This window comes from Pseudomonas sp. MPFS (assembly GCF_022537035.1).
GTDB lineage: Bacteria > Pseudomonadota > Gammaproteobacteria > Pseudomonadales > Pseudomonadaceae > Aquipseudomonas > Aquipseudomonas sessilinigenes.
Window position 1 is genome coordinate 6,498,916 of sequence record NZ_CP066123.1, and the last position, 57,133, is coordinate 6,556,048.

At 63.9% G+C, this 57,133-nt stretch carries 50 protein-coding genes (2 of these 50 running past the window's edge); 28 read left to right on the forward strand and 22 right to left on the reverse strand.

Annotation, left to right across the window (positions count from 1 at the left end; genetic code table 11):
* From I9018_RS29895 to I9018_RS29925, 7 genes are all read right to left on the reverse strand, one after another.
* Positions 1-991, reverse strand: partial view of an alpha/beta fold hydrolase gene (locus I9018_RS29895; protein ID WP_241108194.1) — the start only. It extends 2,462 nt beyond the left edge of the window; the window shows 991 of its 3,453 coding nt (coding positions 1-991); the start codon lies at positions 989-991; its stop codon lies off the left edge, out of view.
* Between the two features lie 1,078 nt (positions 992-2,069).
* On the reverse strand, positions 2,070-2,840 hold the full coding sequence (locus tag I9018_RS29900) for an electron transfer flavoprotein subunit beta (RefSeq protein WP_068583137.1): 771 nt from the start codon (positions 2,838-2,840) through the stop codon (positions 2,070-2,072).
* Between the two features lie 10 nt (positions 2,841-2,850).
* Positions 2,851-4,074: an electron transfer flavoprotein subunit alpha/FixB family protein gene (locus I9018_RS29905; RefSeq protein WP_068583133.1), complete on the reverse strand. Its 1,224-nt coding sequence runs from the start codon at positions 4,072-4,074 to the stop codon at positions 2,851-2,853.
* Positions 4,074-6,047: a dimethylglycine demethylation protein DgcB gene (gene dgcB, locus I9018_RS29910; RefSeq protein ID WP_068583130.1), complete on the reverse strand. Its 1,974-nt coding sequence runs from the start codon at positions 6,045-6,047 to the stop codon at positions 4,074-4,076. The genes I9018_RS29905 and dgcB overlap by 1 nt, the downstream gene beginning before the upstream one ends.
* 203 nt (positions 6,048-6,250) lie before the next feature.
* Positions 6,251-8,311 (reverse strand): dimethylglycine demethylation protein DgcA, encoded by a 2,061-nt coding sequence (dgcA, locus tag I9018_RS29915; RefSeq protein WP_068583127.1) that lies wholly within the window; start codon positions 8,309-8,311, stop codon positions 6,251-6,253.
* Between the two features lie 15 nt (positions 8,312-8,326).
* Positions 8,327-8,857, reverse strand: coding sequence for a DUF5943 domain-containing protein (locus I9018_RS29920; RefSeq protein ID WP_022641515.1), 531 nt, complete (start codon positions 8,855-8,857; stop codon positions 8,327-8,329).
* A gap of 210 nt (positions 8,858-9,067) precedes the next feature.
* Complete coding sequence (locus I9018_RS29925; RefSeq protein ID WP_241108195.1) at positions 9,068-10,045, reverse strand: dipeptidase; 978 nt, start codon at positions 10,043-10,045, stop codon at positions 9,068-9,070.
* 240 nt (positions 10,046-10,285) lie between these two features.
* Here I9018_RS29925 and I9018_RS29930 point away from each other — a divergent pair, with 240 nt between their 5' ends.
* The 5 genes from I9018_RS29930 to I9018_RS29950 all read left to right on the forward strand — a co-directional run bounded on the left by I9018_RS29930 (position 10,286) and on the right by I9018_RS29950 (position 12,874).
* Positions 10,286-10,690, forward strand: coding sequence for a lysozyme inhibitor LprI family protein (locus I9018_RS29930; protein ID WP_068583118.1), 405 nt, complete (start codon positions 10,286-10,288; stop codon positions 10,688-10,690).
* A gap of 155 nt (positions 10,691-10,845) precedes the next feature.
* Positions 10,846-11,763, forward strand: a complete 918-nt coding sequence (locus tag I9018_RS29935; RefSeq protein ID WP_241108196.1) for a LysR family transcriptional regulator — start codon at positions 10,846-10,848, stop codon at positions 11,761-11,763.
* Between the two features lie 95 nt (positions 11,764-11,858).
* Positions 11,859-12,113 carry a type II toxin-antitoxin system RelE/ParE family toxin gene (locus I9018_RS29940; protein ID WP_241108197.1) on the forward strand — a complete coding sequence of 85 codons (255 nt, stop codon included), beginning with the start codon at positions 11,859-11,861 and terminating at the stop codon, positions 12,111-12,113.
* Entirely contained in the window at positions 12,094-12,420 is a 327-nt protein-coding gene (locus tag I9018_RS29945) for a helix-turn-helix transcriptional regulator (RefSeq protein WP_241108198.1), read from the forward strand. Before I9018_RS29940 ends, I9018_RS29945 begins: the two co-directional genes overlap by 20 nt.
* Before the next feature lie 37 nt (positions 12,421-12,457).
* Positions 12,458-12,874, forward strand: coding sequence for a DUF3010 family protein (locus tag I9018_RS29950; RefSeq protein ID WP_022641519.1), 417 nt, complete (start codon positions 12,458-12,460; stop codon positions 12,872-12,874).
* Positions 12,875-13,131: 257 nt separating this feature from the next.
* Here I9018_RS29950 and I9018_RS29955 read toward each other — a convergent pair whose 3' ends face one another.
* Positions 13,132-14,079 (reverse strand): GlxA family transcriptional regulator, encoded by a 948-nt coding sequence (locus I9018_RS29955; protein WP_068583111.1) that lies wholly within the window; start codon positions 14,077-14,079, stop codon positions 13,132-13,134.
* A 193-nt stretch (positions 14,080-14,272) separates the two neighbouring features.
* On the opposite strand from I9018_RS29955, the gene I9018_RS29960 reads away from it, so the two are divergent.
* The 5 genes from I9018_RS29960 to I9018_RS29980 all read left to right on the forward strand — a co-directional run bounded on the left by I9018_RS29960 (position 14,273) and on the right by I9018_RS29980 (position 19,084).
* Complete coding sequence (locus tag I9018_RS29960; protein WP_068583108.1) at positions 14,273-15,217, forward strand: choline ABC transporter substrate-binding protein; 945 nt, start codon at positions 14,273-14,275, stop codon at positions 15,215-15,217.
* Positions 15,218-15,306: 89 nt separating this feature from the next.
* Positions 15,307-16,194, forward strand: coding sequence for a 3-keto-5-aminohexanoate cleavage protein (locus I9018_RS29965; RefSeq protein WP_241108199.1), 888 nt, complete (start codon positions 15,307-15,309; stop codon positions 16,192-16,194).
* A 177-nt stretch (positions 16,195-16,371) separates the two neighbouring features.
* Positions 16,372-17,337 carry an L-carnitine dehydrogenase gene (locus I9018_RS29970; RefSeq protein ID WP_068583103.1) on the forward strand — a complete coding sequence of 322 codons (966 nt, stop codon included), beginning with the start codon at positions 16,372-16,374 and terminating at the stop codon, positions 17,335-17,337.
* 84 nt (positions 17,338-17,421) lie between these two features.
* Positions 17,422-17,898, forward strand: coding sequence for a thioesterase family protein (locus I9018_RS29975; protein ID WP_068583099.1), 477 nt, complete (start codon positions 17,422-17,424; stop codon positions 17,896-17,898).
* Between the two features lie 25 nt (positions 17,899-17,923).
* Positions 17,924-19,084, forward strand: coding sequence for a gamma-butyrobetaine dioxygenase (locus I9018_RS29980; protein WP_068583097.1), 1,161 nt, complete (start codon positions 17,924-17,926; stop codon positions 19,082-19,084).
* A gap of 252 nt (positions 19,085-19,336) precedes the next feature.
* On the opposite strand, the gene I9018_RS29985 is transcribed toward I9018_RS29980, so the two are convergent.
* Complete coding sequence (locus I9018_RS29985) at positions 19,337-19,765, reverse strand: DUF4952 domain-containing protein (protein ID WP_241108200.1); 429 nt, start codon at positions 19,763-19,765, stop codon at positions 19,337-19,339.
* A gap of 314 nt (positions 19,766-20,079) precedes the next feature.
* Here I9018_RS29985 and I9018_RS29990 point away from each other — a divergent pair, with 314 nt between their 5' ends.
* A complete protein-coding gene (locus I9018_RS29990; RefSeq protein WP_068576789.1) occupies positions 20,080-20,343 on the forward strand; it encodes a hypothetical protein in 264 nt (87 codons plus the stop codon).
* Between the two features lie 66 nt (positions 20,344-20,409).
* Positions 20,410-20,856, forward strand: a complete 447-nt coding sequence (aac(6'), locus tag I9018_RS29995; RefSeq protein WP_068576787.1) for an aminoglycoside 6'-N-acetyltransferase — start codon at positions 20,410-20,412, stop codon at positions 20,854-20,856.
* A 22-nt stretch (positions 20,857-20,878) separates the two neighbouring features.
* On the opposite strand, the gene I9018_RS30000 is transcribed toward aac(6'), so the two are convergent.
* A complete protein-coding gene (locus I9018_RS30000; protein ID WP_022641528.1) occupies positions 20,879-21,982 on the reverse strand; it encodes a GlxA family transcriptional regulator in 1,104 nt (367 codons plus the stop codon).
* 418 nt (positions 21,983-22,400) lie between these two features.
* Entirely contained in the window at positions 22,401-23,777 is a 1,377-nt protein-coding gene (locus tag I9018_RS30005) for an L-serine ammonia-lyase (RefSeq protein WP_124347194.1), read from the reverse strand.
* Between the two features lie 492 nt (positions 23,778-24,269).
* On the opposite strand from I9018_RS30005, the gene I9018_RS30010 reads away from it, so the two are divergent.
* The 3 genes from I9018_RS30010 to choV all read left to right on the forward strand — a co-directional run bounded on the left by I9018_RS30010 (position 24,270) and on the right by choV (position 27,304).
* Positions 24,270-25,217, forward strand: coding sequence for a choline ABC transporter substrate-binding protein (locus I9018_RS30010; protein ID WP_068576784.1), 948 nt, complete (start codon positions 24,270-24,272; stop codon positions 25,215-25,217).
* Positions 25,218-25,283: 66 nt separating this feature from the next.
* Entirely contained in the window at positions 25,284-26,129 is an 846-nt protein-coding gene (gene choW / locus I9018_RS30015) for a choline ABC transporter permease subunit (protein ID WP_068576781.1), read from the forward strand.
* On the forward strand, positions 26,126-27,304 hold the full coding sequence (gene choV, locus I9018_RS30020; protein WP_068576779.1) for a choline ABC transporter ATP-binding protein: 1,179 nt from the start codon (positions 26,126-26,128) through the stop codon (positions 27,302-27,304). The genes choW and choV overlap by 4 nt, the downstream gene beginning before the upstream one ends.
* A 165-nt stretch (positions 27,305-27,469) precedes the next feature.
* On the opposite strand, the gene betT is transcribed toward choV, so the two are convergent.
* Positions 27,470-29,467 (reverse strand): choline BCCT transporter BetT, encoded by a 1,998-nt coding sequence (betT, locus tag I9018_RS30025; RefSeq protein WP_031320648.1) that lies wholly within the window; start codon positions 29,465-29,467, stop codon positions 27,470-27,472.
* A 425-nt stretch (positions 29,468-29,892) separates the two neighbouring features.
* Here betT and betI point away from each other — a divergent pair, with 425 nt between their 5' ends.
* From betI to yccS, 9 genes are all read left to right on the forward strand, one after another.
* Positions 29,893-30,486: a transcriptional regulator BetI gene (gene betI / locus I9018_RS30030; protein WP_011063941.1), complete on the forward strand. Its 594-nt coding sequence runs from the start codon at positions 29,893-29,895 to the stop codon at positions 30,484-30,486.
* Between the two features lie 106 nt (positions 30,487-30,592).
* Positions 30,593-32,065 (forward strand): betaine-aldehyde dehydrogenase, encoded by a 1,473-nt coding sequence (betB, locus tag I9018_RS30035; protein WP_241108201.1) that lies wholly within the window; start codon positions 30,593-30,595, stop codon positions 32,063-32,065.
* Positions 32,066-32,208: 143 nt separating this feature from the next.
* Positions 32,209-33,912: a choline dehydrogenase gene (betA, locus tag I9018_RS30040; RefSeq protein WP_241108202.1), complete on the forward strand. Its 1,704-nt coding sequence runs from the start codon at positions 32,209-32,211 to the stop codon at positions 33,910-33,912.
* Positions 33,913-34,157: 245 nt separating this feature from the next.
* Positions 34,158-35,600 carry a TldD/PmbA family protein gene (locus tag I9018_RS30045; protein ID WP_241108203.1) on the forward strand — a complete coding sequence of 481 codons (1,443 nt, stop codon included), beginning with the start codon at positions 34,158-34,160 and terminating at the stop codon, positions 35,598-35,600.
* Positions 35,600-36,937, forward strand: coding sequence for a TldD/PmbA family protein (locus I9018_RS30050; protein WP_241108204.1), 1,338 nt, complete (start codon positions 35,600-35,602; stop codon positions 36,935-36,937). Before I9018_RS30045 ends, I9018_RS30050 begins: the two co-directional genes overlap by 1 nt.
* Before the next feature lie 59 nt (positions 36,938-36,996).
* Positions 36,997-38,424, forward strand: a complete 1,428-nt coding sequence (gene mdtD, locus I9018_RS30055; RefSeq protein WP_068576771.1) for a multidrug transporter subunit MdtD — start codon at positions 36,997-36,999, stop codon at positions 38,422-38,424.
* Between the two features lie 116 nt (positions 38,425-38,540).
* Complete coding sequence (gene dbpA, locus I9018_RS30060; protein ID WP_277398082.1) at positions 38,541-39,926, forward strand: ATP-dependent RNA helicase DbpA; 1,386 nt, start codon at positions 38,541-38,543, stop codon at positions 39,924-39,926.
* A gap of 148 nt (positions 39,927-40,074) precedes the next feature.
* Positions 40,075-41,253, forward strand: a complete 1,179-nt coding sequence (locus I9018_RS30065) for an NAD(P)/FAD-dependent oxidoreductase (RefSeq protein WP_068576769.1) — start codon at positions 40,075-40,077, stop codon at positions 41,251-41,253.
* 163 nt (positions 41,254-41,416) lie between these two features.
* A complete protein-coding gene (yccS, locus tag I9018_RS30070) occupies positions 41,417-43,606 on the forward strand; it encodes a YccS family putative transporter (protein ID WP_068576767.1) in 2,190 nt (729 codons plus the stop codon).
* Between the two features lie 16 nt (positions 43,607-43,622).
* Here yccS and I9018_RS30075 read toward each other — a convergent pair whose 3' ends face one another.
* Entirely contained in the window at positions 43,623-44,360 is a 738-nt protein-coding gene (locus I9018_RS30075; protein ID WP_241108205.1) for a transporter substrate-binding domain-containing protein, read from the reverse strand.
* A gap of 268 nt (positions 44,361-44,628) precedes the next feature.
* Between I9018_RS30075 and I9018_RS30080 the strand changes: the two genes are divergently transcribed.
* Positions 44,629-45,081 carry a GNAT family N-acetyltransferase gene (locus I9018_RS30080; protein ID WP_124347190.1) on the forward strand — a complete coding sequence of 151 codons (453 nt, stop codon included), beginning with the start codon at positions 44,629-44,631 and terminating at the stop codon, positions 45,079-45,081.
* Positions 45,082-45,085: 4 nt separating this feature from the next.
* Here I9018_RS30080 and I9018_RS30085 read toward each other — a convergent pair whose 3' ends face one another.
* From I9018_RS30085 to I9018_RS30095, 3 genes are read right to left on the reverse strand one after another with little or no spacing between them, the layout of a single operon-like run.
* The gene (locus I9018_RS30085; protein WP_068576761.1) at positions 45,086-45,382 is read right to left on the reverse strand and encodes a winged helix-turn-helix domain-containing protein; all 297 of its coding nucleotides are present in this window, start codon (positions 45,380-45,382) and stop codon (positions 45,086-45,088) included.
* A 13-nt stretch (positions 45,383-45,395) separates the two neighbouring features.
* Entirely contained in the window at positions 45,396-45,908 is a 513-nt protein-coding gene (locus I9018_RS30090) for a M48 family metallopeptidase (protein ID WP_068576759.1), read from the reverse strand.
* Between the two features lie 43 nt (positions 45,909-45,951).
* Positions 45,952-48,075 carry an EAL domain-containing protein gene (locus tag I9018_RS30095; RefSeq protein WP_241108206.1) on the reverse strand — a complete coding sequence of 708 codons (2,124 nt, stop codon included), beginning with the start codon at positions 48,073-48,075 and terminating at the stop codon, positions 45,952-45,954.
* A 317-nt stretch (positions 48,076-48,392) separates the two neighbouring features.
* Between I9018_RS30095 and I9018_RS30100 the strand changes: the two genes are divergently transcribed.
* Positions 48,393-49,064 (forward strand): polysaccharide lyase family 7 protein, encoded by a 672-nt coding sequence (locus I9018_RS30100; RefSeq protein WP_241108207.1) that lies wholly within the window; start codon positions 48,393-48,395, stop codon positions 49,062-49,064.
* Positions 49,065-49,125: 61 nt separating this feature from the next.
* Here the strand turns inward: I9018_RS30100 and fba are convergent, their stop codons facing one another.
* The 6 genes from fba to tkt all read right to left on the reverse strand — a co-directional run bounded on the left by fba (position 49,126) and on the right by tkt (position 55,477).
* Positions 49,126-50,190, reverse strand: a complete 1,065-nt coding sequence (gene fba / locus I9018_RS30105) for a class II fructose-bisphosphate aldolase (protein ID WP_068576753.1) — start codon at positions 50,188-50,190, stop codon at positions 49,126-49,128.
* Positions 50,191-50,442: 252 nt separating this feature from the next.
* Positions 50,443-50,772, reverse strand: coding sequence for an MliC family protein (locus I9018_RS30110; RefSeq protein WP_068576751.1), 330 nt, complete (start codon positions 50,770-50,772; stop codon positions 50,443-50,445).
* A 60-nt stretch (positions 50,773-50,832) separates the two neighbouring features.
* Positions 50,833-51,054, reverse strand: coding sequence for a hypothetical protein (locus tag I9018_RS30115; RefSeq protein ID WP_241108208.1), 222 nt, complete (start codon positions 51,052-51,054; stop codon positions 50,833-50,835).
* Positions 51,055-51,086: 32 nt separating this feature from the next.
* Complete coding sequence (locus tag I9018_RS30120; RefSeq protein ID WP_068576747.1) at positions 51,087-52,250, reverse strand: phosphoglycerate kinase; 1,164 nt, start codon at positions 52,248-52,250, stop codon at positions 51,087-51,089.
* A 17-nt stretch (positions 52,251-52,267) separates the two neighbouring features.
* Positions 52,268-53,332 (reverse strand): erythrose-4-phosphate dehydrogenase, encoded by a 1,065-nt coding sequence (epd, locus tag I9018_RS30125; protein ID WP_241108209.1) that lies wholly within the window; start codon positions 53,330-53,332, stop codon positions 52,268-52,270.
* Between the two features lie 147 nt (positions 53,333-53,479).
* Positions 53,480-55,477 carry a transketolase gene (gene tkt, locus I9018_RS30130; protein WP_241108210.1) on the reverse strand — a complete coding sequence of 666 codons (1,998 nt, stop codon included), beginning with the start codon at positions 55,475-55,477 and terminating at the stop codon, positions 53,480-53,482.
* 260 nt (positions 55,478-55,737) lie between these two features.
* Between tkt and I9018_RS30135 the strand changes: the two genes are divergently transcribed.
* Both I9018_RS30135 and metK read left to right on the forward strand, forming a co-directional pair.
* A complete protein-coding gene (locus I9018_RS30135) occupies positions 55,738-56,733 on the forward strand; it encodes a metalloregulator ArsR/SmtB family transcription factor (RefSeq protein WP_124347187.1) in 996 nt (331 codons plus the stop codon).
* An 18-nt stretch (positions 56,734-56,751) separates the two neighbouring features.
* A protein-coding gene (gene metK, locus I9018_RS30140) for a methionine adenosyltransferase (RefSeq protein ID WP_068576739.1) crosses the window boundary here: on the forward strand, positions 56,752-57,133 show its beginning. 809 nt of this gene lie beyond the right edge of the window; only the first 382 of its 1,191 coding nucleotides appear in the window; the start codon lies at positions 56,752-56,754; the stop codon falls past the right edge of the window.

Here is a 57,133-nt window from a genome sequence, read left to right on the forward strand (position 1 = left end):
TGCCGAAGCCGATGCCGTTGATCGGTTGCTCGCAGTTGTGGCCAAAACCGAGGATGTCGCCGTTGCCGCTCATGTGCTCGCCCAACTGGGCCGAAGTGGCCAGGCCCTTGGCCCGCGAACGCAGGAGGATCTCGGTGGAACCCAGGGTACCGGCGGACAGCACGACGATATCGGCCTTGACGAACAGGGTCGGCGCCGAGAACTTCTCGCGACCGCTGTCCAGGTACTGGAAGTGCACGATCCAGCCGTCGCCGTCGCGCTCCAGGTGGCGCACCTGGGCCTGGCAGAAAATCTCGGCGCCGTGGTTGCAGGCGTCGGGCAGATAGTTCATCAAGGTGGTGTTCTTGGCCTTGTTGTTACAGCCCGAGACGCAGTCGCCGCATTGGTTGCAGGGCAGTTGCTCGACCCCGACATGGTTGAGGTTGTTGGGCAGCTTGTCGAAGGTCACGTTGATCGGCGGCTTGTAGAAATGCGCGCCCTGCTTGAGGTAGTCCGCGGACTTGCGGTGGGCCTTGAGCTTGTCCAGGGCCGGCGCCGAATCGGGATAGGGATTGGGCTTGAGCATCTCCCGGGCCAGGGCAAAGCCCTGCTTGAGCAAAGTATCGCGGTGGTCGCGCACCGCCTGGGGCCAGCGTGGGTCGTCGAACACCCCGGGCTCGGGCTCCAGGGCGACGTTGGCGTTGATCAGCGAGGTGCCGCCCAAACCGCAACCCACTACCACGTTCTGCTGGGCGTTGACGTGCAGGTCGAACAGGCCGGTGCGCGAACCGATATGCCCATCGGGATCGTGCACCTGCAATTCCTCGGTGGCGCTGACCAGGGTGTTGGGAAACTCCCCGGGGCGAATCTCCCGCCCACGCTCCAGCAGGCACACCCGGCGCCCGGCCCGGGACAACCGCGAAGCGGCGATGCCGCCGCCATAGCCGGAGCCGATGACGACGACGTCGTAGTGTTCCTGGATCTCGCTGATGGGGGTGGCGATCCGAGTCATGGCGGGGTTCCTCTCAGGCAGATGGGGCGACTCTCATGGCCGCTTCCTTCAGGTGAAGCCGATCACGCAGGCAGCCGCACGGGCCGGCCGCTGCGCCAGAAACGCAAACCGTGGAAATCAGGGTCGGGATCGAACAGCCGCTGCGGCTATAGGCGTGCGCGCTGGTTGACGGCACGGCGGCGGGTGCGCCGGGGGAAGGTCCCGCGGCTGGAAGCCTGTGATGAACGACAATCCATTGCCTGCGCTCCCTGGACCGGATGTGGATAAGTGACGAACCAGTCCCAGTGGAATCAGTCAAGTCAGGCCGCTTACCACTGTCAAGGCGGACATTAGAACTGTATGAAATTTGATCTATTGCCGTACACGCTATGAATTACAAGGCCTGTAGCGGTTGGCGAACAACTTATCCACATCTTGGCCCACAGCAATTGTGGGCAAGTGCACTGGGGATGGGGATATTACCCCGGGGATTCCCAGGAAAATCCGCGGGTTAGGCAAAAACAGCCGTTTGACGCGCGCTTGATCAATTATTGAACAAAACCCTGAAAGCCTTGCTACACATGGCCTACAGCGCGAGGCGAACACCTTATCCACAGATCGGCCAACAGACTTTGGGGGCAACTGCAGCCGCTACCCGCGGTTTCTGTGGAAAAGCCCTCCAGGCCAGGAAAATTCCGCCTTGCAAGCGCCCGGACAGCGCCAGAAGCAAGATTTGGGTGTTTTTTGATCAGATCTCGCCAAGCCTTGTCCTGCAAGGGCTACAGCCCTGAGCGAACATCTTATCCACAAAAGCGCCAACAGACTTTGGGGGCAACTGCTGTGCACAACTGCCCCCTTGAGGAGTTCGACACCGCGGAAAAAAGCCAGGAAAAACCACAAGTTAGCCTGATCAAATTTCGTACAGATGGCTACAGGCCTTGTTCTGCATGGGTTGGAGCAAGGCGCGAACATCTTATCCACAGAGCCGCGCACAGGGATTGTGAGTAACCGTGCAAACAGGACTGCAAGCCAGGCTCCCGCAGGAGCAGTCGGTCGACGCTCGATTGCTCGCGATAGCACTAGTACGACGGGGGCGGCTCTAGCGGAGCACCCCCTCCTCCACCAACAACTTGAAGATGGCCTCGGCCCCGGCTTGCGCGCTGACGTCCTTGAGCACCTGGCCGGTGCCGCCGCTGGCCTTGGCGGTGGCGGCCTTCATGCGGTCGGCGCCGCTCTTGGCCTTGATCACCTTCAAGCGCTTGGGCCGTGGCCTGGCCGGCTGCAGGCTGGCGCCGGTGAACAGCTCGTCCTCCACCACCATGACCTGGTCGGCGCGCAACACCCCGCGCCGTGCCGGGCCATAGGCACTCTGGCGAGGCTTGGGCGCGGCGTTATCCACAGTGGCCAGGAACGGCAGGCGCACCTTGAGCCGGCGCCGCTGGCCCCGGGGCAAGGCTTGCAGCACATGGGCCACGCCATCTTCCAGGGATTCCACCTCGGCCAGCCCCACCACCAGCGGCCAACCCAGGTTCTCGGCCAGCAGGAACGGCAGCATGCCCGAGCCTTCGCCGGTTTCCGCCTGGCTGCCGGTCAACACCACCTGGGCCCCGGCATGGCGCAGGTACTGGGCCAAGGCTGGCAAGGCATCGGCGCCGGCTGGCTGCTCCAGCACATGCAGTTGCTCCAGGCCCATGCCCAGGTAGGCGCGCAGGGCCGGCTCGGCGGCATCGCCGGCGTGCAGCACCTGCAGTTGTCCACCGGCCAGTTGCAGGCCCAGTTCCACGGCCCGGGCGTCCTGTTCGGCACGCCGTGGCCGACCGGAGGTCGGATGCGCGCCGATGGAGACCAGGCTGATTACATGACTGTTCATGAGTGCTCCCTCAAGCTGCATCGCGCTTGGCGGCGCTGCGGTAGGCTTCGACGGCGGCGATCAGCGCCTCGAGGATCGCGGCGCTGTCGCCGATCACCGCCAGGTCGGCGCGCTTGATCATGTCGCAGCCCGGGTCCATGTTGATCGCCACCACCTTGTCGCAGGCACCGATGCCCTGCAGGTGCTGGATCGCTCCGGAGATCCCCACCGCCACGTAGACCCGCGCGGTCACCCAGGTGCCGGTGGCGCCCACCTGGCGGTCGCGGGGCATGAAGCCGTCGTCCACCGCCACCCGCGAGGCGCCCTCGGTGGCCCCCAGGGCCTGGGCCGCGCGATGGAACAGCGCCCAGTCCTTGACCCCGTTGCCCCCGGACAGGATGAACTCGGCCTCGGCCATGGGAATCGCCGCCGGGTCCACCGCCACCGCGCCCAGATCCTCGATTCGTGCCAGGCTGCGGGCCACGCTTGTGGATAACTCCACCGGCAAGGCTTCGTGGCGGGTTTCGCTGACCGGCTCGGCACATTCGGCCGCCGCCAGGATCAGCCGTGGCAGAGGCCGTGCCAGATCCTCCAGGCCCGCACCGGCGCGGCCGATGCATTGCCCTTCCTTGACCTGCCAGACCCGGGTCGCCGGGCGTTCGCCCAGGGCCGCGGCAAAGCGCCGACCCAATTCGCCACCGCCGCTGCGGCTGTCGGGCAGCAGCCAATGGCGCGGGCTGAACTGGTTATCCACAGCCCGCAGGCCCTGGACCCGCTGCTCCGGTGCATAACCGTCGAACTCGCTGCCCGGCAGCACCAGCAGACGGTCGACCCCCGCCGTGGCGAAATTCGATTCCTTGTGCTCGCCGAACACCACCGCCAGCACCGCGCCGTCCTGGCCGGCCAGTTGCCGGGCCAGGCCCAGCAAGTCGCGGTCGTGGCTGCTCAGGCGACCACCGACCATGTCCGGCACCACGTTGATGTAGAACGTTGGCTGCGCCAGCTGGTGCAGCGGCAATTGCACCTCGACCGCCGCCGTGCGCTTGTGGCTGCTGCCACCTTGCTGGGCGCCGCTGCGATCGATGCGCTTGAGCCCGTTGGGACCGACAAAGCCCATGCCGTGGGGGTTCTTGCGCACCAGGCCATTGGGGCCCATCCAGCTGTGCTGCGCCGGTTGCATGGCCGCATGCAGCGGGTGCAGGCGGTTGCGGGCGATCCATTCGGCGCGGGGATCGCGGCGGATAATCTCGCTCATCAGTGCACCTCCGCAGGTTCGGCTTTCACCACTGGCGCCTTGCTCGGGGCCGCGCTTTCCAACAGGGCCTCGGCCACCAGTTCGGCGATGTCCTTGATCATCGGTCGGGGCTCCACCACCCCTTCGAGCATTGCCGTGCATTGCGGACAACCCACCGCCACCAGCTCGGCGCCGGTCTCGCGGATGTCTTCCATGCGCATGTCGGGAATCCGCTGCTTGCCGGGAATGTCGGTGATCGGCGCACCACCGCCACCGCCACAGCAGCGGGAGCGGAACCCTGCGCGCTGCATTTCCTTGACCTCGATCCCCAGGGCGCGCAGCACCTGGCGCGGGGCTTCGTACTCACCGTTGTAGCGGCCCAGGTAGCAGGGGTCGTGATAGGTCACGCTGCCACCCTTGTGCCGGCCAAGATCGAGTTGGCCGGCGGCGATCAGCTCGGCGATGTAGGTGCTGTGGTGCTGCACCTGGTAGTCACCGCCCAGGGCGCCGTATTCGTTTTTCAGCACATGGAAGCTGTGGGGATCGCAGGTGACGATGCGCTGGAACCGGTACTTGGCCAGGGTCTGGATATTGCGCCGGGCCAGTTGCTGGAAGGTCGCCTCGTCACCCAGGCGCCGGGCCACGTCGCCACTGTCGCGTTCTTCCAGGCCAAGCACGGCGAAATCCACGCCCGCGGCCTTCAGCACCTTGACGAAGGCCCGCAGGGTACGCTGGTTGCGCATGTCGAAGGCGCCGTCGCCGACCCAGAACAGCACCTCGGTGCTCTTCACTTCAGGCAGCAGCTTGAGGTTGAGGTCGGCCGCCCAGTTCATTCGTCCGCCGGGGTTGAAGCCGCCCGGGTTGTCGGTGGCGATCAGGTTCTCCAGCACCTCGGCGCCCTTGTTCGGCGTGGCGCCTTTTTCCAGGGTCAGGTGGCGGCGCATGTCGACGATGGCATCGACGTGCTCGATCATCATCGGGCATTCCTCGACGCAGGCCCGGCAGGTGGTGCACGACCACAGAGTCTCGGCATCCACCAGGGCCTTGCCCTGCAGCGCGACGATCGGCAGGTGCGGGCCGCCGTGGTGTTCGCCCAGCGGCTGACCGCGACCGTCGAGGGACGGATAGGGGCTGCCGGCGAAGTGGGCATCGCTGCCACCGGCCAGGCCGACGACCATGTCCTGGATCAGCTTCTTGGGGTTCAGCGGCTGGCCGGCGGCGAAGGCCGGGCAAGCCGCCTCGCACTTGCCGCACTGCACGCAGGCATCGAAGCCCAGCAGCTGGTTCCAGGTGAAGTCCACGGGTTTTTCCACACCCAGGGGCGCGCTGGGGTCTTCCAGGTCCAGCGGCTTGAGGCCGGTGGAGCGGCCGCCGCCGAAGCGTTCGGCACGGCGGTGCCAGGCCAGGTGCAGGGCACCGGCGAAGGCGTGTTTCATCGGTCCGCCCCAGGTCATGCCGAGGAACAGCTCCGACACGCCCCAGAGCACGCCCAGCGCGAGGATCGCCGCCAGCAGCCAGCCACCGAACTGCTCCGGGAGGATCCCGGCCACCGGCAGGGTCACCAGGAAGAAGCTCGCGGAAAACGCCAGCAGGCTCTTGGGCAGGCGCATCCACGGGCCCTTGGACAAGCGCGACGGCGGATTGCGCCTGCGTCGGTAGACGAAGATCGCCCCCACGAACATCAGCGCCGACATCAACAGCAAGGCATAGGCCAGCACGCGGTTGTGCAGGCCGAAGCCGTGTACCAGCAGCGCCAGGACGATGGACGCCACCGCGCCACCGGCGGTGGCCACGTGGGTGTTGGCGATGTACTTGTCGCGGGCCACCACATGGTGCAGGTCCACCATGTAGCGCCGGGGCATGGCCAGCAGGCCGCCGACCAGGTCGACCTTGGAGGCTCGCCCCCGGCGCCACATGGCCGCGCGCCGCAACGCGCCGAGGACCGCCAGGCCCAGGGCAGCGAACAGCAGGATGGGAAGAAGGGTATTCAACATCACAGTCACCTTAAGGTCAGCTGCAAGCGGCTAGCTTCAAGCGGCAAGAAAAAACAAGGCTGAGCATTCGCTCTCACTGGCCGCTCAAAACCTGCAACGGCGGCTAAAAGTCCTTACAGAACGCCAGGGGCAAGCGACAAGCAAAAGCACTGCCGAACACCTGCTTCAACTTGCCGCTTGCAGCTTGAAACTTGTCGCTGCCGTCAAAAGTCCTTGCACAGGCGCAGGGCGTCGTAGATCGCGGCATGGGTGTTGCGCTGGGACACGCAATCGCCGATGCGGAACAGCAGGTAGCCGTCGCCCGCTTCGCCCAGGCAAGGCTGCGGCTTGATCGCGAACAGCGCCTCGACGTCGATCTGGCCCTTGTTGCGCGAGCCGTCCTTGAGCCCGTAGTACAGCGCTTCGTCGGGACGTACGCCGTTCTCCACCACCACCTGGTCCACCACCCGCTCCTCGCGGGCGCCGGTGTATTCGTTCTCCAGTACCGCCACCAGCTTGTCGCCCTCGCGGTAGACCTTCTCCAGGGTCAGGTCCCCGGTCATGATCACTTCCTTGGGGTACAGGCTGCGGTAGTAGGTGGGGAACGAGGTGCCGCCGATGGCGATGCCGGGCTTGATGTCATCGGTGACGATCTCCACCTGCGAGCCCTTGTCGGCCAGGTAGTCGGCGACCGACATCCCGGTGAATTCGCAGATGGTGTCGTACACCAGCACGTTCTTGCCCGGGGCGACCCGGCCATCGAGGATGTCCCAGCTGCTGACCACCAACCCTTCGGCGGCGCCCCAGTGTTCGTTCTGCTCGATGAACGGATGGCCGCCCACCGCCAGCACCACCACGTCGGGACGCAGGTCGAGGATGGTCGCCGCGTCCGCCGCGGTGCCCAGGCGCAGGTCGACCTTCAGCCGCGCCAGCTCCAGTTGGTACCAGCGGGTGATGCCGGCGATCTGGTCGCGCTGCGGAGCCTTGGAGGCGGTGGTGATCTGTCCGCCGATCGCCTCTTTCTTCTCGAACAGGGTCACGTCGTGGCCGCGCTCGGCCGCCACCCGGGCAGCCTCCATGCCCGCAGGACCAGCGCCGACTACCACCACCTTGCGCTTGGCGCCGGTGGTCTTCTCGATGATGTGCGGCACGCCCATGTATTCACGGGAAGTGGCGGCGTTCTGGATGCACAGCACGTCCAGGCCCTGGTACTGGCGGTCGATGCAGTAGTTGGCACCGACGCACTGCTTGATCTGGTCGATCTGGCCCATCTTGATCTTGGCGATCAGGTGCGGGTCAGCCATGTGCGCGCGGGTCATGCCGACCATGTCGACGTAGCCGCCCTCGAGGATGCGCGTGGCCTGGTTCGGGTCCTTGATGTTCTGTGCGTGCAGCACCGGGACCTTGACCACTTCCTTGATGCCTGCCGCCAGGTGCAGGAACGGCTCCGGCGGGAAGCTCATGTTGGGGATAACGTTGGCCAGGGTGTTGTGGGTGTCGCAACCGGAACCGACCACGCCGAGGAAGTCGAGCATGCCGGTGTCGTCGTAGTACTTGGCGATCTGCTTCATGTCCTCGTGGGACAGGCCATCGGGATGGAATTCGTCGCCGCAGATGCGCATGCCGACGCAGAAATCGTCGCCGACCTCGGCGCGCACCGCCTTGAGCACCTCCAGGCCGAAGCGCATGCGCTTCTCGAAGGTGCCGCCCCATTCGTCGGTCCGCTTGTTGACCCGCGGGCTCCAGAACTGGTCGATCATGTGCTGGTGCACCGCCGACAGCTCCACGCCGTCCAGGCCACCTTCCTTGGCGCGACGGGCGGCTTGGGCGTAGTTGCCGATCACCCGCCAGATTTCTTCCACCTCGATGGTCTTGCAGGTGGCGCGGTGCACCGGCTCACGGACCCCGGACGGCGACATCAGGGTCGGCCAGTTGAAGCCATCCCAGCGCGAGCGCCGGCCCATGTGGGTAATCTGGATCATGATCTTGGCGCCGTGCTTGTGCATGGCGTCGGAGAGGTTCTGGAAGTGCGGGATGATGCGGTCGGTGGACAGGTTCACCGAGCTCCACCATTCCTGGGGACTGTCGATGGCCACCACCGAGGAGCCGCCGCAAATCGCCAGGCCGATGCCGCCCTTGGCCTTTTCCTCGTAGTACTTCACGTAGCGCTCGGTGGTCATGCCGCCGTCGGTGGCGTAGACCTCGGCGTGGGCGGTACTGAGCACACGGTTGCGGATGGTCAGTTTGCCGATCTGGATCGGCTGGAACATCGCTTCGAAAGCCATTGTCTTGAACTCCGCTTACAACGCTTTGACGACGAACAGGCCGTCGTCGTGCCCTTCTTCGGAACCACCGTAGACCTGCTCTGCCACGGTGCGGATCTTGCTGCCACGGGCCGCCAGGATCTGGTCCATGGCGCCGGCGAACCAGCCGGTGAACATGTAGTCCACCTTGCGCCCGCACTTGCCGTAGACGTAGACGAAGGCCGAGTGCTCGAGCTTGACGCTGGCGGTGCCCTGGTCGAGGTCGATGTCCTGGATCTTGAACAGGCCCCAGCCGCGCTGGGAGAGGCGCTTCATGTAGTGCTCGAACACCGCCACGCCTTCCAGGCCATGGCATTGGGCTTCTTTCTCGCACCAGTGCCAGGCGGACTTGTAGCCGGCCTTGTAGAGGATCTCGGCATAGGCGTCGGCGCCCAGCACTTCCTCGATGCCCATGTGGTTGTTGACGAAGAAATGCCGCGGCACGTACAGCATCGGCAGGGCATCGGACGTCCAGACGCCGGTCTCGCTGTCGACTTCGATGGGCAGTTGCGGGGCGATCTTGGCCATGGAAACTTGACTCCAGAAATTCATTCTTGGCTTGGCAAAGCCTTGGCTTTGCATGGAAAAAATTCGCGTGAATACCGCTGGAGCCGTCGCGAGCACACCGAGAGCAAGGAGACCCGCAGCGACAGGCGAGAGCAGTACGCATGTACGGCGAGCCTGTCGCGAGGACGCGACGCAGCTATCGGTGGGCGCAGCAGGCTCCGGGGATGTTCATCACTCGCCCCAGACGTCCTTGAGCACATTCACCCAGTTTTCGCCCATGATCTTGCGTACCACGCGCTCGGAGTGGCCGCGCTTGAGCAGGGTCTCGGTGAGGTTGGGGAATTCGCCCACGGTGCGGATGCCCAGCGGGTTGATGATCTTGCCGAAGTTGGTCAGGCGCCGGGCGTAGCCCTTGTCGTGGGTCAGGTACTCGAAGAAGTCCTGGCCGTGGCCCTGGGTGAAGTCGGTGCCGATGCCGATGGCGTCTTCACCGACGATGTTCATGGTGTACTCGATGGCCTCGGCATAGTCGTCGATGGTCGAGTCGATGCCCTTGGCCAGGAACGGCGCGAACATGGTCACGCCGACGAAGCCGCCGTGGTCGGCGATGAACTTCAGTTCGGCATCGGACTTGTTGCGCGGGTGTTCTTTGAGGCCCGAAGGCAGGCAATGGGAGTAGCAGACCGGCTTCTTCGATTCGAGGATGACTTCCTCGCTGGTCTTGGAACCGACGTGGGACAGGTCGCACATGATGCCGACGCGGTTCATCTCGGCGACGATCTCGCGACCGAAGCCCGACAGCCCGCCGTCGCGCTCGTAGCAGCCGGTGCCCACCAGGTTCTGGGTGTTGTAGCACATCTGCACGATGCCCACGCCCAGCTGCTTGAACACGTCCACATAACCGATCTGGTCCTCGAAGGCGTGGGCGTTCTGGAAGCCGAAGAGGATGCCGGTCTTGCCCAGTTCCTTGGCTCGGCGGATGTCGGCGGTGGTGCGCACCGGCATCACCAGGTCGCTGTTCTCGCGGATCAGCTTCTGGCTGGCGGCGATCTGGTCGACCGTGGCCTTGAAGCCTTCCCAGACCGACACCGTGCAGTTGGCCGCGGTCAGGCCGCCCTTGCGCATGTCCTCGAACAGCTCGCGGTTCCATTTGGCAATGATCAGGCCGTCGATAACGATGCTGTCGGCGTGTAGTTCGGCTGGGCTCATCAGGCTGTCCCCTTTTATCTGGCGATTCCTGCGCCGAATCGTCTGCCGGCGCTTTGGGGCCAGCATATGCCTGAGGGCCAGGGCGCCCCGATGCAAAAACGACAGGGGGTTTGCCGAAAGCGTCAAGCGCCGACAAAGCAGCGGATAGAGGGTTATCCGGGCCTCTGTTCTTTACCGGGGCCTTGCGCCAGAATTCGCCGCTTCAACGAAAGCTTCATTGGATTTGGGGGCAGCGCTGCAATGAAGAAACCGATCTTCCTGGCCTTGGTACTCTTGGCGAGCGGCGCACAGGCGGCCGAAGAAACCGACAACTCTCCCTGCGATGGTGTCGAAAACGACGTGCAGACCCTGGAGTGCGCGACCTATAACAGGACCACCGCCGAGCAGTTGCTCAATGACAATGTGCAGAGCCTGCTGGAACGCCTGGGCACCGTGTATGGCAACGACAAGGCTCAGCTGGGCGACATCACCGCCAAGGTCAAGAACGCCCAGCAGCTGTGGCAGAAGCAGCGCGACGCCGACTGCGCCGTGGAATCCTTCCCGGCCAAGCCCGGCAGCAAGGCCTACAACATCGCCAGCAACGACTGCCTGGCGCGCATGAGCGACGAGCGTTCGGAGTTCATCGAGTCCATCGCCCAGGAGTGATCCACCCCTGGCGCCGATCCGGGGGCGAGCCCTCGCCCCCCTCTCTCATGGGCCGCCAAGGCTCGCCAGCCTGTGCTTGACTACCCTGCTAAGCCCGGCTGGCCATCGTTCTCAATGGTGGACCGGGTCACTTTGCCCAGGGATTGGGGGACGCCATGGATTTTTCGCTGGATCAATTGCAGATGTTCGTACAGGCCGCGCGGACCGGCTCGTTCTCGGCCGCCGCGCGTCGGCTGGGCAAGACCCAGTCCACCGTCAGCCTGGCCATCGCCAACCTGGAAGACGACCTGAAGGTGGAGCTGTTCGATCGCAGCACCCGCAGCCCGGCGTTGACCGCCACTGGTCGGAAAATCCTGCTGCAGGCCGAGGCAGTACTGGAACGCTGCCAGGACCTGCAAGCCAGCGCCGATGGCTTGTCCCAGGAGCCGGAGCCGCAACTGACGCTGGTGATCCAGGCACCGTACGGTCCGCTGCTGCCGCTGTTGCATGAGTTCGAACAGGCTTTCCCCCAGGTCGACCTGTTGCTGCGCCAGCCTCACTCCAGCAGTGCCAGCGAACTGGTAGCCCGGGGTGAGGCGGCTCTCGGCCTGGCCCCCTCAGCGCCTGGTTACCCCCAGGCGCTGGAGTTCCAGCAAGTGGGCCGCTTGCACCTGGTGCATGCCTGCCGCCCGGACCATCCCCTGGCGCAGCGCAACCCTCTGAGCGCCGACGACTTGCAGCAGCACCGGCGCCTGTGCGCCTCCAGCCTGCCCAGCCAGCAGCCCCCCAGCAGCGAGTACCTGCGTTGCCTGCGGCTGTGGCAGGTACAGGACCAACACGCACTGCTGGAGATGCTGCGTGCCGGGCTCGGCTGGGCCGCCCTGCCCCGGCAACTGATCCAGCGCGAGCTGGCCAGGGGCGAACTGGTGGAACTGCACCTGGCCGACCCGTTCCACGGCGACTGGCAGGTCGGCATCGACCTGCTCTGGGCACGCCCAAACACCTTGGGCCAGGCCGGTACCTGGCTCAAGGAACGCCTGCTGCACAGCCGGGTGTACGAAATGGACCGCCGCGGACCGCCGCCCGCCCGCTAGTGAGAGGGGCAACAAAGGGACAAGCTTCTGTCGTTGGCGCTGAAGAAAATATAAGCAAGGATTAGAAATCCTTATTAAAGGCTTATATAGTCGCCATGAATGAGATTCTGTGGAGCAGAAAAGCGGTCAAGCAACTGCTGCGATTGCACAACGAGCACCAGATCCGAATTCGCGATGCAGTTTCCCTGCTGGCCGACATGCCGGCCACCGGCAACGTCAAGGCCCTATCCGGCCACGCCTATGCCTATCGCCTAAGGGTGGGCCAGTATCGCGTTCTGTTCGACTGGGACGCAGCGATCCATATCGTCAGTATCCAAGAGGTCAAGAAACGTGACGAACGCACCTACTGACATCCAGATCATCCATGGCCCGGACGGCAAGCCAGCTTTCGTGGTGATCCCCTACGAGCAGTACCTGGAACAGCACGGCCAGGCCGACCTGATCCCCCATGATGTGGTCAGCCGCATGGTCGACGGCGCCACGCCAATCCGCGCCTGGCGCGAGCACCTGCACCTGACCCAGGAACAGGTCGCCAACCGCCTGGGTATCTCCCAGCCGGCCTACGCCCAGCAGGAAAGCGTTTCTCGGCCGCGCCGCGCCACCCGCGAGCGGATCGCCGCGGCCTTCGGCATTCGCGCCGACCAGCTGGAGCTGTAAGCTGCGCACCAGCCAACGACTTTCACAAGGATTCCCCATGAGCATTTGCGGTATCGAGATCAAGGGCAGCGAAGCCATCTTCGCCCTCGCCTCCCTGCAAGGCGGCACGCTTGAACACCAGGCCATCGCCGTGAAGAAGATCGCCCTGGAAGACGACGATGAAGCAGCCAACGTGCGCACCTTCGCCGCCCAGGTGCGGGATTTTGTTCGCGAGCAGGGCATCACCCGGATCGCCATCAAGAAGCGCAGCAAGAAAGGCGAGTTCGCCGGTGGCCCTACCACCTTCAAGATCGAGGGCGTGTTCCAGTTGCTGGAGAATTGCGAGGTGACCCTGCTGTCGCCCCAGACCCTCACCGCCCAGCACAAGAAGCACGGCTACGAGCTGCCGGCGAGCCTCAACAAGTACCAGCACGAGGCGTACAAGGCGGCCTGCGCGGCGCTGCTGAAAAAGTAGTCCGCGTATCTGTAGGAGCGAGCGGGCGGCGATCCGACTGGCCCACGAGGCGTACGGCCTGACCCTATGGGTTGCCTGCATCGCGAGCCCGCTTCGCTCCCAGCAATAGGGCAGCTCAGAGCCTGCTCACGGTCTAGCGAGCGACGTTCAGGCCAGGCAAAAATGGCTGAGAAAGCGCAATTCAGGGTCCTGAATGAGCATTTCGAAGCCTTTTTTAACGCCCCATGGGCTAAGCGCAGCAGATCGAGAACAGGCTCTCAAGCCTTCTGGCTGTGTTGCCGATCCTCCCGTGGGCAGCGAGTGAACCGCGCGCGGTAGCTGCGGGTGAAATAGGACGGCGATTCGAAACCGCAGGCGATGCTCACTTCCAGCACGCTCAGGTCGCTCTGGCGCAATAACTGGCGGGCCTTGTCCAGGCGCAGCCCGAGGTAGAAATTGCTCGGCGTGTCGTTGAGGTGCAGGCGAAACAGGCGCTCCAACTGGCGTCGGGTGATGTTGACCGACTCGGCCAGGGCCAGGGTGCTCAAGGGCGGCTCGCTGTGCTGCTCCATCTCGCCGATCACCTGCACCAGTTTCTTGTTGTTGATGCCGTAGCGGCTGGCGACCTCCATGCGCTGGTGGTCCTTGCGCGGACGGATGCGCCCCAGCACGAACTGCTCGCTGACCTGGATCGCCAGCTGCGGGCCGTGGGCCTGGCCGATCAGGTCGAGCATCATGTCGATGGACGCCGTGCCACCGGCCGAGCTGATGCGCCGCCGGTCGATCTCGAACAGTTCCTGGGTGACGCTCAGCTGTGGATAAGACTCCTTGAAGGCGTCGATCGCCTCCCAGTGCAGGGCCACCCGGTGCCCTTCCAGCAGACCGGCCTCGGCCAGCACCACGCTACCGGTGTCGATCCCGCCCAGGGTCACCCCGTCCCCATCCAGGCGCCGCAGCCAGTGCTCCAGGGCCGCGCCGAAGGAGCGCAGCGGCTCGAACCCGGCCACCACCAGCAAGGTGGCGCCCTTCTTCAGCGGCTCCAGCGCGGCATCGGCGTTGACCGACATGCCGTTGCTGGCCAGCACCGCCCCGCCATCCACACTCAATACATGCCAGCGATACAGCCCGCCGCGAAAGCGGTTGGCCACCCGCAAAGGCTCGATGGCCGAGATGAAGCCGATGGCCGAGAACCCCGGCAGCAGCAAGAAGTAGAAATCCTGGGACATGGGACGCACTCGGAGGACGGGCGGCGTGGCCATTGTGATACGCCGTTTCCCGGGCGGCTTCAAGACACGAGGTCGCTGCAGTGCAAGAGCCGGTCGCCGCTGTGCGTTTTCGCAACCCGCCAGCTGCGTAACGTGGCATCACCGGCGCACAAAGACGCCGGGCCCACAATAACGACCTGCCGAGGAAACCCTCATGAAACGACTGATCAGCCGTTGCGTCCTGGCTCTTAGCGGTACCCTCCTGTTCAGCTCCGGGGCCATGGCCGCCGATGCCGCCAGTTGCCAGAACGTGCGCCTGGGCGTGGTCAACTGGACCGACGTGATCGCCACCAGCGCCATGGCCCAGGTCCTGCTCGACGGCCTCGGCTACAAGACCAAGCAGACCAGCGCCTCGCAGCAGATCATCTTCGCCGGCATCCGCGACCAGCGCCTGGACCTGTTCCTGGGCTACTGGAACCCGCTGATGACCCAGACCATCACCCCGTTCGTCGAGGCCGGCCAGGTCAAGGTCCTCGACCAGCCCAGCCTGAAAGACGCCCGCGCCACCCTCGCCGTGCCCACTTACCTGGCGGACAAGGGCCTGAAGAGCTTCGCCGACATCGCCCGGTTCGAGAAGGAGCTGGGCGGCAAGATCTACGGCATCGAGCCCGGCTCCGGTGCCAATACCCAGATCAAGGCGATGATCGCCAAGAACCAGTTCGGCCTCGGCAAGTTCCAGCTGGTGGAGTCCAGCGAGGCCGGCATGCTCGCCGCGGTGGACCGCGCGGTACGGCGCAAGGAGGCGGTGGTGTTCTTCGGCTGGGCGCCACACCCGATGAACGTCAACGTGCAGATGACCTACCTCTCCGGCAGCGACAACGCCCTGGGGCCCGATGAAGGCCGGGCCACGGTCTGGACGGTCACCGCCCCCAGCTACGCCCAGCAGTGCCCCAATGTCAGCCGGCTGCTGGCCAACCTGACCTTCAGCGCCGAGGACGAGAGCCGCATGATGCAGCCGCTGCTGGACCACAAGGACGCCCTGGAATCCGCCCGGCAGTGGCTCAAGGATCACCCGCAAGACCAGCAGCGCTGGCTCGACGGGGTGACCACCTTCGACGGCAAGCCGGCCATCGAGCACCTGCAACTGACCCGCCAATAACCTGAAGACCTGTGCCGTCGCGCCGCCCGCCAGGGCCGCGCACGGCAGCGCCACGCCCCCAGCAAACACGCCTGTAAGGAAATTGCACCATGAACCACGACGTCATCATCACTTGCGCACTCACCGGGGCCGGCGATACCACCGCCAAGAGTCCCCATGTACCCATCACCCCCAAGCAGATCGCCGCCGCCGCGGTAGAAGCCGCCAAGGCCGGGGCCACCGTGGTCCACTGCCACGTCCGCGATCCCCGGACCGGCAAGTTCAGCCGCGACGTGGCGCTGTACCGCGAAGTCATGGAGCGCATCCGCGAGGCCGACGTCGACATCATCGTCAACCTCACTGCCGGCATGGGCGGCGACCTGGAAATCGGCCCGGGGGAACGCCCCACCGAGTTCGGCCCCAATACCGACCTGGTCGGCCCGCTGGCGCGCCTGGCCCACGTCGAGGCGCTGCTGCCGGAGATCTGCACCCTGGACTGCGGCACCCTGAATTTCGGCGACGGCGACACCATCTACGTCTCGACCCCGGCCCAACTGCGGGCCGGCGCCAAGCGTATCCAGGAACTGGGGGTGAAGGCCGAGCTGGAGATCTTCGATACCGGCCACCTGTGGTTCGCCAAGCAGATGATCAAGGAAGGCCTGCTGGACGACCCGCTGTTCCAGCTGTGCCTGGGCATTCCCTGGGGCGCCCCGGCCGATACCACCACCATGAAGGCCATGGTCGACAACCTGCCGCCGGATGTGGTCTGGGCCGGCTTCGGCATCGGCCGCATGCAGATGCCGATGGCCGCCCAGGCCGTGCTGCTGGGCGGCAACGTACGGGTCGGCCTGGAAGACAACCTGTGGCTGGACAAGGGCGTGCTGGCCACCAACGGCCAGTTGGTGGAGCGCGCCAGCGAGATCCTCAGCCGCCTGGGAGCAAGGGTCCTGACCCCGGCCGAGGGCCGCCAGAAGATGGGCCTGAACAAACGCGGATAACCACTCCGGCCTTGTACGAGGCTGCGCACGGCGGCAACGCAGCCGCCAAAACAGCAACCATGAGTGACCGGGCACACCGCGCCGTCCGGCTTCACGACGGCTACGCCGCCGAACGCAGCCTTGCAGGCTCGGCAGCGGCTACAGATACCTCCATTTTTTGACCATCAGGACATTGCCATGCGTTTTATCACCGACATCAAGACCTTCGCTGCCCTGGGCAGTGGCGTGATCGGCAGCGGCTGGGTAGCCCGCGCCCTGGCCCATGGCCTGGACGTGGTGGCCTGGGACCCGGCTCCAGGCGCCGAGGCGGCGTTGCGCCAGCGGGTGGCCAATGCCTGGGGCGCACTGCAGAAGAACGGCCTGGCGCCCGGTGCCTCCCAGGACCGCCTGCGCTTCGTGGCGACCATCGAGGAATGCGTGCGTGACGCGGACTTTATCCAGGAAAGCGCCCCGGAACGCCTGGAACTCAAGCTGGAGCTGCACAGCAAGATCAGTGCGGCGGCCAAGCCCGATGCACTGATCGGCTCCAGCACCTCGGGGCTGCTGCCCAGCGAATTCTACGAAGGCTCGACTCACCCGGAACGTTGCGTGGTGGGCCACCCGTTCAACCCGGTGTACCTGCTGCCGCTGGTGGAGGTGGTGGGCGGCAAGCGTACCGCGCCAGAGGCCGTGCAAGCGGCGATCCAGGTCTACCAATCCCTGGGCATGCGCCCGTTGCACGTGCGCAAGGAAGTCCCCGGGTTCATCGCCGACCGTCTTCTCGAAGCGCTGTGGCGCGAGGCCCTGCACCTGGTCAACGACGGCGTGGCGAGCACCGGGGAAATCGACGATGCGATCCGCTTTGGCGCCGGCCTGCGCTGGTCGTTCATGGGCACCTTTCTCACCTACACCCTGGCGGGCGGCGACGCTGGCATGCGCCACTTCATGGCCCAGTTCGGCCCGGCGCTGCAACTGCCCTGGACCTACCTGCCAGCCCCGGAGCTGACCGACAAGCTGATCGACGACGTGGTCGAAGGCACCGCCGAGCAGTTGGGCACGCACAGCATTGCGGCCCTGGAGCGCTATCGCGACGACTGCCTGCTGGCGGTGCTGGAGGCGGTGAAAACCACCAAGGCCAGGCACGGCATGAGTTTCAGCGAATAACGCCTCCTGCAAGCCACTGCCGGGCGCCTTGGGGCCTTCGGCAGCGGCCCCGGGATTCCACTGCCCCTTGCCCGAGCCCCTGCCATGCCTGCACTGACTACCTACAACACCCGCATCATCAGCGACTGGGTCGATTACAACGGCCATCTGCGCGATGCCTTCTACCTGCTGATCTTCAGCTACGCCACCGATGCCCTGATGGACTGCCTGGGGCTGGACAGCGACAACCGCGAAGCCAGCGGCCACTCGCTGTTCACCCTGGAGCTGCACCTGAATTACCTGCACGAGGTGAAGCTCGACACCGAGGTGCAAGTACGCACCCAGATCATCGGCCACGACCACAAGCGCCTGCACCTGTACCACAGCCTGCACCAGGTCGGTGATGCCCGGGAGCTGGCCGGCAACGAACAGATGCTGCTCCACGTCGACCTCGCCGGGCCGCATTCGGCGCCGTTCACCGACGCCGTGCGGCAACGGCTTGCGGCCCTGCAAACCGCACAGGCGGACCTGCCACCTCCGGCCTGGATCGGCCGGGTGATCGGCCTGCCCGCGCAGAAGTAATCCCCAACCCGAAAAGGAGATCGCCGTGCACACCGCCGCCTTTGCCGACTACCGCAGCTATCCGTTGATCAGCGCGCTGGCCACCGTCCAGGCCTTGCCGGACCAGGTCCTGGTGCAGTGGGCGGACGGTCGCTGGAGCCCCTTCCACCACCCCTGGCTGCGGGACAACTGCTCCTGCCCCCAATGCGTCTATCCGGTGACCCGCGAGCAGGTACTGGAGATCCTCGATGTGCCCGAGGACCTGGCGTGCTCCAGCGCGCAAATCGACCACCAGGGTTGCCTGCAAGTGATCTGGCAGGACGGCCACCAGAGCCGTTTCGACCCAGGCTGGTTGCGGGCCCACGCCTATGACCCGCAGTCGCGCGAGGAGCGCCGCGTGGCCAGGGCCCACAGCCGGTTATGGGACAGCAGCCTGCAACTGCCAGTCTTCGAATACCAGGCGGTGATGGACGATCCCCAGGCGTTGTTGCAATGGCTGCTGGCGGTGCGCGATATCGGCCTGACCCAGGTCCGGGGAGCACCGACCGAACCTGGCGCGCTGGCAGCGATCGCCCGGCGGATCTCGTTCATCCGCGAAAGCAACTTCGGTGTGCTGTTCAACGTGCAATCCAAGGCCGATGCCGACAGCAATGCCTACACCGCCTTCAACCTGCCGCTGCACAGCGACCTGCCCACTCGCGAATTGCAACCGGGCTTGCAGTTCCTGCACTGCCTGGTAAACGACGCGGCAGGCGGCGAAAGCATCTTCGTCGACGGTTTCGCCATCGCCGATGCCCTGCGCCGGGAAGACCCCGAGGCGTTTCGCACCCTGTGCGAAATCCCCGTGGAATTTCGCAACAAGGACCGCCACAGCGACTACCGCTGCCTGGCGCCGATCATCGCCCTGGACGCCCTGGGCCAGGTGGCGGAGATCCGCATGGCCAACTTCCTGCGCGGCCCCTTCGACGCACCGCCAGAACAGATGCCGCCCCTGTACCACGCCTATCGAAGCCTGATCGCCCTGACTCGCCAGGCGCGCTTTCGCTTGGTGCGGCGCCTGGAACCGGGGCAGCTGTGGTGCTTCGACAATCGGCGCACCCTGCATGCGCGCAATGCCTTCGATCCGGCCAGCGGCGCTCGGCACTTCCAGGGCTGCTACATCGACCGCGACGAACTGCTCTCCAGAATCCTGGTGCTACAGCGCTGATCCTCACCCCTCCCGCCCCGGCTCCGCCGTAGGAGCCGGCTTGCCGGCGAAGCTTGCCGGAGAGCTTTCCACAGGCAAAAAAAGCCCCGATCAAGCCGTGACAGGATCGAGGCAGGGACTACTGCTGAGGAGCTGCGGTGAGAAGGTGACCAAACCGACACGACGCGAGCTGGTTTCAGTCTGCCCACTCTGCCTTCCCGCGAGTTAGCCAAGAGCGACCTGCTCATAGGTAATAGGGCCACAGCCACGCCTTCAGATGTCCTCGGTATACAGCACCACCGTCACATAGAAATAGCCGATCTTGTGCCAATCCTGGCGCTGGTTGTAGGGCGTCTCTTCAGAGCCCATGCCAATCTGGTAATGACGCCCGGTCTTTTTATCCCTATAGGAAATGAAACCCTTCGTTTCCCAGCCGCAGCAGACAAACCTGAGCCCCTCCTGAACCCCCAACTCCCGCTGCAGATAGCGCTCTACCTCATGGGCATCCTTACCTTTGACCCGGTAACTGGCGGTCAGCGGTGCGCCCTGATCCTGGGGCTTCGACTCACAACGGAAAAACTCCAGGGACTTCGGTGGATCGGTCATGGCCTTCAGAAAATCGCCACACTCGGGAGCTGCCAGAGCAGCGCTGGAAACCGTCAACAACAAACAGGCGAACCCCATTCTGAACATCACGTTCATCCACTCCAGCTCCATGGTTTGCCACTCGGCGGCCATCCTACCGAACACCCAGCGCTTGCACAGAGTGTCTTTGCGCGGCAGGAGCGCTCATTACCCCACCCTTCAGGCAAGCCCGAGGCCTCATAAGCAAGCGCCGCAAGACTTGATTGCGCCGCCTTTTCCCAACGCTGTGGCAACCGGCCATGGTCATCGACTTAGCCGAAAACGACCTGTTCATAGGTAAACGGGCCATCGCGACAATCTGCCCTTGCCGCCATCGGGACGGCCTACCAGAATCGGCTGGCGACCCCACTCCCTGAACAAGGATAAGCGCCATGATGCACGCGGATTTGATTGACCAGGACGACCTGCTGGGGCAACTCCGGGCCCTGGGTTTCGAGATGCCCGCAGGCGCCAGTGCCGAGCAGGCCTGCGAATGCGCAGTCAGGGGCCTGAGCGATGCCCGGGCCAAGGCACTCAAGGGCATGGTCGAGCAGATGCTCACCGGCAACGCGACCATTCTTCCTGCCGTGCGCCAGGCCCTCGACCGCCAGCTGTTGCCGGCATTGGCCGAGTACCAGCAGCAAAAACGCGCCTGAATCGCCCCGGTGCCATGGGCCGGTTGCTAGAGTACGCACCTCTTTGTACTGCACAGGCGACTGCCCATGATCCGTATCCTGCCCGGCCAAGCCGCCGATCCCGGCCATTGGCTGCAATTGCGCCTGGGCCTGTGGCCCCACTGCCCCCCCGAGGAACACCGGGAAGAAATCCGCCAGATGCTCGCCGAGCCCGCTCGCTACGGCTGCTGGCTGGCCCAGGCCGCCAGTGGTGAAACGCTGGGCCTGGCTGAGGCGTCGTTGCGCCGCGACTACGTCAATGGCACCGACAGCTCGCCGGTGGTGTTTCTGGAAGGTATCTACGTCGCTCCCGAACACCGGCGCCAAGGCATAGCCCAGCGCCTGATCGAACAGGTCAGCCAGTGGGGGCGGCAGCAGGGCTGCGTGGAGATCGCCTCGGACGCCAGCCTGGACAACCTGGTCAGCCATGCCCTGCACCACGCGCTCGGCTTCGAGGAAACCGAGCGCGTGGTGTATTTCAAGAAGGCGCTGTGACCGGGGCGGCCTGCGACCGCGCCTAGAGACGCACGCTGGCGAAGGTGGATTCGTTGCGCGCCTGGCTCAGGGCCGACAGTGGCCCCGACAGTGGCGCCAGGACCATGGCCTGGGGCAGCGGCATCATCGCCACCTGCTGGGTGGTGTTGGAACCGATGCGCTCGTCCCGTGGCGGAATGCCGAAATACTCGCGGTAGCACTTGGAGAAGTGCGGGGTGGAGACGAAACCGCAGACCGAGGCCACTTCGATGATCGACATCGGCGTCTGCTTGAGCAGTTGCCGGGCGCGGATCAAGCGCAGCTTGAGGTAGTAGCGCGATGGCGAGCAGTGCAGGTACTTCTGGAACAGGCGCTCCAGTTGCCGGCGCGATACCGCGACGTACACCGCCAGTTCGTCGAGGTCGATCGGCTCCTCCAGGTTGGCTTCCATCAGCGCGACGATTTCCTGCAGCTTGGGCTGGTTGGTGCCCAGCATGTGCTTGAGCGGTACGCGCTGGTGGTCCTGCTCGTTGCGGATGCGCTCGTAGACGAACATCTCCGAGATCGCCGCCGACAGCTCGCGGCCGTGATCGCGGCTGATCAGGTGCAGCATCATGTCCAGCGGCGCGGTGCCTCCGGAGCTGGTGAAGCGGTTGCGATCGAGGGTGAACAGGCGGGTGCTCATGGCCACCCGGGGGAAGGCTTCCTGCATCGCCGCCAGGCACTCCCAGTGCACGCTGCAATCGAAGCCGTCCAGCAGGCCGGCGCAGGCCAGCGCCCAGCTGCCGGTGCACACGGCGCCAAGGCGTCGGGACTGACGGGCCTGGCTCTGCAACCAGGACACATGCTCACGGGTCACGGTGCGCTGGATGCCGATACCGCCGCAGACGATCACGGTATCCAGGCTGGGGGCTTTGTGCATGGAAGCGTCGGGAGTGATTTGCAGGCCATCACTGGCCCAGACCTGGCCGCCATCGACGCTGAGGGTGGTCCAGCGATACAGCTCGCGGCCGGACAGTTGGTTGGCCATGCGCAGGGGTTCGACTGCGGAGGCCAGGGAAATCAGCGTGAAATTGTCCAGCAGCAAAAAGCCGATGGATTGAGGCGCACGGTTCTGGGGCTGGGCCCCGGAGTTGAACGACGTCATCGCGATATCTCCTCACACAAAGCGGGTGATGGCCTCAGGCGGAGGCTCTTTTTATTGGTGCCCTGTCACTCGAGGGAAACGGGCTTGGTCATCACAGAGCAATTGCCATGCCTAAAGTTGAATGGGCATTCAATAACTCCTGAAAACGACGTCGCGAAGCCTCTACATAGCCCTTGCCTGTGTGCGGATTAGAGACATGCAGAACGAAAGTCGCCGGCGGGCGCCGGCGAGGGTGAGCAGTTAGGTAGCACTCGTAGAGCCGTCGCGCGTGCAGGCCACAGCCGAGTGTCACTCAAAGCGCAACGGGCCGACGAACGGGAATGCCCGTCGGCTCCGTGGGCCACTTGTCTAATCACGACGCGCTAAAAGGTGGCGTCCTCCCGCGCCGATGGGCCGTTTGCGCGCAGCGGCGGGCGGCTCAGCATTCCACGGCGCTTACGGCCAGGCCGCCGCGGGAAGTTTCCTTGTATTTGTCATGCATGTCGGCCCCGGTGTCGCGCATGGTGCGGATCACCCGGTCCAAGGAGATGAAGTGCTGGCCATCGCCACGCAGGGCCATCTGCGCGGCATTGATCGCCTTCACCGCGGCGATGGCGTTGCGCTCGATGCAGGGCACCTGGACCAGGCCGCCCACCGGGTCGCAGGTCAGTCCAAGGTTGTGTTCCAGGCCGATCTCCGCAGCGTTACACAATTGTTCCGGGGTAGCACCGAGGATCTCCGCCAGTCCCGCCGCCGCCATGGCGCAGGCCGAGCCGACCTCGCCCTGGCAACCGACCTCGGCACCGGAGATGGAGGCATTCTTTTTACACAGGATGCCGATGGCCGCCGCACCGAGGAAGAAGTCCACCACATTGGCGTCGGTCACCTCCTCGCTGAACTTCATGAAGTAGTGCAGCACCGCCGGGATGATCCCCGCCGCACCGTTGGTGGGCGCGGTGACCATGCGCCCGCCGGCGGCATTCTCTTCGTTGACCGCCAGGGCATAGAGGTTGACCCACTCCATGGCGCTCAGGGTCGAGCCGATCACATTGGGCTTGTTCAGCTCCTGCAGGCTGCGGTGCAGCTTGGCCGCCCGGCGCCGTACATGGAGCCCGCCCGGCAGCGTGCCCTCATGCTTGAGACCTTGTTCCACGCAGTCCTGCATGGCGCGCCAGAGCGCCATCAGCCCACTGCGGATTTCTTCCTCCGAGCGCCAGGTCTTCTCGTTGGCCAGCATCAGCTCGGCCACCCGCAGGTTGTGCCTGCGGCACAGATCCAGCAACTCCACCGCACTGGAGAAATCGTAGGGCAGCTCGCTGCGATCCAGGTCCGCCACGCCACTGTCGGCCTGGGCCTGGTCGACGACAAAACCGCCGCCGACCGAATAATAGGTGTCGCGATGCAGTTCCCCGCCCTCGCCTTCGGCCACCAGGGTCATGGCATTGGGGTGGAATGGCAGGTTCTCGTCGAGCAGGCGCATGTCCCGTGACCAGATGAACGGCACCGGCAGGCGCCCGTCCAGCAACAAGGTAGAGGTCTGTCGCAGCAGGTCGATGCGGGTGCCGATCAAAGAGGGGTCGATCGCATCGGGCCACTCGCCCATCAGCCCCATGATCACCGCGTTGTCGCTGCCATGGCCGATACCGGTGGCCGACAGCGAGCCATAGAGCTGGACCTCGATCCGGCGCACCTGATCCAGCAGCTGTTTTTCACCCAGCGCCTGGGCGAACAGCGCGGCTGCGCGCATGGGGCCGACGGTGTGGGAACTGGAGGGGCCGATACCGATTTTGAACAAGTCGAAAACACTGATAGCCATGCCTGGGTGACTCCTCGATGAGCACAGTCCGGACGCCGAAAACGCCCACTGACGGAGCTGCTACGCTCAAGCTGCAATCCGCCGAGAAGGGCGCATCATCAGGCTTTTGCCGGGTTTGCCGACGTCTGACACCGACTCGTTCATGTCCACCAACGCCGCTTGGCGACAGGGCCTGATTCCGGGCGTTTTTTGCGCCCCGGATGAAGGAAAAATTGCGGAAAAACGCTGTAAGCGACGTCACCGACACTGGATGCGACCCTCCCTGTACTGGATACGACGCACCCCGTAGGCGACAGATTTTCACTGGTACATGATCAGTCTCGACTCGATTGCAAGGGGCTGTTGACGTTTGGTGGCAGGCCGCGACGGCGGTCCACTTGGCAAACGTCAACAGCCCCTGGGGTGGTAGAGCTGTTCCCGACACACCAACCGCCACACTTAATAAGCGCGGTCCAAACGCCGCCAAGAAGAACATCCAGGAGTCTCCCCTCTATGAAAGGTTCCCCCTCGTTGTTGCTGGCCGCCATGCTGGGTCTGCCGCTTCTGGCACACGCTGCAGAACCGGCACAGTGCGGTACCGTGAACTTCTCCGATGTCGGCTGGACCGACATCACCGTGACCACCGCCACCACCAGCGTCGTGCTCAACGCCCTGGGCTACAAGACCAAGACCACGATGATTTCCGTGCCGGTGACCTACAAGTCCCTGGCCGACGGCAAGAACATGGACGTCTTCCTGGGTAACTGGATGCCGACCATGGAAAACGACATCAAGGCCTATCGCGAGGCCGGTACCGTGGAGACCGTGCGCGCCAACCTGGAGAACGCCAAGTACACCCTGGCCGTTCCCGAGGCCTTGTATGACAAGGGCCTCAAGGACTTCGCCGACATCGTCAAGTTCAAGAAGGAACTGGACGGCAAGATCTATGGCATCGAGCCGGGCAACGACGGCAACCGCACCATCCAGAGCATGATCGACAAGAATGCCTTCGGCCTGAAGGACGCCGGTTTCAAAGTGGTGGAATCCAGCGAGGCGGGCATGCTCAGCCAGGTCGAGCGCGCCCAGCGCCGCGACACCGCGGTGGTGTTCCTGGGCTGGGAACCGCACCCGATGAACACCCGCTTCAAGATGAAGTACCTGACCGGCGGCGACGAGTTCTTCGGCCCCAACTTCGGCCAGGCGACCATCTACACCAACACTCGCAAGGGCTACGCCCAGGAGTGCAGCAACGTCGGCCAACTGCTGAAGAACCTGTCGTTCACCCTGAACATGGAAAGCACCCTGATGGGGAACGTGCTGGACGACAAGATGAAGCCCGACGCGGCCGCCAAGGCCTGGCTGAAGAACAATCCTCAAGTGCTCGATACCTGGCTCGCCGGAGTCACCACCATCGATGGCAAACCAGGCCTGGAGGCCGTCAAAGCCAAGCTGGCCCAGTAAGTTGCTTACGCCGGGCGGGTTCGCCCGCCCGGGCTGTTTTTCCATTGCATGCGGACGTTCAATACCATGCTCACTGATCAGAAAATCCCCCTGGGCCAGTACATCGCGGCCTTTGTAGAGTGGCTGACGAAACACGGCGCCAACATCTTCGATGCGATCGCCACCAGCCTGGAAGCCATGATTCACGGCGTGACGTTCGCGCTGACCTGGTTCAACCCCCTGGCCCTGATCGGCCTGATCGCCCTGCTGGCCCACATGATCCAGCGCAAATGGGGCCTGACCGTATTCGTCATCCTGTCCTTCCTGCTGATCCTCAACCTGGGGTACTGGCAGGAGACCATGGAGACCCTGGCCCAGGTGACCTTCGCCACCCTGGTCTGCGTGGTCATCGGCGTGCCGCTGGGCATCCTCGCCGCGCACAAGCCGATGTTCTATACCGCCATGCGCCCGGTGCTGGACCTGATGCAGACCGTGCCGACCTTCGTCTACCTGATCCCGACCCTGACCCTGTTCGGCCTGGGCGTGGTCCCGGGGCTGATTTCCACCGTGGTGTTCGCCATCGCCGCGCCGATCCGCCTGACTTACCTGGGTATCTGCGACGTGCCACAGGAGCTGCTGGATGCCGGCAAGGCCTTTGGTTGTTCACGCCGCCAGTTGCTGACCCGTATCGAATTGCCGCACGCGATGCCGAGCATCGCCGCCGGCGTGACCCAGTGCATCATGCTGTCGTTGTCGATGGTGGTGATCGCGGCCCTGGTGGGCGCCGATGGCCTGGGCAAACCCGTGGTCAACGCACTGAACACCGCCGATATCTCCCTGGGCTTCGAAGCAGGCCTGGCGATCGTGTTGCTGGCAATCATGCTCGACCGTATCTGCAAGCAGCCGGAACTGCCGGCAAGGGGTGAGGCATGAGCATCATTCGTTTCGAAGACGTCGACGTCATCTTCTCCAACAAGCCGCGCGAGGCCCTGGCACTGCTGGACAAGGGCCAGACCCGCGAGCAGATCCTCAAGCAGACCGGCCTGGTGGTCGGTGTGGAAAAGGCCAACCTGGACATCAACAAGGGCGAGATCTGCGTGCTGATGGGCCTGTCCGGTTCGGGCAAGTCGAGCCTGCTGCGCTGCATCAACGGCCTCAATACCGTGAGCCGCGGCAAGCTGTTCGTCGAGCATGAAGGCAAGCACATCGATATCGCCCACTGCTCCCCGGCCGAGCTGAAGATGATGCGCACCAAGCGCATCGCCATGGTGTTCCAGAAGTTCGCCCTGATGCCCTGGCTGACGGTGCGCGAGAACATCAGCTTCGGCCTGGAGATGCAGGGCCGCCCGGAGAAGGAGCGGCGCAAGCTGGTGGACGACAAGCTGGAGCTGGTGGGCCTGACCCAGTGGCGCAACAAGAAGCCGGACGAGCTGTCCGGTGGCATGCAGCAACGTGTGGGCCTGGCCCGTGCCCTGGCCATGGACGCCGACATCCTGCTGATGGACGAGCCCTTCTCGGCCCTCGACCCGCTGATTCGCCAGGGCCTGCAGGACGAGTTGCTGGAGCTGCAGCGCAAGCTGAACAAGACCATCGTGTTCGTCAGCCACGACCTGGACGAAGCCCTGAAACTGGGCAGCCGCATCGCCATCATGAAGGACGGGCGGATCATCCAGTACAGCAAGCCCGAAGAGATCGTGCTCAACCCGGCAGACGACTACGTGCGGACCTTCGTCGCCCATACCAACCCGTTGAACGTACTGTGCGGGCGCAGCCTGATGCGCAGCCTGGACAACTGCAAGCGGGTCAACGGTTCGGTGTGCCTGGACCCGGGTGGCGACTCCTGGCTGGACCTGGCCGAAGGCAACACCATCAAGGGTGCCCGACGCAACGGCTCGCAGCTGGACCTGCAGAACTGGGTGCCCGGACAGTCGGTGGAAGAGCTGGGCCGGCGCCCGACCCTGGTGGATTCCAATATCGGCATGCGCGAAGCCCTGCAGATCCGCTACCAGACCGGCAACAAGCTGGTGCTCCACGATAACCACAAGGTGGTGGGGATCCTTGGCGACAGCGAGCTCTACCACGCACTGCTCGGCAAGAACCTGGGCTGATGGACACAAACGACAACGCCGCGACCTGGGTCGCGGCGTTGTCGTTTGAGCGGGAATAGAGGTGCGAATTGCACCTGTTGCAGGAGCGGATGTGGCGGTACGCCACACATCGCTTCGCGGGCGACGCGGTACCCGGTGAGCCCGGGCCCGCGTCTACTTCAGGACTTAGCTATAAACCCGGCCCAGGAGCTGCCGATGGCTTTCGAACTGATCGAGCACGTCACGGGTGATCTGCTCTTGGGTGAAGCCCATCAAGTCGTATTCCTGGCTGCCGTTGTGCAGGTAGACCTCGGCGCGGTAGTAGCGTGCGCGCTCCTCCGGTGCATCGGCCGACTCGCTCGGCGCCGCCAGGTAACCGTCCAGGCTCACTTCATAGACGAAAGGGTTGCCCTCTTCCATCTCGATCCGCACACCCATGCAGCGCTTGGACTTGCCCAGCAGGGTTTGCACGTCCAGCCCCTGGTTGCGCAACTGGGTCGCGGCCTCTTCCAGGGCCGGGGTCACGTGCTTGTCCATGAAGCGCTGGACCACTGCCTGGGTCGGCTGCAGGTCCAGTTGGGTCAGGCGCTCGCTGAAACCGCGACGGCCACGGGCCGCCAGTTCCGCTTGTTCCTGCTCGACCCGGGTGTCCTGGGCCATGGCCTTGTACAGGCCGAACATGAAGCACACCAGCACCACCGAGAATGGCAGGCCAGCCAGCACCACCATGGTCTGCATGGCCTGGAAGTTACCGGCGAACAGCAGGCCGACGGTCACCAGGGTGATCACGACCGACCAGAAGATCCGCAGCCAGTGCGGGGCGTCTTCGTCGACGTTACCGCCCTTGCAGGACAGGTTGGCCATCATCACCGCGCCGGAGTCGGCCGGGGTCAGGAACAACACGAAGCCCACGAAGATCGACACACCGATGACGATCTTCGACGCCGGGTAATGCTCGAGCAGTTGGTAGATCGCCATGGACGGCTGTTCCAGGGCGGTCTTGCCCAGTTCCACCGCGCCCTGGTTGAGCACCAGATCCAGCGCCGAGTTGCCGAAGATCGACAGCCAGGCCAGGGTGAAGCCCAGCGGGATCAGCAGTACGCCAGCCACCAGCTCGCGCACGGTACGACCACGGGAAATACGAGCGATGAACATGCCCACGAAAGGTGCCCAGGAAATCCACCAGGCCCAGTAGAACAGGGTCCACAGGCCCAGCCAGCGATCGGACTTGGCGCTGTCGCCTTCGTACACATAGAGGTCGAACGTCTTGAGCACCACGCCGTTGAGGTAGTCGCCGATGTTCTGCACGAAGCCGTTGAGCAGGTGCAGGGTCGGGCCGAACAGCAGGACGAAGATCAGCAAGCCGCTGAACAGCACGATGTTCAGGTTGGAAAGGCGGCGAATGCCGTTCTCCACCCCGGACACCGCGGCGATGGTGGCCACCGTGCTCATGACGATGATCACGATCAGCAGGTTGGTGTTGCTGTGTTCCATGCCAAACAGGTTTTCCAGGCCGGACGATACCTGCATCGAGCCGATGCCCAGGTTGGTCACCAGGCCCAGCAGGGTCACGAACATGCCGAAACCGTCCACCGCGTGGCCGGCCGCGCCCTTGACCCAGCGCTCGCCCACCAATGGGTACAGCGCCGAGCGCAGTGCCAGTGGCTGGTTATGCCGGTAGGCGAAGTACGCCACCGCCAGGCCCACCAGGGCATAGATCGCCCAACCGTGCAGGCCCCAGTGCAGGAACGTCAGTTGCAGCGCCTGGCGCGCGGCCTGGTTGCTGGCTGGCACGCCTTCGGGCGGATTGAAGTAGTGGTCCAGGGGCTCGGACGCACCGAAGTACAGCAGCGAGATGCCGATGCCGGACGAGAACAGCATCCCGGCCCAGGCGCCATAGCTGAAGTCCGGGGTGTCTTGCTTGGTCCCCAGCTTGAGCTTGCCGTAGGAAGAGAACGCCAGGCCCACCACGAACACCAGGTAGGCGGCGATCACCAGCATGTAGTACCAGCCGAAACTGCGGGACAACCAGGCCTGGGCAACGTCCAGCATTTTGCCGGCCTCTTGCGGGGCGATGATCAGGATCGCAGTCAACAACAGGATCAGCGCGGTCGAGGTGTAGAACACCCAACCGTTGACCCGCACCTTTTCCGGCGGGGTCTTTATAAGAGAGGCAGAACTCATTGCACAGATGCTCCAGGCAGTGCGAGAGAAGGACACAAGGCAACACGGCACCCGACCCATCGGTTAGTTGGCAGCCGATCGTCGGGTGATATAAAGACACCCCGAAAAAAGCCCGGACCCACGGCGGCTGCGTTGCGAACCAGCGTCCCCGACCTCGGCTCGAACCCATGGTTCGGCGTCAGGCCTGAAGCGTCTTGCCCATTCAACACGTCCGTCCTTACCGGTTCACGCCATGCCATCCCTGGGGTGCGGTCTTTTTCGGAGGTCGTTTTCCGCCGTCTACATGCGGGACGAATCCGTAGGCAGCGACGATTTGTCGCAGATCTTATTCTTTGTTGATTGAACGTTCAATCAAAACAAAATAGACTGGCCCGCAAGCCGACAGCCGTCATGCGTCTGCCGGCGGGCCTAAGGAGAGGTATCAGATGCCCAAGGTCGGTATGCAACCCATACGCCGCCAGCAGTTGATCGAAGCCACGCTACAAGCGGTCGATCAGGTCGGAATGGGGGACGCCAGCATTGCGCTGATCGCCCGTTTGGCCGGAGTGTCGAACGGCATCATCAGTCACTACTTTCGGGACAAGAACGGCCTGATCGCAGCGACGATGGGTTACATCATGAGCATGCTCAACGAAGGCGTCAGAGCACGCCGTCAGGCCCTGACGGACGACAGCCCGCGCGCTCACCTGAAAGTGATCATCGAGGGCAACTTCGATGCCAGCCAGGTGAACGGCCCGGCAATGAAAACCTGGTTGGCCTTCTGGGCTTCCAGCATGCACCAGCCCGATTTGCACAGGTTGCAGCGGATCAACGACCACCGCTTGTATTCCAACCTGTGTTGCCAGTTCCGCCGCGCCCTGCCGCTCTACCATGCGCGCAAGGCAGCCCGCGGCCTGGCGGCTTTGATCGACGGTTTGTGGCTGCGTGGCGCCCTGTCGGGTGATGCGTTCGACACCGACCAGGCGATACGGATCGCTTACGAATACATGGATTTACAACTGGCTAAGCAGGAGCGCTAGAGCACAACCAAGACGCTCGGCCTCTGCACGCCACTGATCAGCGTGCCCGAATCCAAGGGCACGCCCGGTGGACAAGCCCATTACTCAATGCACTTGCGAGGACACTATGGCCCGTTTTGAACTGCAAAAACTCTACATCGACGGCGGCTACACCGATGCCGGCAGCGACGCCACTTTCGATGCCATCAACCCGGCCAACGGTGAAGTTCTCGCACAAGTGCAACGTGCGACCAAGGAAGACGTGGAACGCGCCGTGGTCAGCGCCGAGAAAGGCCAGAAGATCTGGGCCGCCATGACCGCCATGGAGCGTTCGCGCATCCTGCGTCGCGCCGTGGACATCCTGCGTGAGCGCAACGACGAGCTGGCCGCCCTGGAAACCCTGGATACCGGCAAGGCCTACTCCGAAACCAAGTACGTCGACATCGTCACCGGCGCTGACGTGCTGGAATACTACGCAGGCCTGGTACCGGCCATCGAAGGCGAGCAGATCCCACTGCGCGACACTTCCTTCGTCTACACCCGCCGCGAGCCACTGGGCGTGGTCGCCGGTATCGGCGCCTGGAACTACCCGATCCAGATCGCCCTGTGGAAATCCGCCCCGGCCCTGGCCGCTGGCAATGCGATGATCTTCAAGCCAAGCGAAGTGACTTCGCTGACCACCCTGAAACTGGCCGAGATCTACACCGAGGCTGGCGTACCGGCTGGCGTGTTCAACGTCCTGACCGGCAGTGGCCGTGAAGTCGGCACCTGGCTGACCGAGCACCCGCGCATCGAGAAAGTCTCCTTCACCGGCGGCACCGACACCGGCAAGAAAGTCATGGCCAGCGCTTCGAGCTCCTCGCTCAAGGAAGTGACCATGGAACTGGGCGGCAAGTCGCCGCTGATCATCTGCGACGACGCCGACCTGGATCGCGCCGCCGACACCGCGATGATGGCCAACTTCTACAGCTCGGGCCAGGTTTGCACCAACGGCACTCGCGTGTTCGTACCGAGCCATCTGAAGGCCGCCTTCGAAGCCAAGATCGCCGAGCGCGTTGCCCGCATCCGCGTGGGTAACCCGGAACACGAGAACACCAACTTCGGTCCGCTGGTGAGCTTCGCCCACATGGAGAACGTGCTGGGCTACATCGCCAAGGGCAAGGAAGAAGGTGCCCGCGTACTGTGCGGCGGCGAGCGCCTGACCGACGGCGAATTCGCCAAGGGCGCCTTCGTCGCTCCGACCGTGTTCACCGACTGCACCGACGACATGACCATCGTGCGTGAAGAAATCTTCGGCCCAGTGATGAGCATCCTCACCTACGAGACCGAAGAAGAAGTGATCCGTCGCGCCAACGACACCGACTTCGGCCTGGCCGCCGGTATCGTCACTCGCGATCTGAACCGCGCTCACCGCATCATCCACCAGCTCGAAGCCGGTATCTGCTGGATCAACGCCTGGGGCGAATCCGACGCCAAGATGCCAGTCGGCGGCTACAAGCAGTCGGGCGTGGGCCGTGAGAACGGCATCAGCTCGCTGAACAACTTCACCCGCATCAAGTCGGTGCAGGTCGAGCTGGGCGACTACAGCTCAGTATTCTGAGCAGCGGCAAGTAGCTAGCTATCAGCGGCAAGCCAAGGCATTAGCCCGGCTTGCCGCCTGCCCCTCATTCAATGCCAAGCCCGCTTCGCTGCCTTTTCTCGCAGCTTGAAGCTTGAGGCTTGCAGCTCCCCACGGAGGCTCCAATGGCCCAAGAATACGACTACATCATCGTTGGTGCCGGCTCTGCCGGTAACACCCTGGCGACCCGTCTGACCGAAGACGAAGGCGTCACCGTCCTGCTGCTGGAAGCCGGCGGCCCGGACTACCGTTTCGATTTCCGTACCCAGATGCCTGCGGCACTGGCGTTCCCCCTGCAAGGCCGTCGCTACAACTGGGCCTATGAGACCGATCCAGAGCCGCACATGAACGGCCGCCGCATGGAATGTGGCCGTGGCAAGGGCCTGGGCGGTTCCTCGCTGATCAACGGCATGTGCTACATCCGCGGCAACGCCATGGACTACGACGGCTGGGCCAAGCTGCCAGGCCTGGAAGACTGGTCGTACCTGGACTGCCTGCCGTACTTCCGCAAGGCCGAAACCCGCGACATCGGCCCTAACGACTACCACGGTGGCGAAGGCCCGGTGCGAGTGACCACGCCCAAGGCTGGCAACAACCCGCTGTTCCACGCCATGGTCGAGGCCGGCGTACAGGCCGGTTACCCGCGTACCGAAGACCTCAACGGCTACCAGCAGGAAGGCTTCGGTCCGATGGACCGCACCGTGACCCCTGAAGGCCGTCGCTCCAGCACCGCCCGCGGTTACCTGGACATAGCCAAGAAGCGCTCCACCCTGACCATCGTCACCCACGCCCTGACCGACAAGGTCCTGTTCGAAGGCAAGCGCGCCGTAGGCGTGAGCTACCTGCAAGGCAGCACCGAGGAGCGCGTGGAAGCCCGTGCGCGCAAGGAAGTCATCGTCAGCTCCGGCGCCATCGCCTCGCCACAGCTGCTGCAACGCTCCGGCGTCGGCCCGCGTGCCCTGCTGGAAAGCCTGGACATCCCGGTGGTCCACGACCTGCCGGGCGTCGGTGAGAACCTGCAGGACCACCTGGAGCTGTACCTGCAATACGCGTGCACCCAGCCGGTATCGCTGTACCCATCGCTGCTGTGGTGGAACCAGCCGGCCATCGGCGCGCAGTGGCTGTTCAAGGGCACCGGCATCGGCGCCAGCAACCAGTTCGAAGCCGGTGGTTTCATCCGTACTCGCGAAGAGTTCGAATGGCCGAACATCCAGTACCACTTCCTGCCGGTAGCGATTAACTACAACGGCTCCAACGGCGTGAAGGAACACGGCTTCCAGGCCCACATGGGTTCCATGCGTTCGCCAAGCCGTGGCCGCGTGCAGGCCAAGTCGAAAGACCCGCGCCAGCACCCGAGCATCCTGTTCAACTACATGGCCACCGAGCAGGACTGGCAGGAATTCCGCGACGGCATCCGCCTGACCCGCGAAATCATGCAGCAGCCGGCACTGGACGCCTACCGCGGTCGCGAGATCAGCCCAGGCATCGAAGTGCAGACCGATGAACAGCTGGACAAATTCATCCGCGAGCACGCCGAGACCGCGTTCCACCCATCCTGCTCGTGCAAGATGGGCACCGACGACATGGCCGTGGTCGATGGCCAGGGTCGCGTGCACGGCATGCAGGGCCTGCGTGTGGTGGATGCCTCGATCATGCCGATCATCACCACCGGCAACCTCAACGCGCCGACGATCATGATGGCCGAGAAAATCGCCGACAAGATCCGTGGCCGCCAGCCGCTGCCACGCAGCAAGGCCGCCTACTACGTGGCCGGCGAAGCTCCGGTACGTGGCAAGCCGGTGCGCGACGTAGCCGCGAACGCGCAGTAAGCACCATTGGCGCCGACCGCAAGGGTCGGCGCCATTTCCTCGACTCCCCCCGCCTCTCTTCTCTCCTCGACATTGCCTCTACGGCGTCCTTGATCGCAGTCGCAGGCTGCGGCTAAAGTTTCATCCGCCTTACCCCCTTCGCTCCACGGACTTTATCCCGAGCCCTGCGCGACCTATACCTGTAGGAGCCGGCCCGCCGTCGATAAGACCTGCAAGCCCCAGCTCTTCATACAAGGAGGTCATTCATGTTCGACTTTCACCCCCAGCTCAAGCAGCGCTTCGCTGCCTTGCGCACGGGCGCCGAATTCTTTTCCCTGCGCTATGTGCGCGAGTCCGACCAGTACCTGTCGGTGCGCAAGAACATTGCCGAGCCACCCTGCCTGGGCCGTGACGAAGGCGCGATGCTGACCGTACGGGTGCGTGGCGTGGAAACCTACGCCGCCACCAACGACCTGTCGCAAGGCGGCTTGCAGGCGGCCCTCGACCGCGCCGAACGGCAGGCCCGGGTGATCGCCGCTCACTCCCTGCTGGACTTGCGCGAGCAGCCGGTCTCCAGCCATCGCGCCGACTACCTGTCGCCCAACCTCGAACACGCCTTCCCATCCCTGAGCGACTGCTACCAGCTGCTGGGTGACGAATCGGCCTCGGTGCCCAAGGACGAGCGCCTGGTGAACTGGCAAGTGGGCATCGGCGTGACCCAGGTCGAGCAGATCTACCTCAACAGCGCCGGGGCCGAGTTGCGCCAGGCCCAGCGCTTCGTCTACCCGGGCCTGGACGTCACCGCCTACGACGGCAGCGACAGCCAGACCCGCAGCCTGGGCCGGGAGAATTTCGGCCAGCAAGGCGCCGGCGACGTGATCAGCCGCTGTGGCCTGCTGGGCGCCGCGCCCCAGGTCGCCGACCAGGCCCTGCAACTGCTGCTGGCTCCCAATACGCCCCAAGGCCAGCGGGACCTGCTGCTGATGCCGGACCAGATGATGCTGCAGATCCACGAATCCATCGGTCACCCGCTGGAGCTGGACCGTATCCTAGGCGACGAACGCAACTACGCCGGTACCAGCTTCGTCAAACAGGCGGACTTCGGCCATCTGCAATACGGCTCGCGACTGCTCAACGTGACCTTCGACCCGGACATTCCCGAGGAGCTGGCCAGCTATGGCCATGACGACGAGGGCACCGCCGCCAGCAAGCAGTTCCTGATCCGCGAAGGGTTGCTGGTACGCCCCCTGGGCGGCGCCCTGTCGCAGTACCGCAGCGGCCTGGACGGCGTTGCCAACAGCCGCGCCAGCAGCTGGAACCGTGCGCCCATCGACCGCATGGCCAACCTCAACATCGAGCCGGGCGAGCAGTCCCTGGAACAACTGATCGGCGGCATCGAACACGGCATCCTGATGTCCACCAACCGCTCCTGGTCCATCGACGATGCGCGCAACAAGTTCCAGTTCGGCTGCGAATGGGGCCAACTGATCGAGAACGGCGAGCTCAAGGGCGTGGTCAAGAACCCCAACTACCGGGGCATTTCCGCGCAGTTCTGGCGCAACCTCAGCGCCGTCGGCAACCGTGGCACCTTCCAGGTCCTGGGCACGCCCAACTGCGGCAAGGGCGAACCCAACCAGGTGATCCGGGTTGGCCACGCCTCGCCAGCCTGTGTCTTCAGCAAGATCGATGTATTCGGAGGAGATGCCTGATGACCAGGACGACCGATCAGGCCCAGCCATTCAAGGCGCTGGTGCAGTGGCTCAAGGACGAGATCCGCGAGTCGGAACAATTCACCCTCAGCTACGCCGCCGAATCTTCGGAATTCATCCGCTTCAACCACGCCAAGGTGCGCCAGGCCGGGCAGGTGCAGCAGGCCAGCCTGAGCTTCAAGCTGATCGACGACGGGCGCCACGCCGACCTCGGGATCACCCTGAGCAACGATCCCGAGGCGGATCGCCAGCGCTTGGCCGAAGGCTTGCAACAGTTGCGCGAAACCCTGCCGTTGCTGCCGGCCGACCCCTACCTGATGCTCAACCACACCCACTGGCAATTCCAGAGTGTGCAAGAACACCCGCTGCCGGACAGCGAACAGGTAGTGAGTGAGATCGGCCACGCGGCCACCGGCCTGGACCTGGTGGGCATCTATGCCGCCGGTTCCATCAGCCGCGGCTTCGCCAGCTCCAGCGGAGCGTTCGGCTGGCACCAGGCCAACAGTTTCAACTTCGATTTCAGCCTGTTCCACGGCAATGGCGAAGCGGTGAAGGCCAGCTATGCCGGGCATACCTGGAGCAGCGAAGCCTTCACCCAGCGCTTCGACCAAGCCCGCCAGCAACTGGAGTTCCTCGGCAGGCCGCTGCGCACCCTGGCCCCCGGACAGTACCGCGCCTACCTGGCCCCCGCGGCCCTGGAGGAAATCATGAGCATGCTGGCCTGGGGCGGGTTCTCGGCCCAGTCCATCGCCAGCAAGCACAGCGCCCTGCAGAAGCTCTATGCCGGCGACGCCGCCCTCAGCCCGTTAGTGTCCCTGCGCGAGCAGGTCAGCGGCTCGCTCAGCCCGGCATTCTCCGACGAGGGCTACCCGCGCAGCGACCTGGCGCTGATCACCGGTGGCAACGCCGACGCCCGCCTGATCAACTCCCGCAGCGCCGCCGAGTATGGACTGGCCACCAATGGCGCCGGCGGCAGCGAGTACCCCAGCGCCTTGAACATGGCCGGCGGCCAGTTGGCCCAGCAGGACATCCTCAAGCAATTGGGCACCGGGCTGTACATCAGTAACCTGTGGTACCTGAACTACTCGGACCTGCCGGCAGCACGCCTGACCGGCATGACCCGCTTTGCCACCTTCTGGGTGGAGAACGGCGAGATCCAGGCACCGGTGAACACCATGCGCTTCGATGACAGTGTCTACAGCCTGCTGGGTTCGCAACTGGAGGCACTCACCGAGCAGCGCGAACTGCTGCTTTCGGCCAGTACCTACGGCCAGCGCCAGACGGCCTCGATGCATCTGCCCGGGGCCTTGGTCAGCCGCCTGACGCTGACCTTGTAAACCGGCCTCAAGTTGCAAGCCTGGAGCTTGCAACTTTCCGCTGCCCTTGTTGAGGTCCCATGCCCGAACGCACGCCACTCGACGCTACCACCACCCGCTGGCTGCCCTGGGTGGTGGCCATCGCCTTCTTCATGCAGTCCCTGGACGGCACCATCCTCAATACGGCGCTGCCGGCCATGGCCCAAGACCTGGCGGAAGACCCATTGCGCATGCAAGGCGTGGTCATTGCCTACATGCTCACCGTGGCGCTGCTGATCCCGGCTTCGGGCTGGATCGCCGATCGCTTCGGCACCAAGAAGATCTTCTTCGGGGCCATCTTGCTGTTCAGCATCGGTTCACTGTTGTGCGCCCTGTCCAGCTCGCTGGGCATGCTGGTCGGCGCACGGGTGATCCAGGGCCTGGGCGGCGCCTTGATGCTGCCAGTGGGACGCCTGGTGGTGCTGCGCGCCTACCCCCGCTCGGAGCTGGTACGGATCATGGGTTTCATCACCATTCCCGGACTGCTGGGCCCGTTGATCGGCCCCACCATGGGCGGTTGGATGGTGCAGTACCTGACCTGGCACTGGATCTTCCTGATCAACCTGCCGGTGGGGGCCATAGGCTGCTACGCGGTCTGGCGCTTCATCCCCGACCTGCGGGGCAGCGAGCGCACGCGCTTCGATGGCCTGGGCTTTTTGCTGTTCGGCGCGGCGATGGTGCTGATCACCATCGCCATGGAGGGCCTGGGCGAGCTGCACCTGCCGCACTTGCGGGTGATGTTGCTGCTGTTCGGCGGGCTGGCGTGCCTGGCGGCCTACTGGCTGCGAGCCGGGCATATCGACAACCCGCTGTTCGCCCCTTCGCTGTTCAAGGTACGGACCTTCGCCGTGGGCATCCTCGGCAACCTGTTCGCCCGCCTGGGCAGTGGTGCCCTGCCATTCTTGGTGCCACTGCTGCTGCAGGTCGCCCTGGGCTATTCACCGTCCCAGGCCGGGATGAGCATGCTGCCCCTGGCGGCGGCCGCCATGCTGGCCAAGTCCATTGCCCGGCCATTGATCGAACGCCTGGGCTATCGCATCGTGCTCACCGGCAACACCCTGGCCCTGGGCATCATGCTGGCAAGCATGGGCCTGGTCAGCGAGCAGACGCCTTATCCGCTGCTGCTGTGCATGCTGGCGGTGCTGGGGGCCATCAACTCACTGCAGTTCACCGCCATGAATACCGTGACCCTGATCGATCTGGACGATGCGGCCGCCAGCAGTGGCAACAGCCTGTTGTCGGTGGTGGCGCAACTGTCCCTGAGCCTCGGGGTCGCTTGCGCTGGCGCCTTGTTGGGCGGCTTCACCGCCTCCGTGGGCAACGACGGGGTCGACACGGTACTCGGCGCCTTCCAGCTGACATTCCTCACGGTCGGGATCATGGCGATGCTGGCAGCGGCGATCTTCCTCCAGCTGTCGCCCAACGATGGCCGCCGGGCGAGCAAGGTCGAGGAGCATATCGAGCACTGACTGAACATCTCCTACGTGGGGACTGGACGATCCCTGGCGACTTTTCGTCCAGAAATTGCAGGAAGAGGAAGCGGGGCTGATACACTGCGCGACATTTTGTTTTGCAGGCCCGTCCCGTGACCACCATCGCCACCGCTTTCAACACCCTGCCCTTGTCCGCCGCCATGCTGGCCAACCTCGACTCCCTCGGGTATGCCCAGATGACGCCGATCCAGGCGCAAAGCTTGCCGGTGATCCTCAAGGGCCTGGACCTGATCGCCCAGGCCAAGACCGGCAGCGGCAAGACCGCCGCCTTCGGCATCGGCCTGTTGAACCCGATCAACCCACGCTACTTCGGCTGCCAGGCCCTGGTGATATGCCCGACCCGCGAACTGGCCGACCAGGTCGCCAAGGAGCTGCGTCGCCTGGCCCGCGCCGAGGACAACATCAAGGTCCTGACCCTGTGCGGCGGCGTGCCCTTCGGCCCGCAGATCGCTTCCCTGGAGCACGGTGCCCATATCATCGTCGGCACCCCGGGCCGCATCTCCCAGCACCTGGACAAGGGCACGCTGAAACTCGACGGCCTCAACACCCTGGTGCTCGACGAAGCCGACCGCATGCTCGACATGGGCTTCTACGATGCCATCGAGGCCATCATCGGCCAGACCCCGGCACGCCGGCAGACCCTGCTGTTCTCCGCCACCTACCCGGCGGGGATCAAGCAGTTGGCGGCCAAGTTCATGCGCGACCCGCAGCAGGTCAAGGTCGAGGCGCTGCACAGCGACAGCCAGATCGAGCAGCACTTCTACGAAATCTCCCCGGAAGATCGCATGGATGCCGTGGTCAAGGTGCTCAACCACTTCCGCCCGCAGTCTTGCGTGGCCTTCTGCTTCACCAAGCAGCAGGTGCAGGAAACCGTCGACCACCTGACCGCCAAGGGCATGTCCGCCGCTGGCCTGCACGGTGACCTGGAGCAGCGCGATCGCGACCAGGTGCTGGCGATGTTCGCCAACCGCAGCATCTCGGTGCTGGTGGCCACCGACGTCGCCGCCCGGGGCCTGGATATCGACGCCCTGGACATGGTGATCAACGTCGAGCTGGCGCGAGATTCGGAAATCCACATCCACCGGGTCGGCCGTACCGGTCGCGCCGGCGAGAAAGGCATCGCCATCAGCCTGGTGTCGCCGTCCGAGGCCCACCGTGCCCAGGCCATCGAGCAGTTGCAGAAAGCTCCGCTGAACTGGGAGCAGATCGACGGTCTGAAGAGCCAGGGCGGCGGCCCGCTGCTGCCAGCCATGAGCACCCTGTGCATCGCTGCCGGGCGCAAGGACAAGGTGCGGCCGGGCGATATTCTCGGCGCGCTGACCGGCGAGGCCGGCATCCCCGGCGCCCAGGTCGGCAAGATCGCGATCTTCGACTTCCAGGCCTACGTGGCCGTGGAACGCGGCATCGCCAAACAGGCCCTGCAACGCCTCAACAGCGGCAAGATCAAGGGCCGTTCGCTGCGCGTACGTATCCTGTAACCCACCCGCTCGATCTGTAGCCGCTGCCGCAGGCTGCGAACGTCTCCGAAGGAGGCGCCGCTCTTGAGGCCGTGAAACCCCTGGGGGCTTGTCGCAGCCTTCGGCAGCGGCTACAGGTTCATTTGCCTGCACTCTCGAGGACACCGTTTTGCGCTCTACCGAAGTCGTGATCATCGGCGCCGGCGCCGCCGGCTTGATGTGCGCCCTGACCGCCGCCGGCCGTGGGCGCCAGGTGCTGTTGCTGGACCATGCCAACAAGGCCGGGAAGAAGATCCTGATGTCCGGTGGCGGGCGCTGCAACTTCACCAACATGTACACCGAGCCGGCCAACTTCCTCTCGCAGAACCCGCACTTCTGCAAGTCGGCCCTGGCCCGCTACACCCAGTGGGACTTCATCGGCCTGGTGGCCAAGCACGGCGTGCCGTATCACGAGAAGAAGCTCGGCCAGCTGTTTTGCGACAACAAGTCCAGCGACATCCTCGCCATGCTCCTGGCCGAATGCGACCAGGTCGGGGTCGAACTGCGCCTGGACACCTCGATCCAGCAGATCGAGAAACTGGAGTCGGGCTACCTGCTGCAGACCACCCTGGGCCAGGTGCGCTGCCAGTCCCTGGTGATCGCCACAGGCGGCCTGTCGATCCCGACCCTGGGCGCCACCGGCTTCGGCTACCAGGTGGCCAGGCAGTTCGGCCATGAACTGCTGCCGACCCGTGCCGGGCTGGTGCCCTTCACCATCACCGACCAGCTCAAGGAACTGTGCGGCGAGCTGTCCGGGACCTCGGTGGACTGCCTGGTGAGCTGCAACGGCCAGAGCTTTCGCGAGAACATCCTGTTCACCCACCGTGGCCTCAGTGGCCCGGCGATCCTGCAGATTTCTTCCTACTGGCAGCCCGGCGACAGCGTCGAGATCAACCTACTGCCGGACCACGACGCCCTGGGCTGGCTGCACCAGCAACAGGCCGAGCGCCCCAACAGCGAGCTCAAGACCCTGCTGGGGGAGATCTTCACCAAGAAGATGGCTGGCCTGCTGGCCGACCACTGGTTCGTCTCCAAGCCGATGAAGCAGTACACCCCCGCGGAATTGGCCGACGTCGCCGACAAGCTCGGCAACTGGCAACTGGTGCCGGCGGGCACCGAGGGCTACCGCACCGCCGAAGTGACCCTGGGCGGGGTCGACACCCGCGAAGTCTCGTCCAAGACCATGGAGTCGCTGAAAAGCCCGGGCTTGTATTTCATTGGCGAGGTGCTGGATGTCACCGGCCACCTGGGCGGTTTCAATTTCCAATGGGCCTGGGCCTCGGGCTACGCCGCCGCGCAATACGCCTGAAGCGGCGGCGCACCCACGGCGGATCGCCCCCTTGGCGGAACGACGGCACATGCCGATGAGCCTCGCCGGGAACAGAATTTGCTGTCGGATGTGACGGCGGCATTGCGCCGTCGTCAATACTGGCTCAATTTAGCTGCATCGCCCGGAAGGCTCGCCCCAATCCATGTCATCGACCTCTTTTCGCCAGTCCCTGCGTCGCCTCTGGGCGCTGGACAAGTTCAGCTACAGCGTGCGGGTGTTCGTCGCCCTGACCGGCAGCATGGCGCTGTGCTGGTACCAGGACGAAATGAGCCTGCTGATCCCATTGTTCCTCGGCATCATCGCCAGCGCCCTGGCGGAAACCGACGACAGCTGGCAGGGCCGCCTCAATGCCCTGGCAGTGACCCTGGTGTGCTTCAGCATCGCCGCGCTGTCGGTGGAACTGCTGTTCCCCTACCCCTGGATCTTCGCCATCGCCCTGGCCCTGGCCAGCTTCGGCCTGACCATGCTCGGGGCCCTGGGCGAGCGCTACGGCGCCATCGCCTCGGCGACCCTGATCCTTTCGGTCTACACCATGATCGGCGTCGACCAGCGCGGCGGCGCGGTGATCGACTTCTGGCACGAACCGGTGCTGCTGGTGGCAGGGGCTGCCTGGTATGGCCTGCTCTCGGTGCTCTGGCAGGCGTTGTTCTCCAACCAGCCGGTGCAGCAGAGCCTGGCACGGCTGTTTCGCGAACTGGGCTATTACCTCAAGCTCAAGTCGTCGCTGTTCGAGCCAATTCGCCAGCTGGACGTGGAAGCCCGGCGCCTGGAACTGGCACGGCAGAACGGCAAGGTGGTGGCCGCGCTCAACAGCGCCAAGGAGATCATCCTGCACCGGGTCGGCAACGGCCGCCCGGGGTCGAAGGTCAGCCGCTACCTGAAGCTGTACTTCCTGGCCCAGGACATCCACGAGCGCGCGAGCTCCTCGCACTACCCCTACAACGCCCTGGCCGATGCCTTCTTCCACAGCGACGTGCTGTTCCGCTGCCAGCGCCTGCTGCGCCAACAGGGCAAGGCCTGCCGGGCCCTGGGGGAATCGATCCAGTTGCGCCAGCCGTTCGTCTACGACACCGGGTTCACCGAGGCCCTGGGCGACCTGGAGGCCTCCCTTGAACACCTGCGTATCCAGAGCAACCCCGCCTGGCGTGGGCTCTTGCGCTCGCTGCGGGCACTGGCGGCCAACCTCAGCACCCTCGACCGCCTGCTCAGCGATGCCAGCAATCCCGATGCCCTGGCCGATGCTACCGACAGCAGCCTGCTGGACCGCTCGCCACGCAATCTCAAGGATGTCTGGACCCGCCTGCGCACCCAGCTGACGCCCACCTCGCTGCTGTTCCGCCACGCCCTGCGCCTGCCCCTGGCGCTGAGCATCGGCTATGGCATGGTGCACCTGATCCACCCCTCCCAGGGCTACTGGATCATCCTCACCACGCTGTTCGTCTGCCAACCCAACTATGGCGCCACCCGGCGCAAGCTGGGCCAGCGGATCGTCGGCACGGCCATCGGCCTGACCATCGCCTGGGCGCTGTTCGACCTGTTCCCCAGCCCGCTGGTGCAATCGCTGTTCGCCATCGCCGCAGGCGTGGTGTTCTTCACCAACCGCACCACCCGCTACACCCTGGCCACTGCCGCCATCACCCTGATGGTGCTGTTCTGCTTCAACCAAGTAGGCGACGGTTATGGCCTGTTCCTGCCGCGACTGTTCGATACCCTGCTGGGCAGCCTGATCGCCGGCCTGGCGGTGTTCCTGTTCCTTCCCGATTGGCAAGGGCGGCGCCTGAACCAGGTACTGGCCAACACCCTGGCGTGCAACAGCATCTACCTGCGCCAGATCATGCAGCAGTACGCCGCCGGCAAGAGCGACGACCTGGCCTACCGCCTGGCCCGGCGCAATGCCCATAACGCCGATGCGGCGCTCTCCACCACCCTGGCCAACATGCTCATGGAACCTGGACACTTTCGTAAGGAAGCGGACGTGGGCTTCCGCTTCCTGGTGCTGTCCCACACCCTGCTCAGCTACCTCTCGGGCCTGGGCGCGCACCGTGGCACCCAGCTGCCGGACGAGGTGCGCGAGCACCTGATCGGTGGCGCCGGCACCAGCCTCGCGGCCAGCATCGACGAGATCGCCCAGGGCCTGGCCAACAAGACTCCGATCGTCATCCACAGCGATGCCGAGGAGGCCTTGGCCAACGAGCTGGAGCAGATGCCGGACGAGATCGATGAGGGACAGCGCCTGGTGCAGACCCAACTGGGGCTGATCTGCCGCCAGCTGGGCCCCTTGCGAACCCTGGCGGCCCACCTGATCAAAGGGACCGAACAGCCGCAAGCCTAGCTTGCCGCTGCCCCTCCTACATGCCGTGCTGGCGCAGCAGCCGGGCGTAGCTGCCGTCGGCCTTCATGGCGGCGATCTCCCGATCGAACCTGGCGACGATCTGCGCATGCTCGGGATTCTTCAGGCTCACCAGGATATGCAGGCTGTTCTCGCTCAAGGGCTTGGGCAGGAACTCCACCGCATTGCGCACCCTGGGCGACTCCCGGGCCAGGTAGTAGCGGGCGACGTATTCATCCTCCAGGGTCAGCTTGACCCGGTCCGCCGCCAGCATGCGCACGGCCATGGCGAAGTTGTGCACCGGCACCTTCTGCAAGTCCGAGTCGTTGTCGAATTCAGAGGAGTAGGCGTAGCCGCGTACCACGGCAATCGGATACTCATGCAACTGCTTGAGGTTGTGGTACTCCAGGGGCGCGTCCCTGCGCTTGAGGAAGCGGATACGGTTGACCAGGTACTCGGAGGAGAACTGCCCAAGCCGGGTACGTTCATCGTTGTACCAGGCGTTGACCAGCACGTCGTAGCGCCCCTCGCCGATTCCCAGCAGCGCCCGGGCCCAGGGCACCTGCTCGAACTCACTGGCGTAGCCGGCGCGGGCCAGTGCGGTACTGACGATATCGGTGGCCACGCCGCCATTGACCAGGGTTGCGTCGGTAAACGGAGGCCAGGCATCAGCGACCAGCCGCAACTTCTCTGCAGAAGCGCCCTGGCCCAGCAACAGCAATCCGATCAAAGCCAAAGCCCGATGCAGTCGCAGCATGCTTAAAGATCCTTAGCGGGCACAGGGCCCAGCGCGTTCCAGCCTACACTCGAGGGCCCATGCAGCGACCGCCCAGGTCCTAACATTAGCTCATCGCAGCCAATGCACAGGACTTGCAAAACAGATTACACAAAGAAGGGAAAAGCCAGTGAACGGAGTGATGGCATTTTGACCCATCTCACAGAAACAAACTCCATACATCTGCCAGCAAGACATCCGCTGGCGATGTGCTTAGTATTTCGCGCAGCTCTTTTCACAGGATAAGAAAATGACCGTCGAATGGGTCTGCAAACACCACACCGATCTGGGCAAGGAACAGCTCTACGCCATCTTGCAGCTGCGCACCGAGGTCTTCGTCGTGGAACAGAAGTGCCCCTATCAGGAGGTCGATGGCCGTGACCTGGAAGGCGACACTTGCCACCTGATGGCCTGGGACGGCGACCGCCTGGTGGCGTACCTGCGCCTGCTGGACCCCATCTCCCAGGGCGGCGACGTGGTCATCGGCCGGGTGGTGATCGCCGAGCAAGCCCGGGGCCAGGGCCTGGGCCACGTATTGATGGAGCAGGCCCTGAAACAGGCGCAACGGCACTGGCCCGAGACACCGATCTACCTCTCGGCCCAGGCCCACCTGCAGGCTTACTATGGTCGTTACGGGTTCAGCGTGGTGGGCGAGCAATACCTGGAAGACGACATCCCGCACATTGGCATGCGCCGCAACTGAAGCCTCAGGGATAGCCCAGCACGGCCTTGATCTGCCGCAAGTTGGGCTCGATCCAGCCCTTGTCGATGGCACCCCAGCTGTGGATCCGATAATGCCCGGCGTGATTGCGCGCGCCGTCCTCTTGCTCGAACTGGCAGACGATGTCCAGGTCGGCCAGGGCGGCGATGGTGTCCTGGGCGGTACGTCGAGGCATGCCCGTGAGCTCGGTCAGCGCCGGCACGCTGCTGGCCTGGCCGCTGTCGATCAGGTACGCCACGTACAAGCGGCGGTAGAAACTGCTCTTGGTCTTGCTCACATCCATCGCCCACTCCTTTCTAGGCCGTTGCGCCCGCCTTCGCCTGCAGGTCGCGCCAGGTGAGGTAGACCCGCAGGTCGAATTCCAGTTGGTGATAGCCCGGCAGCATGTGCTCGCAGAGCTTGTAGAACGCCTTGTTGTGGTCCGATTCCTTGAAGTGCGCCAACTCGTGGACCACGATCATGCGCAGGAACTCTGGCGCCGCCTCCTTGAACAGCGAGGCGATGCGGATCTCTTTCTTGGCCTTGAGCTTACCCCCCTGCACCCGCGACACCGTGGTGTGCAGGCCGAGGGCACGATGGGTCAGGTCCAGGCGATTATCGAACAGCACCTTGTCGATGGCTGGTGCGTTGCGCAGGTATTCCTGCTTCAGCTCCAGGGCGTAGCTGTACAGCGCCTTGTCGCTCTGCACACCGTGCTTGCCCGGATAGCGGCGCTCCAGATAGTCCCCCAGGCGATCCTCGACAATCAGCTGGCGCACCTGCTCTTGCAGGGCAATGGGATAGGCCTGGAGGTATTTCAGTGCGGTCATGGGGGTGGCAACGCCAGATACGAAGGCTGCCAGTGTAGCGAACTCAGGCCTGCAGCGCGCTCCAGTCGAACGGCTGGGCGAACTGGCTGGCGCTGCTGGCGGTCAGCGGTCGGGCCACCAGGAAACCCTGTACATACTCGCAACCGGCGTCCTTGAGCCACTGATACTGCTCGTGGGTTTCCACGCCCTCGGCGATCACCAGGAGGCCGAACTGCCGGCACAGGTCGATCACGCTGCGCGCGATCGCGGCGTCCCGCGGCGAGGTGAGCAACCGCGCGATCAGGTGCCGGTCGAGCTTGAGGGTGTCGAGCTGCAAGTCACGCAGGTACGCCAGGCAACAGCCGCCCGAGCCGAAATCGTCCAGAGCCACCCGCACCCCCAAATGATGCAACTGCTGCAGTTGCTTGCGGGTCTCGTCCAGGTTCTGGGTCAGTGCTGCCTCGGTGACTTCGACTTCCAGCTGGCGCGGCTGCAGGCCATTGCGTATCAGGACCTGGCGCAGCTCCGCCGCCAGGTTGGGCATGCTGAACTGGGTAGCGCTCAGACTGATCCCGAGCACCAGGTCAGGGCTGAACACTTGCTCCCAGTCCTTGCGCTGGGCAGCCCCCTGTTGATAGATCCAGCTCCCCAGCAGGCTGATCAACCGCGCCTCTTCGAGCAATGGCAGGAACAAGCCCGGCGGGACGTCGCCGACACTTGGATGACGCCAGCGCAGCAAGGCCTCGAAACCGCGCAGGCGGCCATCGGCAATGGCCACCTGGGGCTGGTACACCAGGGTGAACTCCTTGCGCTCCACCGCGCTGCGCACGCTTTCCTCAAGCATCAGCCGGGAGCGTGCGCGGCCATTCATTTCATGGTCGTAGTACCGGTACTGCTGGCGGCCGGCGCGCTTGGCCTCGTACATGGCGATATCCGCCGAACGCAACAAGCCATCGAGGTTGGAACCGCAGTCGGGATAGATGGCGATGCCGATGCTGGCCCCCAGCGCCACTTCCAGGCCGTCGATCTGCTGGTTGATGGACAACCGCTCGATCAGCCGTTCGGCCACTTTCGCCGCCTGCTCGGGAAACCCCAGCTCCAATAACGCAGTGAACTCATCGCCCCCCATGCGCCCGATGATGTCGAACGAGTGCAGGCAATCCTTCATCTGCTCGGAGACCCAGCGCAGTACCCGGTCGCCGGCGTCGTGTCCCAGGGAGTCATTGACCCGCTTGAATCCATCCAGGTCCAGGTAGAGCAGGACCAGGGACTTTCCCGGGCGCTCACCACGCACCAGGATGCTGTCCACCGTCTTCTGGAAGCCTCGCCGGTTGAGCAACCCGGTCAAGGGATCGGTCACCGCCTGGTACTCCAGTTGCTGGTGCAGGTGCCGCACTTCCGACATATCCAGCAAGGTGACCACCATGGCCTTCTGGTCGCTCGGTAGCGGGGCACAGGACAGCGCCACGCTGATCTGCTGGCCTGGAACAGTGCGCAACAGGGCGTCATGCAGGCGAAAGGTTTCACCGCGACGGTAACTGGCATACAGCTCGCAGGCGGGCCAGTCGGGAATATGGGGTTTTTGCAGGTAATCGAGGAATGCCGAGCCTTCCAGTTCCTTCACCTGGGCATTGAGCAGGCGTGAAACCGCGGGGTTGGCGAAACGTATCCGCCCCTCTTCGTCCACGACCAGGATGCCTTCGGCGGCGTTGTCCAGCACCGAGGCATTGAATGCCCGGGCCACTTCCAGGTCATGGCTCAGGTGCTGCAAGGCGCGCCGGTTGCGCTGGTGCTCCAGCAGCGCCTGGACCTTGGGCTTGAGGATCTGCGGGTCGAAGGGCTTGAACAGGTAGTCCACCGCGCCATTGGCATAGCCCTTGATCACGGCATCCTGGGATTGTTCATTGGCGGTCAGGAAGATAATCGGTGTCAGGCGTGTGCGCTGGCTGCCGCGCATCAAGCGGGCCACTTCGAAACCATCCATGCCTGGCATCTGCACATCGAGCAGAACCAGATCGATTTCATGCTGGAGCAACAGGTCCAGGGCCTCGATACCTGAAGCGGCGGTCATCACCCGCCAGTCCTGGCGCTGTAGCAACGCCCGCATGCTCAGGAGATTTTCAGGATAGTCATCGACGATCAGAAGAGTGGAGTGACCCTCGACTGCCTCCGGTTGCACGCATTCCATGCTGCTTCTCTTGTCTGTAATAAGACTGAACGGGTGAGAAACCCGACAAAACCTGAGGTTTCACTCTAGCCCCGGATCCTGAAAAGCAGAAGCTGCCATCAAGCCATCACTCTGCCAATGCCCATGCCTCCCGACTAACGGTCACACTTTTCATTCACACGAAGCATAAAGAATGGCACTCAGGCATTTTGCTGGCGCCATATATCCGCCATACGGTACCCATTGGTGATGTTCCCTAGGCTATAAAGATGCCCGAGAGGTGCAGCCTAAAGCCCTCGGCAGGCTGCACCAGGCACATCCTTGCGGAATTTCCCTACATGATCGACCTGGCAACCTGGAACCTCAGCGTTCCTGTCGGCAGTCCGCCGGCAACCATCGATACCCCGGCCCTGGTCAAGGGCTTCAAGAACCAATACTTCCATTCCGACAGCGGCGCCCTGTTCTTCTGGTCGCCGGTCACCGGCTCGAAGACCGAGAACGCCATCTACCCACGCACCGAATTGCGCGAAACCTACGCCAACGGCACCCTGCGCAACTGGACTTATCCCGAAGCCGACAACCTGTTGCAGGCCACCCTGGCGGTCAACCAGGTGCCATCGTCAGGCAAGATCGTCATCGGCCAGATCCATGCCTACAACAGCACCAGGCCGTTGGTGAAACTGGAGTACCAGTACAAGGCCAACCAGGGCCGCGGCAACATCGTGGCCAAGGTGCGCATGCGCCCGGGCGACACTCGGTCCCGGGTCATCGGCATCGCCAAGAACGTGCCCATGGACCGGCGGTTTTCCTACCTGATCCACCTGAGCCCCGGAGGCGTCCTGGGCGTCAGCGCCGCTGGCTATCAGTGGAACACCCAACTGAGCGCCACCTGGCGTGACAAGCCGCTGTACTTCAAGGCTGGCGTCTATGTGCAGGACAACACCGGCTACACCAGCGAGGGTGGCAAGGTGACGTTCTCCAAGCTGGACATCGACCACAAAAAGAGCTGAGCCGGCATACAGGCACAAAAAAGCCCGCATCGCTGCGGGCTTTTTCATTCACCACCGAGGCTTAGTTGACCTTGGCGTTCAGCTCACCCTTGAGGTAGCGCTGGAACATCGCTTCCAGGGAGATCGGCTTGATCTTCGAAGCATTGCCAGCAGTACCGAAGGCTTCGTAACGAGCGATGCACACATCACGCATTGCAGTCACGGTAGCGCCGAAGAACTTGCGAGGGTCGAATTCGCTCGGGTTCTGTGCCATCAGGCGACGCATGGCACCGGTGGATGCCAGGCGCAGGTCGGTGTCGATATTGACCTTGCGTACACCGTACTTGATGCCTTCGACGATCTCTTCGACCGGCACGCCGTAGGTTTCCTTGATGTCGCCACCGTACTGGTTGATGATCGCCAGCCACTCTTGTGGAACCGAGGACGAACCGTGCATCACCAGGTGGGTGTTGGGGATGCGCTTGTGGATTTCCTTGATGCGGTCGATCGCCAGCACGTCGCCGGTAGGCGGCTTGGTGAACTTGTAGGCGCCGTGGCTGGTACCGATGGCGATGGCCAGGGCGTCGACCTGGGTCTTCTTGACGAAGTCGGCGGCCTCTTCCGGATCGGTCAGCATCTGGCTGTGGTCCAGTACGCCTTCGGCACCGATGCCGTCTTCTTCACCGGCCATGCCGGTTTCCAGGGAACCCAGGCAGCCCAGCTCGCCTTCTACCGACACGCCGCAGGCGTGGGCCATGGCTACGGTCTGCTGGGTAACGCGGACGTTGTACTCGTAGTCGGTCGGAGTCTTGCCGTCTTCGCCCAGGGAGCCGTCCATCATGACCGAGGAGAAGCCCAGCTGGATGGAGCGCTGGCAAACGTCGGGGCTGGTGCCGTGGTCCTGGTGCATGCACACCGGGATGTGCGGGAATTCTTCGATCGCGGCCAGGATCAGGTGACGCAGGAACGGCGCACCAGCGTATTTGCGGGCACCGGCCGAAGCCTGGACGATCACCGGGGAGTCAGTCTTGTCAGCGGCTTCCATGATGGCGCGCATCTGCTCAAGGTTGTTGACGTTGAAGGCTGGAACGCCGTAGCCGAACTCGGCTGCGTGGTCCAGCATCTGGCGCATGCTGATGAGTGCCATTGTGTGTGTCTCTCCCGGTCGAGGGTCGTTAATCGTGCAAGCCTGCCGTAGCGGCGACTGCTATTCAAGTGATTGCAGATCGGGGGTCAACCCGGCCTGCGGATTCGTTACTTCATCAATCTCAAGGGCCCTGCGTCCCTGCAGGAGCGAGGCTGGCCCGCGATAGCGATCGGCCTGGCGACATCCATCACCAATGTCCGGGCCGCATCGCGAGCCAGCTTCGCTCCCACAGGTTCAGCATCGGTTCCCGGCCTACGGCGCTTTACAGCCGCGGCCGATCAAGTCATTGGTGGCGACCCAGTAGACCAGGCCTTCCTCACCCTTGACGTGAAACGCCAGCATGTCGTCGCTGTACAGCGTGCCCGAACCGCTAGGCTCGAGCTTCAGGCGGCGAACCTGATCGTCACCCCCCAGGCGTACGTCGACAGCCTTGCGGCTGTCATCGGCGTAGCGCCAGAGCACCTGTGCCTGGCTATCGCATACCCAGGTGGTCCATTCATCGGTGGTCGGTGACTTGAGCAGGTGCAGATCAGCGCACCCGGCAAGCAGCCCCAGCATCGCCGCGGCGATCAAAGCTTTCATCGATGTTCCTCGGCCGGTGACCCAAGGGTCCCGGCCCTTCGCGTTATCCAATCTGACCCGTCAAGGGCAGCCCTGTTCCCTGGCCTTTGGCGGTGTCTCGTACTTCTCCAGCCCTTCAGGCCCCAGGCGCTTGTTGATCACCGGAGCCGTCTCGGCCTGCCAGTCGGCCTGGTAGCAGCCCTTTCCCGGAGGCCCGTCCTCGTCCGCCGGCTTTACCTGCGAACTGGCCGAACACCCCACGAGCCAGGCCGTGGCGAACAGCAGTGGCAATGTCTTGACCATCAGAACACTCCTTTGCCCGGCCAACGGGAGGCTCAGGCCTTGGCCCGGGCTTCCAGGACTTCGACTGCCGGCAGGACCTTGCCTTCGACGAACTCGAGGAAAGCACCGCCACCGGTAGAAATGTAGGAAATCTGCTGAGCAACGCCGTACTTGTCGATGGCGGCCAGGGTGTCGCCACCACCTGCGATGGAGAATGCCGAGCTATCGGCGATGGCCTGGGCCAGTACCTTGGTGCCGTTGCCGAACTGATCGAACTCGAACACGCCCACCGGACCGTTCCAGAGGATGGTCCTGGAGGACTTGAGCAACTCGGCGAACTGCGCCGCGGTCTGCGGACCGATGTCCAGGATCATGTCGTCGGCCGCCACGTCGGCGATCGCCTTGACGGTAGCGGCGGCAGTCTCGGCGAATTCCTTGGCCACTACCACGTCCACCGGCAGCGGTACGCTGACCTTGGCGGCAATGGCGCGGGCGGTGTCCAGCAGGTCAGGCTCGTACAGCGACTTGCCCACCGGGTGGCCGGCGGCGGCCAGGAAAGTGTTGGCGATACCACCCCCAACGATCAGCTGGTCGCAGACCTCGCTCAGGCTGTTGAGCACGTCCAGCTTGGTGGACACCTTGGAGCCGGCGACGATCGCCGCCATCGGCTGGGCCGGGGTATCCAGGGCCTTGCCCAGGGCATCCAGTTCGGCAGCCAGCAGCGGGCCCGCGGCCGCTACCTTGGCGAACTTGGCCACGCCGTGGGTCGAACCCTCGGCACGGTGCGCGGTACCGAAGGCATCCATCACGAACACATCGCACAGGGCAGCGTACTGCTGGGCCAGCTCGTCAGCGTTCTTTTTCTCGCCCTTGTTGAAACGCACGTTTTCGAACAGCACGACGTCGCCGGCCTTGACCTCGACACCACCCAGGTAGTCAGCCACCAGCGGCACTTCGCGGCCCAGGGCGCGGCTCAGGTAGTCAGCCACCGGCTTGAGGCTGTTCTCGGCCGAAAACTCACCTTCGGTCGGACGGCCCAGGTGCGAGCAGACCATCACCGCCGCGCCTTTTTCCAGGGCCAGCTTGATGGTCGGCAGCGAAGCCAGGATCCGCGCGTCGCTGGTGACTACACCGTCCTTGACTGGGACGTTGAGGTCTTCGCGGATCAGCACGCGCTTACCTTGCAGATCGAGGTCGGTCATCTTCAACACGGTCATGGGTCGCAATTCCTGGGTTACTGAATATTAGAAGCAGGGAGTGGAGCGGCTATTTGCAGGTAATGTCCGGCAACGTCCAGCATCCGGTTGGCAAAACCCCATTCGTTGTCGAACCAGGCCAGGATGTTCACCAGCCGGGGGCCGGAAACGCGGGTCTGACTGGCATCGACGATCGCCGAATGGGGGTCATGATTGAAGTCGCAGCTGGCGTGCGGCAACTCGGTGTAGGCCAAAAGCCCCTTGAGCGGACCGCTGGTAGCGGCCTCGCGCAAGATCCGGTTGACCTCTGCGGTGTCGGTATCGCTTACCGTCTGCATGGTGATATCCAGGCAGGATACGTTGACCGTCGGCACCCGTACGGCTTTGGCCTGAATCCGCCCGGCAAGTTCCGGCAACAGTCGTTCGATACCACGGGCCAGGCCTGTGGATACCGGGATCACCGACTGGAACGCCGAACGGGTGCGGCGCAGGTCCTCGTGGTGATAGGCATCGATCACTGGCTGGTCGTTCATCGCCGAATGGATGGTGGTGATCGACACGTATTCCAGGCCGATGGCCTGGTCCAGCAGGCGCAACAGCGGGACACCGCAGTTGGTGGTACAGGAGGCATTGGATACCAGCAGCTCGTCGCCGCTCAGGCAATCCTGGTTCACGCCGTAGACGATGGTGGCGTCGACATCCGACTCGCTGGCCATCGGCTGGGAAAACAGCACCCGTGGCGCGCCAGCATCGAGAAAGCACTGGCCGTCCTCACGGGTGTGATAGGCGCCGGAACACTCCAGCACCAGGTCGATGTCCAGGGCCGCCCAATCGATGCCTTCGGGGGTGGCACTGCGCAACACTTTCACGCAGTTGCCATTGATATGCAGACAATCGCCATCGACCGTCACCTCGCCGGGAAACCGGCCGTGGGTGGAGTCGAAGCGTGTCAGGTATTCGACGCTGGCCATATCGGCCAAGTCGTTGATGGCCACGATCTCGAACCCTGCCGCGGCCCCTCGCTCGAACAGAGCACGCAAGACGCAACGACCAATACGGCCGTAGCCGTTGAGTGCAACTTTATAGCGACGCGATTGAGGCATGGGGTTCTCGATGACCGGGGTGAATCCATCAGTGCAGCGTTAGCGGTTCGATTGTAATCGCGGGCAAGCCCCGCTCCTACAGGATCTCAGTGATCTGTAGGAGCGGGGCTTGCCCGAGAAGAACAGCAGACAACGCAACCAGCGGACTTAGTCTTCCAGCAGCTCTTCAGCCTGGCCCAGGATGTTTTCCAGGGTGAAGCCGAACTCTTCGAACAGCGCAGGCGCAGGGGCCGACTCACCATAGGTGGTCATGCCGATCACGCGGCCTTCCAGGCCCACGTACTTGTACCAGAAGTCGGCATGGGCGGCTTCGATGGCGATCCGCGCACCGACCTGCAACGGCAGTACCGATTGCTTGTAGCCGGCGTCCTGGGCGTCGAACACGCTGGTGCATGGCATGGACACCACGCGCACCTTGCGGCCTTGCTCGGTCAGCTTGTCGAAGGCTTGTACCGCCAGGCCCACTTCCGAACCCGTGGCGATCAGGATCAGTTCAGGCTCGCCTGCGCAGTCCTTCAACACGTAGCCACCGCGGCTGATGGCAGCGATCTGGGCATTGTCACGAGCCTGGTGCTGCAGGTTCTGGCGAGAGAAGATCAGCGCCGATGGGCCGTCCTTGCGCTCCAGTGCGTACTTCCAGGACACCGCCGATTCCACGGCGTCGGCTGGACGCCAGGTATCGAGGTTCGGGGTGCTGCGCAGGCTGGTCAGCTGCTCGATCGGCTGGTGGGTCGGGCCGTCTTCGCCCAGGCCAATGGAGTCGTGGGTGTAGACGTGGATGACGCGTTGCTTCATCAGCGCCGACATGCGCACCGCGTTGCGGGCGTACTCCATGAACATCAGGAAGGTCGCGCCGTAAGGCACCAGGCCACCGTGCAGGGCCACGCCGTTCATGATGGCGGTCATGCCGAATTCGCGCACGCCGTAGTACATGTAGTTGCCGCTGGCGTCTTCTGCGCTGACGCCTTTGCAGCCTTTCCACAAGGTCAGGTTGGAACCGGCCAGGTCCGCCGAGCCGCCGAGGAACTCAGGCAGCAGCGGGCCGAAGGCGTTCAGGGTGTTCTGGCTGGCTTTACGGCTGGCGATGGTTTCGCCTTTGGCCGCGACTTCAGCGATGTAGGCATCGGCCTTCTCGGAGAAGTCGGCCGGCAGCTCGCCGCTCAGGCGACGGATCAGCTCGTTGGCTTCGGTCGGGAACGCGGCGGAGTAGGCAGCGAAACGCTGGTCCCACTCGGCTTCGACAGCGCGACCGGTTTCCTTGGCGTCCCACTCGGCATAGATGTCGGCAGGGATTTCGAACGGACCGTGGTTCCACTTCAGGGCTTCGCGGGTCAGGGCGATTTCCTCGGCGCCCAGTGGCGCGCCGTGGCAGTCTTCCTTGCCTTGCTTGTTCGGCGAGCCGAAACCGATGGTGGTCTTGCAGCAGATCAGGGTTGGCAGCGGGCTCTTGCGTGCAGTCTCGATGGCGGTCTTGATCTCTTCCGGATCGTGGCCATCGACGTTGCGGATCACCTGCCAGTTGTAGGCTTCGAAGCGCTTGGGGGTGTCGTCGGTGAACCAGCCTTCGACTTCGCCGTCGATGGAGATACCGTTGTCATCGTAGAAGGCGATCAGCTTGCCCAGGCCCAGGGTGCCGGCCAGGGAAGCGACTTCGTGGGAAATGCCTTCCATCATGCAGCCATCACCCAGGAACACATAGGTGTGGTGGTCGACGATGTTGTGGCCAGGGCGGTTGAACTGCGCCGCCAGGACTTTTTCCGCCAGGGCGAAGCCCACGGCATTGGCCAGGCCCTGGCCCAGCGGTCCGGTAGTGGTTTCCACGCCCGGGGTGTAGCCGAATTCCGGGTGGCCCGGGGTACGGCTGTGCAGTTGGCGGAAATTCTTCAGGTCATCGATCGAAAGATCGTAGCCGGTCAGGTGCAGCAGCGAGTAGATCAACATCGAGCCGTGGCCATTGGACAGTACGAAACGGTCGCGGTCGGCAAAGGATGGATTGCTCGGGTTGTGCTTGAGGTAGTCACGCCAAAGTACTTCGGCGATATCCGCCATGCCCATGGGGGCACCTGGATGGCCGCTGTTGGCTTTTTGCACGGCATCCATGCTGAGGGCACGAATGGCGTTGGCACGCTCACGACGGCTTGGCATCGCTGATCTCCTGGAGATTGAGTGAAAACAAAACGGAAAAAAGGCCTGCATTTTCCCTCAGGCGCCAGGCGGGGGCAATCACAGATAGTCACTCAGCAGCGTTTTTCCCACGGACATTGGCGCCAGCGACCGGCCAAACCCTGACAGCACGGCCTATAAAAGTGTCCCGCTGCTCTGGCATGGGCACCGAGCACTGCAATATCAAAACTTTTTGATATTGGCCTTGCAGGCTGTTTCGGGCATCACTAGACTGCGTTTCCATGAACCTGCACGCACCCTCGATTGGCCAAGACGATTGCGATGACCTGGCAGCCTTGTGCAAGGCTGGCGGCGATCCCTTACGTCTCAATGTATTGCGTGCCCTGAGCAACGATTCATTCGGCGTGCTGGAACTGGCGCAGATTTTCGCCACCGGCCAGTCGGGCATGAGCCATCACCTGAAGGTCCTGGCCCAGGCCGGCCTGGTGGCCACCCGCCGCGAAGGCAATGCGATTTTCTATCGCCGTGCCCTGCCCCACACCGAACTGCTGGGTGGCAGGCTGCATTCAGCGCTGTTGGATGAAGTCGACCAATTGCCGCTACCGACCGACGTCCAGTCACGGATCGGCCTGGTGCATGGGCAGCGGGCAGCCGCCAGTGAAGATTTCTTTTCCCGGGTAGCGGAGAAATTCCGCGCCCAGCAGGACCTGATCGCGGGACTGCCCCAGTATCGCGAGAGCGTCCTGGCCTTGCTGGACAAACTGGGCTTCAAGCCCTCGGCCACGGCCATCGAGGTCGGCCCCGGCGACGGCGGCTTCCTCCCCGACCTGGCTCGGCGCTTTGCCCAGGTGACTGCCCTGGACAACAGCCCGGCGATGCTGGAACTGGCACGCCAGCTGTGCGAACGCGAAACACTGGCTAACGTCAATCTGCAATTGGCCGATGCATTGAAGGGTGTGCAGCTCAAGGCCGACTGCGTCGTGCTGAATATGGTCCTGCACCACTTCGCCGCGCCAGCCGAAGCCCTCAAGCAGATGGCGCAATTGCTGCAAGCAGGCGGCAGCCTGCTGGTGACAGACTTGTGCAGCCACAATCAGAGTTGGGCCAGAGAGGCCTGTGGTGATCTCTGGCTAGGGTTCGAACAAGATGATCTGGCCCGTTGGGCCACCGCTGCGGGACTGACTCCCGGGGACAGCCTCTATGTGGGCTTACGTAATGGTTTCCAGATCCAGGTCCGTCATTTTCAGCGACCGGCTGGCAACACTCACCATCGGTAAATTTAGGAAACCGTCGAGATGAGCGAATACTCCCTTTTCACCTCCGAGTCCGTGTCCGAAGGGCATCCGGATAAAATCGCCGACCAGATTTCCGATGCGGTACTGGACGCCATCATTGCCCAGGACAAGCACGCCCGTGTAGCGGTCGAGACCCTGGTCAAGACCGGCGTCGCCATCGTCGCGGGTGAAGTCACCACCAGTGCCTGGGTCGACCTGGAGCAGATCGTTCGCGACGTCATCTGCGACATCGGCTACACCAGCTCCGATGTCGGCTTCGACGGCGCCACTTGCGGTGTGATGAACATCATTGGCAAGCAATCCCCCGACATCAACCAGGGGGTCGATCGCGCCAAGCCTGAAGACCAGGGCGCTGGCGACCAGGGCCTGATGTTCGGCTATG

What these genes read in the sequence shown, in the direction of transcription:
- I9018_RS29930 (WP_068583118.1), top strand. Translation starts at nt 10,286, where the DNA reads ATGAAGAAACCGATCTTCCTGGCCTTGGTACTCTTGGCGAGCGGCGCA.
- betI (WP_011063941.1), top strand. Translation starts at nt 29,893, where the DNA reads ATGCCCAAGGTCGGTATGCAACCCATACGCCGCCAGCAGTTGATCGAA.
- I9018_RS30000 (WP_022641528.1), bottom strand. Translation starts at nt 21,982, where the DNA reads ATGACGTCGTTCAACTCCGGGGCCCAGCCCCAGAACCGTGCGCCTCAA.
- choW (WP_068576781.1), top strand. Translation starts at nt 25,284, where the DNA reads ATGCTCACTGATCAGAAAATCCCCCTGGGCCAGTACATCGCGGCCTTT.
- I9018_RS29990 (WP_068576789.1), top strand. Translation starts at nt 20,080, where the DNA reads ATGATGCACGCGGATTTGATTGACCAGGACGACCTGCTGGGGCAACTC.
- I9018_RS30120 (WP_068576747.1), bottom strand. Translation starts at nt 52,250, where the DNA reads ATGACCGTGTTGAAGATGACCGACCTCGATCTGCAAGGTAAGCGCGTG.
- betB (WP_241108201.1), top strand. Translation starts at nt 30,593, where the DNA reads ATGGCCCGTTTTGAACTGCAAAAACTCTACATCGACGGCGGCTACACC.
- I9018_RS29905 (WP_068583133.1), bottom strand. Translation starts at nt 4,074, where the DNA reads ATGAGCGAGATTATCCGCCGCGATCCCCGCGCCGAATGGATCGCCCGC.
- I9018_RS30005 (WP_124347194.1), bottom strand. Translation starts at nt 23,777, where the DNA reads ATGGCTATCAGTGTTTTCGACTTGTTCAAAATCGGTATCGGCCCCTCC.
- I9018_RS30080 (WP_124347190.1), top strand. Translation starts at nt 44,629, where the DNA reads ATGACCGTCGAATGGGTCTGCAAACACCACACCGATCTGGGCAAGGAA.
- epd (WP_241108209.1), bottom strand. Translation starts at nt 53,332, where the DNA reads ATGCCTCAATCGCGTCGCTATAAAGTTGCACTCAACGGCTACGGCCGT.
- I9018_RS29985 (WP_241108200.1), bottom strand. Translation starts at nt 19,765, where the DNA reads ATGAACGTGATGTTCAGAATGGGGTTCGCCTGTTTGTTGTTGACGGTT.
- I9018_RS30100 (WP_241108207.1), top strand. Translation starts at nt 48,393, where the DNA reads ATGATCGACCTGGCAACCTGGAACCTCAGCGTTCCTGTCGGCAGTCCG.
- I9018_RS30110 (WP_068576751.1), bottom strand. Translation starts at nt 50,772, where the DNA reads ATGAAAGCTTTGATCGCCGCGGCGATGCTGGGGCTGCTTGCCGGGTGC.
- dgcB (WP_068583130.1), bottom strand. Translation starts at nt 6,047, where the DNA reads ATGTTGAATACCCTTCTTCCCATCCTGCTGTTCGCTGCCCTGGGCCTG.
- dgcA (WP_068583127.1), bottom strand. Translation starts at nt 8,311, where the DNA reads ATGGCTTTCGAAGCGATGTTCCAGCCGATCCAGATCGGCAAACTGACC.
- I9018_RS29935 (WP_241108196.1), top strand. Translation starts at nt 10,846, where the DNA reads ATGGATTTTTCGCTGGATCAATTGCAGATGTTCGTACAGGCCGCGCGG.
- I9018_RS30135 (WP_124347187.1), top strand. Translation starts at nt 55,738, where the DNA reads ATGAACCTGCACGCACCCTCGATTGGCCAAGACGATTGCGATGACCTG.
- I9018_RS29920 (WP_022641515.1), bottom strand. Translation starts at nt 8,857, where the DNA reads ATGGCCAAGATCGCCCCGCAACTGCCCATCGAAGTCGACAGCGAGACC.
- fba (WP_068576753.1), bottom strand. Translation starts at nt 50,190, where the DNA reads ATGGCACTCATCAGCATGCGCCAGATGCTGGACCACGCAGCCGAGTTC.
- I9018_RS30085 (WP_068576761.1), bottom strand. Translation starts at nt 45,382, where the DNA reads ATGGATGTGAGCAAGACCAAGAGCAGTTTCTACCGCCGCTTGTACGTG.
- I9018_RS30090 (WP_068576759.1), bottom strand. Translation starts at nt 45,908, where the DNA reads ATGACCGCACTGAAATACCTCCAGGCCTATCCCATTGCCCTGCAAGAG.
- I9018_RS29960 (WP_068583108.1), top strand. Translation starts at nt 14,273, where the DNA reads ATGAAACGACTGATCAGCCGTTGCGTCCTGGCTCTTAGCGGTACCCTC.
- tkt (WP_241108210.1), bottom strand. Translation starts at nt 55,477, where the DNA reads ATGCCAAGCCGTCGTGAGCGTGCCAACGCCATTCGTGCCCTCAGCATG.
- choV (WP_068576779.1), top strand. Translation starts at nt 26,126, where the DNA reads ATGAGCATCATTCGTTTCGAAGACGTCGACGTCATCTTCTCCAACAAG.
- I9018_RS29950 (WP_022641519.1), top strand. Translation starts at nt 12,458, where the DNA reads ATGAGCATTTGCGGTATCGAGATCAAGGGCAGCGAAGCCATCTTCGCC.
- I9018_RS29900 (WP_068583137.1), bottom strand. Translation starts at nt 2,840, where the DNA reads ATGAACAGTCATGTAATCAGCCTGGTCTCCATCGGCGCGCATCCGACC.
- I9018_RS29940 (WP_241108197.1), top strand. Translation starts at nt 11,859, where the DNA reads ATGAATGAGATTCTGTGGAGCAGAAAAGCGGTCAAGCAACTGCTGCGA.
- betA (WP_241108202.1), top strand. Translation starts at nt 32,209, where the DNA reads ATGGCCCAAGAATACGACTACATCATCGTTGGTGCCGGCTCTGCCGGT.
- I9018_RS29955 (WP_068583111.1), bottom strand. Translation starts at nt 14,079, where the DNA reads ATGTCCCAGGATTTCTACTTCTTGCTGCTGCCGGGGTTCTCGGCCATC.
- I9018_RS29970 (WP_068583103.1), top strand. Translation starts at nt 16,372, where the DNA reads ATGCGTTTTATCACCGACATCAAGACCTTCGCTGCCCTGGGCAGTGGC.
- I9018_RS30075 (WP_241108205.1), bottom strand. Translation starts at nt 44,360, where the DNA reads ATGCTGCGACTGCATCGGGCTTTGGCTTTGATCGGATTGCTGTTGCTG.
- I9018_RS30045 (WP_241108203.1), top strand. Translation starts at nt 34,158, where the DNA reads ATGTTCGACTTTCACCCCCAGCTCAAGCAGCGCTTCGCTGCCTTGCGC.
- I9018_RS30115 (WP_241108208.1), bottom strand. Translation starts at nt 51,054, where the DNA reads ATGGTCAAGACATTGCCACTGCTGTTCGCCACGGCCTGGCTCGTGGGG.
- betT (WP_031320648.1), bottom strand. Translation starts at nt 29,467, where the DNA reads ATGAGTTCTGCCTCTCTTATAAAGACCCCGCCGGAAAAGGTGCGGGTC.
- I9018_RS29925 (WP_241108195.1), bottom strand. Translation starts at nt 10,045, where the DNA reads ATGAGCCCAGCCGAACTACACGCCGACAGCATCGTTATCGACGGCCTG.
- yccS (WP_068576767.1), top strand. Translation starts at nt 41,417, where the DNA reads ATGTCATCGACCTCTTTTCGCCAGTCCCTGCGTCGCCTCTGGGCGCTG.
- I9018_RS30050 (WP_241108204.1), top strand. Translation starts at nt 35,600, where the DNA reads ATGACCAGGACGACCGATCAGGCCCAGCCATTCAAGGCGCTGGTGCAG.
- I9018_RS29975 (WP_068583099.1), top strand. Translation starts at nt 17,422, where the DNA reads ATGCCTGCACTGACTACCTACAACACCCGCATCATCAGCGACTGGGTC.
- mdtD (WP_068576771.1), top strand. Translation starts at nt 36,997, where the DNA reads ATGCCCGAACGCACGCCACTCGACGCTACCACCACCCGCTGGCTGCCC.
- I9018_RS29965 (WP_241108199.1), top strand. Translation starts at nt 15,307, where the DNA reads ATGAACCACGACGTCATCATCACTTGCGCACTCACCGGGGCCGGCGAT.
- I9018_RS30095 (WP_241108206.1), bottom strand. Translation starts at nt 48,075, where the DNA reads ATGGAATGCGTGCAACCGGAGGCAGTCGAGGGTCACTCCACTCTTCTG.
- I9018_RS30010 (WP_068576784.1), top strand. Translation starts at nt 24,270, where the DNA reads ATGAAAGGTTCCCCCTCGTTGTTGCTGGCCGCCATGCTGGGTCTGCCG.